Source organism: Chitinophaga tropicalis (genome assembly GCF_009758205.1).
Classification (GTDB): Bacteria; Bacteroidota; Bacteroidia; order Chitinophagales; family Chitinophagaceae; genus Chitinophaga; species Chitinophaga tropicalis.
In genome coordinates this window covers 922,742-980,412 of record NZ_WRXN01000001.1, presented here as the reverse complement: position 1 = coordinate 980,412, position 57,671 = coordinate 922,742, and the positions used below count along the sequence as shown (strand labels likewise).

Sequence of the window (57,671 nt, the reverse complement as noted above, 5' to 3'; positions counted from 1 at the left end):
TCAAAGGCAGGATAAATCCAAAAAACCTTATCAAACTCAGGGGTAGAATCAAAAAAAGATTTAAGAGGTTCCTAACCCTGTTATATATTATGTATAAAATCTGCAATGCTATCAATACAAATAAAAACATGTATGCATTGACCTTTACTGAAGCAAAAGCTGCTAAATAAAAGTAGGCAGTGGTCAGCAACACCCCAATGAGTACCCTGATAAAAAATATTGCTCTAAACTTATCGTCTATTACGCTGATCTCTTCAGTATTTAACCTCAGAGTGGGATTATTCTCTTGTTTTATTGTTTTGACATCATTCTCAAGATATCCATTCTCATATACATAGTTAACCAGAACAATTCCAACAAACAACAGTAAATAGTCATAAATATTTACAACAGTTCCCATTTCTATGTAAATAAAAATAACGGGAAAGAAATAGACAAATAGCCAGGAAACACGTTGAAATTTGCCAATAAGACGGGTTTTAAGAAAGTATGTATAAGGCAGATATGTAAAAAATGGTATCATTAATTGTTCTTTTCACTTTTTTATAATCCGGAATCCTGTTTTTAGTTTTTTCTTCCAGAAAGTGTCTTCAATATCCGGAGATACAATAAACACGCGCTGTGCCATCAATACCAGGTCCAGATCTGTTTTATCATCTGTTATTACAGCTATCTCTCCTACAACCTCATTCTCATCCCGCAGTATGGTTTCTGCCAGAAGGTGTTTCCTGCCCAGCAAGTCACGGCTGATCTCTCCGGCACAAACTTCATTTATATATTTAAGTGATGTCGCGTACACTTTGTCAGCGCCCAATTGCCTGCTGATCGTTTCTGCAAGAAAATCCAAAGTTGCCGAGATAAAAATTATCCTGTATCCTTCTGTTCTCAGTTCATTAATTACCTCAACAGATTCTCTGATCATACGCGTTGCAAGAAAATTATTATAGAAGTCCGCAGCTGCCTTATCCAGGTCTACACGTTTCCTGCCGCTTATTTCTTTTACACCGTGTATTCTGATCAGATCATAGTTGACTGTTTTACGGAGTATCTTGCTGACAAAACGGTAAAACAGGCTACTCCTTTTTTTTCTGAAAGATTCACTCTCTACAGATAGGAAATCCATAGTGGTATTAGACCTGAACAGTGTTCCACAAATATCAACAAAAGCGATCTTTACCATGACTAGTTTACTGCTTTATAATTTAAAAATACATATACATTAGATGTAAACAATCTGGTCAATGAATTATCCATAAATGAATTGGTATAAGTGGAGTTCAAATATGTCCATGTATATGATATATTCAGAAAAATAAGTACTAAAATAAAACAAATAGCTATATAGAGCCGGCTTAGCTTCGTCATATTACCGGTAAAAACTGAAAAGAAGGTAACTATATAAAATGGCGAATGCAGATAAGTATAACGCACGAAGTTGTGTACACTGTGAAACTGAGCAATCAACACTGAGTAGCTAACTATGATAGTATTAAACATCAGTCTGTCGAAAGTGTTGTCCTTGTTCTTCCTTCTTGAATCATACAACACCAGCAATAGCATCAATGTATAGAGAAATGTAAGTGCATAATTAATCTTATTGATCGTCCATCCTTCAATATCAGCATAGAAACTGGCCCTTTCAGCTAATCCCGCCACCGGGATAAGTGAAATAGCTTTGTTAATATCTATAAGAGACAGGCAAAACGCGCCCCCAAGTATCAGCAGGTAATATCGGTTAATAAACTGCTTTTTCCCAAACAAAAGTATAGGTAAAAAAATCAATACGGATGAATGTATTAACAGGGATATCAGAAATATCCAGCCATTATTCTTTTTGCCATTCATATACCTGAAAATAGCATATGCAGCCAAAGCAGTGGCCGAGCTTTGCTTTAGCAATTCTACCTGTATAGTAAAAAGAGAAGTGCCAAACAGCAGCGTTATAGCAAGAATGAGGAAGGTATTTTTCTCCCATGGTTTCCGGTAAATTGAGAGTTCATAAATGGCCATCTGCAGAAAAAAATACTCAAATGCTACCCAGAACAATGGCAATACCTGGGGATTAGTGGGAAAAGTTTTTGCGAGTAACAGACAGGTCAATTGAAATACCACATAAATTCCGCCATCAGTTAGTACTGCTGAGAATATGAATTCCTTCAAGGTATGTATTTCTGCCAACGTTCTGAATTGGGCCGCATATCTTGTAATATCGGTAGGCTCGCCCCCCCGGTCTACCGAAACTGCTGTATAAGCGATGAGACCGAAAGATAATGACACCAGAAAGAGCAGGTATGGAATATTGTAAGAGCGTTCATCCATTTTGTAGATCAGAAAAAAGATCAGGAACACAGAAGCAACAGGCAATACAGCCCAAATTGAAGTGATTGCCAGGGTGAAAAAAATCCTGCTACTGATCTCTCTATCTGCAAATGAATTCATCAAAGTTGTTTATTCAATTGTTCCGCAACACTTTTAACAGAAAACATCTCTTTTAAAGCCTTTAACCTCTGTTGCTGTACAGTATATTGCTCCAGCAATACAGGTTCTTTATTAATCAGTCTTTTTATCAATTCCTGCATTTTATCCATATTATCACATAGGAAACCAATATTTCCTCCTACCTGGAACAGGTATTCAATATAGTCCTGCCTAAGTGCAATAATGGGTTTTCCATAAAGTATGGCATCCATTAATGCACCACTTACGCGATATACATAATTATCGTTATCAAAAGTGAATACTGCGTAATCTGCGTTATGAATAAACTGCTCATATTTTTCCTGACTTATAGATTGATTATTTTCTGACAGTACTTTAACGCTGTCCGTTGCCAGTCCCACAAACTCAGGATCCAGTTTACCAATTACACTAAACTCACTTTTTCTCTGAATGCTCTCATTCCTGAATTTATCAGCCAATTCCCAGAAAAGTTCAGACCGCTTCTTTTGCATAGCCGAACCTATATGTGCAAAAATAATAGTGTCAGCATTCAATGCACTGTGTGTTATCTGCCTGTCTACGATTGGATGGTCAATAGCTATTATCCTTTCCGAAGTCAGAACCTGCTTTTTTTCAAGCGCCATCTTCACGATATCAGACAACACGATACAATGCATATGTTTTTCCATCATACCCAATGTTGCCCTGTATATCCTTCCTTTGACCTTGTCTACCAACCTTGCATCTTTTTTAAAGATAAATTCAACTTCTCCATGCAGGACAAAATAAACAGGCTTCCGGCTGTTCCTAAACCTTAAACAGGCATAATAGAGGGATGTAGTACTTAGACAGGTAAAAAAAATGGCAGCACCGTCTTTCTTTGTACGCCGGTAAAATTTTTCAATGTATAATAAGTCCCCCAGCTTTTTTTTAATCCAGGGTAACAATTTTTTTATATTGGACTGCGGCAGAGGTAATTCTTCGTAACTTCTGCACACCAGATTCTCTATAAACGAATTGTTCTGCGCCACCTGATTAATATGGGTACTTTCTCCGGTAAAAATGACCTGGTGATCCTTATAAATCCTGGCTATGATTAAACTGATAGCGGAATTGAACATGACATGGTTGTTTCCCATTACCAGTTTATCCAACATATATATTACTTTGTTTCTCATAGCACAAAATTATTCCCTCCTAATTAGTCGAAGTAAGCGAACCAGCTTGGATTATAATTCAGGTCCCTGTTCCGTTCTTTAATCTTAACCGCAGGAATACCCGCTACCACTGCAAATGGCTCTACATCCTTTGTCACAATAGCACCGGCACAGATCACAGCTCCCGTTCCAAGCTTTACCCCCGGCAGGATAGTAGCTCTGGAACCGATCCAGACATAATCCTCTACTATAATGTCTTTAGACCTGAACAGAAAGCCGGGAGAATTATAATCGTGATCTCCGGTGATCAGATGTACCTCCGGTGAAATGGAAACTTTATTTCCAATAAACAAACGTCCCCTGCCATCCAGGAAACATCTCCTGTTGATAACACTATTCTCAGCGATCTCAATATTGTTGCCTGTTATAAAACAATTGAGATGTATACTGCTGCCCTTCCCTATCCTGATGCCGTTTATTTTTTTATAGTATGCATGGCGTATAAAGTAAAAAGGAATTTTATTGATCCAGTAATTAGCCAGGTATTCCTGCAAGAACAACCGGATGCCATGATATATTTTCTGTACCGGCGACTTACTGAGCACCACACGGGAATATTTATACGTGTAGTATTTCCTGGTCTTCAGGTTCCAGTCCTTATATTTTTTAAGGATATAAATACTGTCTTTTAAATGCCGGTAAGGATTATCAGATACACCTTCTTCCAGGAAAGCCATTACCACAATATCAATGCTAACAAATGAACAGCCCTTCTTATAACACTTGTAAATAAAATCGAAGTCGGCAGCAATTTTCAATTCCTTAGATACTTCAAACTGTTCATTTTGCAGAATGATTGTACGGGCCAATAAGGCGCCATGACGAAAGCAGGGACCGCGCCACATTTCCTCATGGGAATGTGGGAAAGTCAGATCGAACAGGGAACCATCTTCCTTTATGATCTTTGCTCTCCCATATACCATATCATACTGCTGCAATTCACTGTTATACGTTTCCACAATTGAAGCAAGCGTAGACGCGCTGTACAGGTAATCTCCGCAATTCACAAAGATCGTGAACAGGCCAGTGCATTTGCTGATACCTTTATTCATGGCATCATAAATACCCTTATCCGGTTCGCTGCTCCAGAAAGTGATCCGGTCTTCGTACTTTTTTATAATGTCCTGTGTTCCATCTTTTGAATTTCCATCTATAACGATATACTCAACATGCTCATACGTTTGATTCAATACACTCTGTATTGTTTTTTCAATCGCAGCAGCACCATTGTATACCACGGTAACAACTGATATGACAGGAGTTATTCTAGTCATTTGTTCTTTTTTGAGAATCGTTCTCCAGTAAATAAACCAACTTTTCCGGCTCAGTGTTATTATTCAGGTACTCCATCAGAAGTATGAATCTGTCAAATCCCAAAACTTTCTTTAAAAGGCGGAACAATATTTCTATTTTTTTCTTTTTATCCTGGCGTCCCTGCTGATTCAAAACAGGAGCAGCTACATTGGATGTATTCTGTTTACTTAACAGCCCCTTTTGCTTCAAAAGGTTGTAAAAGCTACCATCAGCAGTTGAGAAAGGATCCTTCCAGCCCTGCCCGTATTTCTTCAGATACCCGCTGTAAAGACGACGGTAAAAATTAATGATGACTGTGCCGTTATCAAAATACTTATGCTCATATCCCAATGAGAAATACTGGTTGAATGAAAATTCATCAAGCTTTTCTTTATAGAAGCGGATTAACTGGATAATATCATCGTGATAGCTGATGCCTGCGTCTTTATAAGATAGATTTGACAGATCGATTGACTTAAAGTCCAGCCCGGAGAAGTGAACGAAGATCAAATCCTGTTCAGAACTATTGCCGGTCCTCAGCTTCACCTTATATCCTGTTGTAGTTTTAACAATTTCCCGCTCATGAAAATTCCATGGCGCCACATCACTCCCCAGATGATTCAACAGGAAATAGGACTCATTGAAGAATACGGGAATGAAATTAGCCCATTTCTGATCGGTGAAATATCCCTCCCTGGAACTGTCGTAACAGAACCGGTTTAATCTCAATGCCCACCAGGTCAGGTATGTCATCACTTCCGGGTTTCTCTTCAGCGCCAGAAAACCAAGATTATAAATACCATAATTCAGGAATTGTCCTTCTTCAATAGCACCATCATATTCTTTTTTCAACTGCATGATATGCGGTGTTACAACGATGGACTTTGTTTCAAGCGCTGTCCATACATCACTGAAAGAAGAGAAGGCGAAGATGTCCGGATCAAGGTAAATTGCATCTGCTACATTCAATACTGAGAACAGGTATTCAAATGCATATGGCTTTAAGAAAGTACAGAATTCGGTAACGTTATATTTGAAAGCACATTCCTTCCATAATAAAGGATCTTTAATCACTGTATCCTTTGTTTCTATAATTGTGAAAGGATACTCATTCCGCACTGCAACATCAACTGTATCCGCTGTGAAGACATAAAAATGAACTTCTGGTTCCACTATTCTCAGGGACTCGCCCAGCACTCTTGCCAAACCCAGATAATTTCTGGATACTATCGTAAATATTGCTTTCATCAAAACAAGGTTTATAAATCAGTTGCTAAAAACAACCATCAACTATACATATTTGATCTTTTTCTTTTGCTTATGATTCAGCTCAAATAGAATATACTTGTATCCCGCAGGCTTTGTCCGTTTCAGGAAATAAATGTATCCTTTTTCAAGGATAATGCGGGGCGTCAGAGCAATCAACAGGAAAGCCATTTTTTTACTCACACTGATATTCCCGCCTTTTGACAGGAAGTCTTTGTATACACTGAGATCATAAGCGCCCTTAGCTCTTTCAGCAAGTATTTCCTTTACTGAAAATTCCATATCCATTCTTGCCACCTTTCTCTTCAGATCCAGGCTGTACCCAGGTATTTCCCTGATGGCCTTAGGCCACAATTCATTCCATATCCGGAAAGAGCTGGAAGACCAGCTTGCATTATTCAGTCTGATATCGATCAGTGGCGAAGCGATATAATAGGCTTTTTTGTTGCGTATATATTCAAATGCTACTCCCACATGTACAAAGCCTGTCTTCATGTACTTCTGATATGCAACCTGGTTCCAATACTCCCTGTTCACGATCAGGCTTCCTACAAATGTAGCATACTGCACAAGGTCTGAAAAAAGCTGATCGGAGTCATTCCCACTATATAACTTATCCTCAGCAATTGGCCAATGCGCCTCATCAACAACAGTCGAAAAGTCTTTTGAATAAGTGGAGGCATTTATAAAAATCAGGTCATAATTAGCTTTCAGTACCTCCATTACTTTATCTATCGCGCCTTCCTTTATTCTATCATCATCACCAAACAACCAGCAGAACTTGCTGTCAGCCATCTCAACCACCTTCATTACATTACCATCAAACCCCAGGTTGGTTTCATTCCTGTTGTAATAAATATAGGGGTACTTTTGCCTGCTCTCTTCGACAACAGCCTGAGTATCATCGGTAGAACAGTTATCGGATACATAAATAGGAATATTATGGGCAGCCACCTGTGTAATGAATGTATCCAGATTTTCTTTCAGAAAAGAAGCCCTGTTGTAAGTAAGGATACAGATCGATAATAATTCAGACCTCATGCCAAAGTTTCTTATTTTTCACAAATAGGTTCAAAGCCCACACAGCACTAACGAACACGGTAATAAAGCAATATCCGGCAGTAATCCCTTTCACGCCGAAATACTTTCCCAGCAATAAAGTGGACAATCCGCACAATATTCCCACTACAATTGATTGAAAAAGGAATGGTTCTTTTTTATGACATCTTAGGTACGTAGCCCACCCATTGATCAGGTTGTTGAAAAAAACAGAGATCATCAACATAGCCAGTGGGAAATAAGGCAATATCCTGTCAGCAACCTTCAGATGCATAAACCTCAGCGCAAATACCAGCAGAAATAAAGTCAGCAGACCGGCAAAGTTTATAAAAGAAGATTGCTTCAGCGTTTTACCAAAGGAGTTGTCAAGCTCAGTATATTCTTTCCTGGCGATAAATCCTGACCAAAGAGGAACCTTGGTACTGATCCAGCTGATAGAAAGCGCCAGTACATTATTCAGTACAGACAGCGTTAACCCCATCTGTCCAGCCACAACCGGCCCTTCATATGCAAATAACACCGGGTTGAATAACTGGAATATAAAATAACTGGCCATCCAGCTTAACGCCATGCGAAACTGGTAAGGAAAGATTTCCTGCTTATAGTTGACAACATCTGGTCCCTTTGCATTCCATATAGCAACCAGCAAGATTTTAAACTTACCGAAACACAGACAGCCTGCGAGAAACAGGAAAGAAACGAGACTACCTACCCCACCTGCATATAATTTCCCATGCAGCAACAATACGATCCAGACCAGGAACATATTTGATAACTGCTGTGCCAGGCGAATCTTGGCCACCTCTTTCACTTTTCCCATTCCTTCGAGAAATGCCAGCAGGGGATTTATAAATAACAGACAGGATGTGGCCACCGATAATATAACCCATGGCAGGAACCATGCAGTATAATCTAACACACCAAACCGTCTGAAAAAAAAGCCTCCGCTAACAACAAGGATCAATAGTAACGCTGCGCTTATGATCAGGTACCATTTCACACTGAACCTCAGTAAAGAAGATAAGCGGGACAGATGTCGGGCATCTCCTCCAGGCCTACCATCTTCTCCCCATGAAAGATAGGCCATTTCATGGGCTACATATTGTGTAATAATCGCAGTAAAGCCTAACTCAAAAAAGATCTGTAAAGCGAGTATGCTACCAAATGTGTAATAATATCCCTGCTCCTCTTTTGTGAGGAAAGCAAGAATCAGCGAAACAGTAGCTACTCCGCCAATTGCCTGCACTCCTCTTGTAAGGGCCGTAAAGAATATTGCTTTGTCAATACCTAACAACCGCTGAAGTCTACCTATCACAGTTGAGCCGTTGCCCGCAGGTTTCATTATATATTACTGTTTTGCACCCATTTGTACATTTCTTCAACGCCCTGGAACTTATTCATCCCAGGTTTCCATCCAAATTCTCTGGATGCCTTGGATATTTCCGCTACAAAGACCTTCTGGTCACTCTTTCTCCAGGGTAATTGTTTATAATTCATTTTTACATCAAGCTTCTGCTCCAGTATGCCGAAAAGCTCCAATAATGAAAGGCTGTTGTCAATACCTCCACCAATATTATATACCTGGCCCCTGGTTTTATCTATATTCGCAACAGCGGAAAAATAACAGGAGATCAAATCATCCGCAAACAGAATATCTCTTACTTGTTTACCATTGCCGGAGATAGTAAATTGTTCTTTCAGAGCTCCCTTCTTAATATCAACCGCCTGTTTTACGAACCAGCCCACCCAGCCCTGATCTGCTGTAGCAAACTGCCTCCCTCCAAAGATCGAAGAATGTCTGAACACGATAGTCCTGATATCAAACATGCGGGCGTAATCACGCATGTATTGATCTGTTGCTCCTTTTGAACAGCCGTAAGGCGACTGGAAATTCAGTGGCAGATCTTCGCTGAACCCACTTTCATAACCTTTGGCAATATACCTGGTAGCAGTTTCTTCATACGCTATCTCTTCGAGATCACCATATACTTTGTTGGTTGACGAATAAGTAACAATTGTTTCAGGAGAATATTTCCTCACTGCTTCCAGAACATTGTTCCCACCTAGAACATTTACCTCAAAATCAAACCTTGGGTTGTCCAGGGATGTTGTCATAGCCACCTGTCCAGCGAGATGGAATAATATATCCGGTCTTGCATCCCTTACTGCATATTCAACATCATTATAAGAACGGATATCTGCATGGTAGAATTTAAATTTCCCCAGCGACTTCAGCCATTCCAGATTTTTCTCTGTTCCGGTACGATACAGGTTATCAAAGACGAAAAGTTCATCTCCTTTCCTTAAAACCTCAGCGGCCAGATTTGATCCCAGAAAGCCACAACCTCCGGTTATGAGATATCTCATATCTTACTTTTTATAAAATTATTAATAGTATCAGCAATGTAGTCATAATGCTGCTCATTCAAGCCTGGCCATACACCTAGCCAGAAAGACCTGTTCATTATGATATCTGTATTATGCAGATCGCCTACAATTCTCTTCTCAATATTCTTATAGGCAGGTTGTTTGATAAGGTTACCGGCAAAAAGCAAACGGGTACCGATCTTATTTTCTTCCAGGTATTGCACCAGTTCATTACGGTCCATCCTGCTGTTCGCTTTTATGGTGACCATAAAACCGAACCAGCTTGGATTACTTTCAGGAGTGGCCTCATGCAGTATAAAGTCTTCTTCAAACTGTTGCAGCTTTTTATACAGGAGACGGTGGTTAGTTCTTCTTGTTTCAACATAACCATCGGCTTTCTTCAGTTGGCTGAGACCAATCGCCGCCTGCATATCGGTTACTTTCAGGTTAAAACCGATATGGGAGTATGTATATTTATGATCATATCCACAGGGCAGATCACCCAGCTCCCACTCAAAACGTTTTCCGCAAGTATTATCCTTTCCAGGTTCACACCAGCAGTCACGGCCCCAATCTCTAAAACTCTCTACTATTTTTTTCAGCGATGCATTATTTACCAGTACAGCGCCTCCCTCTCCCATAGTGATATGGTGCGCAGGATAGAAAGATACAGTAGCAAGATCTCCGAAAGTACCGGTTTTCCGGCCCTGGTAGGTAGCTCCCAATGAGTCGCAGTCATCTTCTATAACCCAAAGGTTATATTTCTTTGCAACACGCATTACTTCCGTCAGGTTATATGGATTTCCCAATGTATGGGCAATCATGATTGCCTTCGTTTTGGGAGATACAGCCTTCTCTATCAGCTCAGCCTTAATATTATAAGTTGGTATATCAACATCAACAAAAACAGGGATAGCGCCAAACTGAATAATAGGATTCACAGTAGTAGGAAAACCGGCAGCAACAGTGATCACTTCATCTCCTGGCTTGATGGCCCTTTCTCCCAGTTTAGGAGAAGTAAGGGCATAAAATGCAACCAGGTTGGCAGATGATCCGGAGTTTACCAGCGCAGAAAAGCGGGAACCAAACCAACGCGCAAATTCCCTTTCAAACTGTGGTCCAAACCGGCCTGTTGTAAGCCAACCATCCAGCACAGCATCTACTCCCCAGAGAAGGTCTTCTTCATCCAGTATTTTACCCGTTACTGGTATATAGTCCTTACCCGGTTCAATAGTTCTCCGGATATTTTTTGCAGCCACCTGTTTTAATGCATCCGTTAATGCACCATCAATATTTTTAAAACTCATATCTCTTTCTGATAATAATAGTTGATAGTTTCTCTGCAGGCTTCACTGAACAAAGTTTGTTTAAACCCCAGTTTAATGCCTTTATCGGAACCGTTATAAAAAGCTTTACTCTCATTCTCCCTCTGTTCAACAGCACCCCAGTTCCAGTAGTCGCTGTTAAAATCAGGCAAATATTCTTTAATTCCAGCTGCCAGTTCTCTTAGAGACATTGCAGTTGAAGAACCTATATTGATCACTTCACCAGCTACTATGGATAGATCGCCGGAAATGATATGTGCAATGAACGCTGCCAGGTCTTTTACATAGAAATAATCCCGCTTTTGCTCCCCGCTGGAGAGGTTGATCACTTCCTGTTTCCGTTGCGCCATCACCAGTGCCGGTACTATCTTACTTTCATCTTCCCCTGGGCCGAACATAGCGAAAGGACGAAGAATAACATAGTTTCTTCGTCCTGATAGCTGCAAATATTGCGAAAATAGTTGTTTACTGATCCCATAATCCGTCAGTGGCATTGCTGGTGAACTTTCGTTCAATGCCTCAAGTCCCAGGTCGTATTCAAATGCAGAACCTACCTGTATCCAAAAAAATTCCGGCAGGTTTATATCCAGATATTCTTTAAGTTGATAAGGCAGATAGTAATTGACCATTTTCATTCTCTCTGGTTCCTTCTGGTATTTCACTACACCATAACCGGCAGCATTAATTATGAAATCCGGCTTTAGAGCAAGAATATTACCCCAGGTTTCCCTTATCTCAAAATCAAAGAAAAGGGTGGTTTCATTTACATATGCAACATTACGCGTAGTGCCATAAACACTAAAGCCGGCCTGTAAAACATCCTGTATATTACGTCCAACAAAACCGGAACTTCCCAGTATCAATACTTTAAGCTGTGACATATCTTTCTATATCTCTTCTTACCAGATCATAAGCTTCCATTTTACCGGAGCTCACTTCTTTATACCAGTTAATAGTTCTTTCTACAGCCTGGGCGGCGTTCAGCTTAGGTTTCCATTTCAGTTCATTGATCGCTTTGCTGATATCCAGACGCAACAATCCTGCTTCATGTGGCTGGCCTTTCAGCTGCTGCACTTCATATGTTCCTTCCTGCCATATTTCCAATGCTACCTTTACCAGGTCCTCTACTTCCATATTGTCTTCCATAAAAGGACCGAAATTATATGCTGTTGAATATTGGTAAGGTGCAACTGACAGGTAATGTCCTAACAACAGGTAACCGCCTAATGGCTCCAGTACATGCTGCCAGGGTCGTACTGAGCGGGGATTACGTACAGATACCGGTTGTCCGTTTCGCAGAGCGCGTACAATATCTGGTATAATCCTGTCCCTGGCCCAGTCACCACCCCCTATTACGTTGCCGGCACGGGCTACAGCAACAGCTTTCCAGTGACTATCATACTCATTTATATTAAAGAATGAATTACGATAGGAATTGATAACCAGCTCAGCACAGGCCTTACTTGCGCTATAAGGGTCATAACCTCCCAGCTGATCAGTCTCGCGGTAGGGATATATCCATTCATTATTATGATACACTTTATCAGTAGTGATCATCACCGCATTACAGGGTTTGTTCAACCTGGCCAGGGCCTGTAACACATGTGCAGTTCCAATACTGTTTATTGCAAAAGTCTCTACCGGCTTCTCATATGACAGCCGTACAAGTGGCTGCGCGGCCAGGTGGAATATAAAATCTGGTTCGAAAGCCAGTAGTTCTTTCTCCAGGCGTTCATAATCCATGATATCCGCAATCACTGATTCACACAGTGAATCTCCATTCAACTGATGATACAGATCATCTGCCTTCTCCGGAGCCAGGGAATATCCTTTTACCTTTGCACCCAGCTGGTGTAACCATACTAATAGCCAGCTGCCTTTAAAACCGGTATGTCCGGTCAGAAATATCTTTTTCCCTTTATATGTTTCAGTAAATAGCATTGGAGCATCCTTTATTACTTCCATATCTTCCACTTGGCAATATTATTATTCCAGTCAGACTCAAGTTCATGCTTGTCACGTAAGGTATCCATTGGCTTCCAGAACCCGTCATGTTTGAATGCAGCCATCTGCCCGTCGCTAGCCAATCTCTCCATAGGTTCTCTTTCCCACAAGGTATGATCTCCGTCAATATAGTTGAATACAGCCGGTTCACATACAAAAAAACCGCCGTTGATCCACGAACCATCACCCTTAGGTTTTTCCATAAAAGAATGTACCTCGTTATCCTTACCAATGTTAAGCGCTCCAAAACGGCCTGTAGGCTGAACAGAAGTCACGGTACAATACTTATTATTATTCTTATGAAATGCCAGTAGTTTTGAAATGTCTACATCTCCCACACCATCTCCATAGGTAAGCATAAATGTTTCATTACCTACATGCGGAGCTATACGTTTAATCCGGCCGCCTGTCATGGAATCAATACCAGTATCTACCAGTGTAATCGTCCATGGCTCAGCCTGGGAATCATGAACTTTTAATGAGTTATTCTTCAGATCAATAGTAACATCTGATTTGTGTAGAAAGTAGTTAGCGAAATATTCTTTGATGAGATATCCCTTATATCCCAGGCAAATAATAAAATCATTGAAGCCATGGGCAGAATAGATCTTCATAATGTGCCACAGTATAGGCATACCTCCTATCTCTACCATTGGCTTTGGTTTTACTGAAGTTTCCTCAGACAATCTGGTTCCCAGGCCACCAGCCAGAATAACTACCTTCATATAACTACTTTAGAATTTAATATTTTATAGTTGACAGTCCGAATAATGTCCTAACGCATAATGTTACGGTACAGGCTTATCCCTATCAGGAAAATCGCACATAGAAACCCTCCCAAAAAACCTCCTGAAACAATTCCCTTTAATTTACCGAAACGTTCTCTCTTCAGTGGATAGATAGGCGTGTCAACGATCTGGATAACAGGTGTTTCCTGTGCCATAGTCAGTTTACTGAGCTCCAGGTTTTTGAGTACTTCTCCATATACGGTCTGCAGTATCATTTTATCCCTTGATACAACTTCAGCACCCACCGTGGCCATATTTCTTACAGGATTCTGATTCAGGTCCTGCTGCGCGGCAGCAGAATACGTTTTACGGTTTAATAATCTCTCAATAGAGTCTGCCTTTGCCTGCAATACATCTACATTCTGCTTGGAACGCCTGGTCTTGGTACTGATATAAAAGTCCAACGCCTCCTTAACCAACCTCTCCGCAAATATTTTTGAAAAGACCTCATTTTCAGATGTAATATTCACTGACAGGAAACTGAGCTTTTTGTCAGGCTTGGTCACCGTCAGATTTTTCTTAATGATAAGCGTATACAGTATGTTCAATATACTGTCCTGCACACGGCTAAACTCAGCCCTGTCTTTATTATACGCGAAAGAGATACTCGCGGTACCAGCATCCTTCTTCCACTGGTCTCTCAGATTATATGTGGCAATATACAGATCCGCGAGGCTCTCAGTTTTGCCATTCACAGTAACTCCGGATAACAAGGTTTTTTCTACCATCAGCCGGGACCTGAGAAATTCCATAATGTTATCTCCGGAAAATACACCTATCCCACCAGCGCCGCCAAGATCCAGCCCAAATTGACTAGCAAGACCGGCATAGCTGCCCAATGGGTTTGATTTACTTTCTTCCATCACAAATGTCAGTTCCCCCACATACTTTGGTTTTTGTGTTACAGAATATAAAATTCCTAACCCTGCTCCAACTAATCCCATGATAACAACTATCAACCATTTGCTCAACAGATATTTCCACCAACCTTGTATGGTAAGTATCAGGTCCTTTAAGGATATTTCTTCTTTTTGTGATATATCTGGCATCTCAGTTGATTATTCTACTAAAATTACTAGCTATTTGATCGTATTTATCACAGTAACAATCACCAATGCCACAGAGGCCATTGCACTGGCCAACCCTACCGCCTCACCACTACTGAGCCCCTGTCTTGCTTTTCTGATCGGTACATATACCTCGGCTCCGGGTTTTACTTTCGGATAACTGTTAAAGAACAATACTTTCCTTGTGCTTTTTACTTCACCATTCGAGTAAACAATATAACTTCTTCTCTTCAATGCCTGTGCAGTAAAACCACCGGCCCCGCGTACATAATCACGGAAAGAGAAGTTCCTGTCAAATCTCACTTTTTTCGGGAAGTATACCTCTCCGAACATCTGTACTGTCTGCAATTTCTTTGGCACCCTGATAATATCCCCTTCTTCAAGATAAAGGTCATATTTAGAACCGGGCTGAGCCAGCACTTTATCCAGCTGTATACCTAACAATTGTTCTTTTCTTTCAATTGTGCTCCTCATTCTCTCAATGTCTGTACTATCTTTCAGCTTGTTGTAAAATACTTCCAGTTTATTCAATAGCAGAGAACTGTCTGAGCTGTTAACAAAAGTTTTACGCAGCATCACCGCACCTTCTGCATATGCTTCCGGCCTTAATCCACCTGCCCGGCGTATGATATCAGAGATCCTTTCTTTCTTGGTATTGATAGCATATGTACCCGGATATACAACTTCTCCGTCCAGCAACACATTCGCCTGCTCCAGGTAAGAAGGGGCTCTGCGGATCATTACCTCATCAAAAGGCTGCAGGGAAAATGCCGAAGCAGCAGGATTGCCTGCCAGGTCAGCATTGATATCAAACTGTTGGGTAATGGCCATTCTTGTATCAGTAGAATCATATGTCCCCTTAGACCTTACCCTCCTGGAAATTTCCACATGCTTCAGGCTCGCCGCATCTTTCAGACCTCCTGCCAGCAGGATCAGGTCTTCCAGGCGCATACTGTCACCATATTTAAAATATCCCGGGTTGTTTACTTCCCCATCTATCTTAACCTGGTATTCCTCCCTTATTTTCAGTTTGGAAAAGATCATGACACTATCTTCACGCTGCAGTACCAGCTTCTGATTTCCGCTTATAGCATCCTTTACGTTAAAACTGATGTAAGATGGAGTATAATCCTCCTGTAAACGGCGAACAACGCCCCTGGACATCACCGCTACTTCCTGGACACCGTCCGCCTTTTTGATCAGATCGCCAACAGTCATTCCTTCCTCCAACGCATAATCTCCGGGATGAAATACAGCTCCGGAAATAGTGACACGATTGGCAAATCTGTTGGTCAGAATAGAATCCACGAAGAATTTATCGCCAGACTTCAGCTTAAACGCAGCCACCTGGTCTGCTGTTACATTTACCACCTCACGCGATCTGTTATTTACCCTGAAGGCCTTAATCACCTCTTTAAAGGAATTGTCCGTATATCCACCGGCAAAATCAATAATATTCTGTAAGGTTTCGTTGTCTTTCGCTTCAAAGATGGCCGGACGTTTGATCTCTCCAGACAATTCCACTCTCATTTTATACGGATTGATCTTTACAATATCCTGATCCTGTAACACCACATTGTTAGTCAGGTCTCCATGAATAAGGAAATCATACAGGTCAAAAGTAGCTACCGGGTTGCCGTTGCGGATCACATCTATGCTACGGAAGGAACCATTCTCGTTCGGACCACCGGATACATACAGCGCATTAGCTACTGTTGCCAGCGAAGGCAAAGTATAAGTCCCCGGCTGGGTCACCTCCCCGATCAGTAACACCCTTATGCTTCTGATATTGCCCAGGGATACCTGAACAGAAGTGTTGCCTGATTTTATACCGCCATAAATAGTAGCTAACTGTTTGGTAATACGGGTCTGCGCTTCCGCCATCGTAAGTCCGTTCACATATACCGGGCCCAGGTAAGGGATCCTTACATATCCTTCCGGGCTTACCTTCAGACGATGTTGTACTTCTGAATAGCCATATACATCAATGATCAGCTCATCTTCTGCCGCCAGACGGTAATTGGGCGGAGTTGCCATACGTAAATTGGGCTCAAACGTCAGGTTCTTATTGCTGAAAAGCTCTGTACCAAATATCTTCCGGCGTTTTACTTCTTTCTCAAACTCCTCACGGTCCTTTATTTTCTTATATTTCTCCTGCCAGTAATAAAGCGTATCCTGCTCATAATCATCACTGTATCGTCTTCCTGTAGAATCCTGGTTAAAAGCATTCCTTCCCGAATTGCCCGATAGCTCCCTGTCAAGGTTCAACTGTTTGATACGGGCTTTTAACTTGGCTACTTCCGTTTCCGATATTCCCTGCTGAGCGGCATATTGATCTATCTGTGAGTATGAAACATTCCTTTTCTTCATCTCAGCCACCATTTGCCTGATCTGGTCATCAGACAAATTATCAACCTTGATCTGACTCAATTGACTTTGTGATGAAGAAGGCAGCTGCGCATAAACACTTAAGCCTATAGCCATCAATAACAGTTGCAGCAGTAATATTTTCTTCAGCATGGACGACTGGGTATATTAACTTCTTGGATTAAAAAATATCATTCCCCTGCATGGGTTACCCATTCTGGGAAAATCCGGTGCAAATCTATTAAAAATAACATATAAATATTAACTTAATGGAAACCAGTCAAATAATTCTCATATGATGGTAATTTCACCCTGTAAGCCGGGTGCGGGACTGCCACTAAGCTTATATACTTGTATATGCAAGTATTGCACACGTAATAACGGGCAAAACGTAATCGTATTTTATCAGTATCAGGGAAGAGATATTTACTAAAACAATCACTTCTTATTCAGAAGCTTCCTCATTGCCTTTTTTATCTTCCGCTTTATACGCTCAGGCCTGGATAAGGTAGTCTTGTATTTTCCTGTATAAAGTATAAAACCGTTCTCCAGCACAGCGGTATCATATCTTTCAAAAAGCCCTTTCAGCTCACTGCGTGTCTCAAATGTGTATGGGCAATCATATACCGATATGCCCCCACCGGCGCCTATTTTATACCCGCTGAAATGAAAAAATACCAGTTTTGATATTATCCCGTCTGTCGATCTCACATTGTACCCATCTCCCGTTTTCACAGTCATTCTTTCATACAGGTTCCAGTACGCAATGTTATAACCCGGATCTCTCAACACCTGAAGATCTTCAGCAAAATAGGACGGTACGATATTCAGCCATAGCTGATCCGTAAACAGCCCTTTGGAAACATTATTATAACATCCATCAACAAGAACTTCCTTCCACCAGCTTAAAAAGCTGCGGGCAATGTCAGTATCCTTCACTGAAAAGAATCCGCCGTTAAAAACGCCTCCCCTGAGGGAATTCCTTTCTATAGACCTGCGGCCGGCCAGTCCTGCACCACCATCATCCCAGGTTTTTAGAGAAAGATAATGCAGTGTTAAGCAAATATCCCTGCTTTGAGGTACTTCAAACAACTGGTTCAATACCAGGATATCAGAGTCAAAATAGACAACCTGCTGCGGTTTATAGTGTTCAAGTATGTAATCTGCTATATAAGGTTTTAGGGCACAGCTCAGCTCAAACGGGTTATACTGCTCCTTCATCTTTTTATACACGGGAATGGAAATAGCTTCTGCATCAATGATAGTGGCATAATCCAGCTGTTTCAGTTCCTCCAGTGCAAAAGCATCACTATTGAACAGACAGATAAATGCTTTATAATCACGGTTATGCTCCAGTACCGATCTGATAAGTGTTTTGGCCTGTGCTATATGGCTTGGAGTACATATTGTATAAACAGCTTTCATAAGTTTGAGCTTCTTGTTTTTTTGGCAAAGGTTTCCTGTTAGCTTTCAGAATCTGCAAGCCATAAGTAATTACACGAAAGTGCCTGGATGAGATGCTACACACAGTAAGGTTCCCCTTTGCGCAAATCTATTAAAACTGCTTAAAAAAAACGCTTTCCCCTCGGGGAAAGCGTTTTTTTTAAGCAGTTTTAACAAGAAGCTTTCATCGGATCCTTCCATACAACAGGCGTAAATACCTCTGTTCTATAGTAGTACGATATAAAAAGAACGGCAGCTGTACCATGGCAAATACCAGTAATAACAGCGGATGAGGCCACCAGTAGTAAAGAGCTATAAAAGTTACCAGCAATCTGCCGTATTCAAGGTAGAATACCCAGCGCCGCTGTTCAAGAATAGCCCCGCTGTTTACCAGGGTAAGCAGTATTACCAGGGCAATACATACCTGGATGAACACAGGTATATAGTTTTCAAACAGTAAGAAAAAGAAGAGTACTGACAGGATCACTCCTATCTGCCATACCACATAATGCTGCAGGCGGCGTACGGCTGCCCCCGCGCGGTTGCGGGACAGGAATATCTCTTCCAGTTTAGGACGTATGGTAGGATCTATGTTATCCGGCTTACCGAACACCACCTTCCAGCGGGCCCGGAAACCTTTTGTTTGCCTGAGAGTGAACAATATCTCCAGTATAAAGTGAAAATGCTGCCAGAGAAAGCTGTTACTGTCCAGCGGTTTGGTAAGACCATATTCCGGCTCCTCATCTTCTGCCGTAAAAGTCCCGAACAGCTTATCCCATATTATGAGCAGATCTCCGTAATTCCGGTCCAGGTATTTCTCATTTGAAGCATGATGTACCCTATGGTGCGAAGGCGTTACCAGGATATACTCCAGTATTCCCAGCTTCCCAATGGTACGGGTATGTATAAAGAAAGGATAAAGACCATGTACCAGTTGTACACTTACTATCATGGCAGCCGGAAAACCGATAACAGGCAGTATGGACCAGAACATCATGCGGAAAAATGCCTGGAAAACCGTGATACGGGCAGAAACCGTATAGTTGAAATCTTCACTCTGATGATGTACCACATGTGCTGCCCAGAGTATATTCACCTCATGTGCAAGGCGGTGATACCAGTACCAGATAAAATCTGTAAGGATCAGGAGTGTTATCCACAAAAGGATACTTGACCTGATGTCAAAAATGGCAAAATGCCTGTTCAGGTAATCATAAATAAAATAGAAAAGACCAACGGTAAAGGTATCAAACAACCGCTCTGCGATCCCCACGTTAATGTTGCTGATAGAATTGCTGAAACCAAAATAGTTCTTTCCTGTTTTGCGGGCCACCAGGTATTCAACTCCCATAAGCAAAAGGAATAGGGGAACTGCCCAGGCCATGTGGTTTAAATGCACACTTAATTAATTTCGAATTACGGGTAATAACTCTATTGTTTGGTGGCCAATGAGCTTAATCAAAGCAATATTACAATATTTCTTCAATATAGTCTACTAAATTTATAGACAATAAAAAACACTTTTGCCTGCAGCAAAAGTGTTTAAATATAAGACCAGGTTACAACTAAAAGCTGGTCAGTTACATACTTGCCCTGAAACCTATCCTGATCTCCTGCTGTCCGAATGACGGCTCATTCTGGTTCATGATCTCCGCAATGGTCATCGGCTGTCTGATTACAGTATTAAACCCTTGTTTACCAGACAGCTGCTGTGCTTTCTGAACAGATAGTTTGCCAAATTCATACTTGGCAATAAGTCTTCCTTTACGCAATAAAGCACTGTCTATCTGCGAGATGTCACTGTTAAAAGTACATATTACCTGTACATTCAGGCAGTCTGCCAGTAATCCGTCGGAAAGGTTCAGGAGGTTAGATACAGATGAATTGCCGGCCGTTCTCCTGTCCATAATAATGTCTTCTGCATCTTCTATGACCAGGATGGTATTGGGATTGTCTATCAGCAGGTCTATAAACTCCGGTTGCATCAGGTTAGACGCAATGGAAGGAGAAAGGAACAATACCCTTTTCTTTATCCTGCCGATAAGGTAACGCAGATAAGTGGTTTTTCCTGTACCAGGCAATCCGTGCAGCAGCACTATACCTTTGTCATTATCCGTATTTAACCGTTTGCAGATCAATTTATCTATGGCCTGGAAATCATCTTCATAGTACATGGAAAGGTCAAGCTTTGTTTTCTTAAACTCCATGCTTTTCAGCTTTAGCCCTTCGCTGCCGTTGGTGATCAGGTTGATCTCGTATTTCTTCCTTTTTTCCCGGGTCTTGTACTTACGTACAAAGTCTGTCACCTCTTTAACAAAATCCGGCACCTTCCCGTTGTGTAATATTTCACAGTAGTCGTCCCCGAATTCTATCATACACTCATTATCTGTGAGTATAAGGGCCAGGTCATGCTTATATACCTTATCCTGGCTGGGTAGTTCTTCCCGTAAATAAGACGTCGTGATCCTCCCGGCAAACTGCTGTTTAAACGCCGACTGGGCCTTTTCACCGTTTACACCATAAACAAAATTGATATTAGGCAGGGCATTGAAGTAGTATAGGTAGAAGGGCCTGCTTTCCATTAAGCCGTTACCAAATATATAATTACCACTAATCACCCGCTGCTGTATAATATGATCCATGCTTTCTTAATAATAATCTGTAAATGTACATGATGTCAATGGGTTATCATATACCGGAACGCTCCTGGCGTCCGGTAATGACAACATTGGGGAAAATTCAAACTAAGATGAAAACAATATGATGAGTTATAAAACTGATTCAGAATTAAAGCGGGGCAGGAATACCCCGCTACGTTAATCTAATTGTACCTACTCAATCCAAAATCTCATAAAAAAACCCGGCCTCCTTTTACACGGACCGGGTTGTAATAACGTCAACGTATATACTACGTCATCGCATACATCGGCCACTTGATACTGAGTTGCTCTGTATCATGGTCCAATCTGCCGACTGGCATTGAATATTATATCTGATTATCCGTTTGCTTTTCATTCAGTTTTCATGAAAAAAAAAGCCCCGGGTGCTTGTCCCGGGGCCTGTTATATATACGAATTAATCTGCTTCATATAAATTTATAACATGCCCCGAACCTGCTGCGACCATCCTTTCCGAAGGATGCGGGAGCTGTGTTCATATGTACTTGAGTTGTTAGCATGTTAGTTATAGTTTTTTGATTTTGCTGTAGCAAAGATAAAATGAATATATCAGATTTAACAATTTTTTTTCAACTTTTTTTCTTAGCAATCTCTTTATTCATCCGGCTTTCAGCATATACTTCGTTTAGCCACAATAGTTTGCATAAAAATACCGGCAACAAAGCTGCTACCGGCATTTTATTTTTAGAAGGGCGGAACTAAACAACAGATGTTAAAAATGGTCGACCCGTTTATATTAATAACATGCTATCTTCTGTTTCGTCAGGAGCATTTACCACAGTTCCCTGTTCACCCGCATATTCACCCGCCAGGCGTTCCATCTGACGGATATGTCTTTCAATATGCTTGGTGAGGAAGTAGATATACTGGTATATATCCAGTTTACCCAGATGGTTCACAGACATATTTGTTTGCACCAGCAACCCTTCTCCGTTCTTCAGTAAACTAAGGTTATACATACACTGCGCAAATTGCTGTTTGAGCAATGTTCTTATATCTCTGAGGTCCTGCAAACCGCTTGGTTCCAGGTGTTCAGGCCTGATCCATCCGAAAGACCGGCTGCCAATAACATCTATCTTACTAAACTTGTCTTTATAGTCAGCTGGCAGGATCACCGTATTTGCAGTACGTTTACGATCAAGCGCTCTTCTTGTGCTCTTATTAATAATAAGCAACAGGAAGTAATTTGTTAAACTGATATGCTCCAGCACTTCGCGGATATTCCACTGTCCGGCATCCGGTTTGAAATGCAACAGGTCAGGCTCTTTTTCGAACCAGGTGTCCAACTCCCTGAAGTTGGTGAGCAAAGCCTCTCTTACTGTTTGAATTACGTTTCTCATGATCTATCCGTTTGGGGTTATGCACCCTTCTACCTGCTCCACTTTCTGTACGGGCTAGTAGTACATAACAGTATTATAAAATAAATAAAAAACCCGGCTCCATTAAACGGGCCGGGTAGAATAACATACGTGACTATGTTTAGCTACATACCATGCCCATTTGGCTTCCTTAAGGCAAAGCCATCCTTTCGCAGCATTTCACTGCCTGTCTCATACAGGCAATACTTATGCCGCTTAATAGTTATCCCGCACTTGTCTTGCTCAATCATCATTTTTGTACAAAGCAAAAGGTCCCGCAATTTCTGCGGGACCTCTGTTTTATCATTTGATAACTTATAATTCGTTAACAATTGGCGCAACATACCCGCAACCTGCTACTGGCCTGCTTTTGCTTACAGGACATCGCTGAAATAATATGTTTTGGATTGCGTTTCATTCTTCTTTTGCTGGTACAAAGATATTTTTTATTTTTTTTATTTCCGCATTTTTCCTAATAAAATTTGTTGTCAATTTTTTGTTAACTGCTCCGCATACCCTAAAATAATTTCAATTGTATCTGCGGCCTCTCAAACAGGCTGGTATTGAACTCAAAACGTTCCTGGTTCATACCTAAGCGCTTTGTATGTATCTTAAACTGCTGCCTGATCATATCTGCAATATTCCCATCTCCCCTCATACGACGCCCAAAATTGCTGTCATTCACCTCTCCCCCATGCAAGCTTTGTATATGATGCCATACCTTATCTGCCCTGTCAGGGAAGTTCTTATACAGCCAGTCATTAAAGATTATTTTAACAGCATCGTTCAGCCTGACAACAGTATATCCTGCAAACCTGGCTCCGTTGGCCGCTGCAGCCTCCAGCAACGCAGGCATCTCATGATCGTTCAGGCCCGGTATCATAGGGGCCGTCATCACCCCCACAGGTATGCCCAGATCACTCAGCTCCTTTACTATCTTCAGCCGCTGCGCCGCCGTAGTGGTACGCGGCTCCATCTTCTGGCGCAGCTCCTCCTGCTGGGTTGTAATGGAAACATACACGCATACCAGGTTATCCTTTGCCATCTGCTGCAGGATATACTTATCCCTCAGCACCAGCGAGTTCTTGGTAATGATACCTATGGGCTGTTTATATTCAAGGGCAACAGTGAGCAGCTGCCTTGTGATGAACATCTTACGTTCCAGTGGCTGATAACAGTCCGTATTGCCGGAAAGGGAAATAGGTTTGGGTACCCAGTTCTTATTATCGAGGAATTTACGCAGAAGCTCAGGTGCGTTGCGCTTTACTATGATCTTACGCTCAAAATCCAGCCCGGCGCTCAGCCCCCAGAACTGATGGGCGTTCCGCGCGTAACAATATATACATCCATGCTCACACCCCTGGTAAGGGTTCATGGAATACCACATTCCAACATCCGGGCTATCAACCTTATTTACCAGTGTTTTTGCATGCTCCTCCATTACCTGGGTAGGCACATCTGCCTGCCACCATTCATCAATGCCTTCTGCATGTTCCTGCAAATATTCATTTTTCAGAAACCTGTTCTTTGGATTAAGCTGGGCGCCTCGTCCTTTATAATAGGGATTTTCCGGTACTCCCTCCTGGAATGGCAAGGTCATATAGCTAATATTTTTAGCTAAATTACTAAATTTATTAGCTATTTTCCAAATTGAGATAAATCGGGGGTTCGCGCTTTCTAAATGATCTCCATTTTCTGCATAAGGAAAGTGGCATTCTTGTTCCTGGCCACCCCTTCCCTTATCCTGTAATCAAAGAACAACTGATCGTCCTTGATAGTACTCTCAAAGCAATAATTACTGATCTTCTGCGGATAAGCTTCTTCAAGATGTCCCAGCTCAAGATCATGCGTAGCTATCATACCCAGGCAGCGGTATTGCAGGAAATGCTCTATAAGCCGCCTGCTGCCGGATAGTTTATCTTCAGAGTTAGTGCCTTTCAATATCTCGTCCAGCAGTATAAACACCCGCTCCCCGCTTTTCAGCACTTCCACTATCTGCTGTAAACGCAGCAGCTCTGCCTGGAAATAGGAAGTATGTTTGGCGATAGAGTCCTTGATACGCATGGAAGTCATGATCCGCATAGGACTGCATACAAATGTACCTGCACATACCGGCATACCGCAAAGCGCCAGCAACAGGTTACTGCCCACACTTCTCAGGAAGGTGCTTTTTCCACTCATATTTGATCCTGTGATGATCAGGAAATTCTGCGGAGCGCCTATACCTATATCATTACGTACACATTCTTCCGCCAGGATCAGCGGATGCCCTACTCCCGTAGCCACCAGCCGCGCATTGCCTTCTTTTACTTCCGGGTAAATATATTCAGGGTGATTATAGGCAAAAGTGGCCATGCTGTTCCAGGCTTCCATCCTGGCTATTACCTGCATCCAACCCTGAACATCCTTCCGGTAGCGTTGCTTCCAGCGCTCTATGGCAATGGCACAATGTATATCGTACAGCACAAAAGAGTTCAGTGCCACTCCCACCAGGAGGTTTAGTCGCTGGTCAAGCGCATTACAGATCCTGGCCAGGCGGTGCAAGGCCTGGTTAGCCGCTTCCGCCGTTTCCTGCTGCTGTTTCAGCAACATGGAATTCCCTCCCTGCTCATTGCTTATCAGCTGTAATAACAGTGCAAATTTTCGAAAGGTCTTTTCCTTGTTGGAAATAAGATTATGCTGGGCTGTCACCTTTTTCACATGCATACCCAGGATAAGCCAGTTAATTGAAAGGAATATCCCGAAAAGATAGTATTCATCTGTTACTGCATACCACGCAACGCCTCCCAACAGCAGCACCGGCATTACCCAGCGGACAATATTCAGCCACTTTTTATTGAGGAACTCAATAGGCAATTCCAGCCATTTATATAAACCTGCCACATCATCCGGCTGTTCATTGGTAAGCCCGGCCTGCGCGGTGAACTGCTGCCTGAAATCAAAACGGGGCGCAAGCTCCCGGACCAGGTCCTGTGTTTGTGCCACCTGTCCTGCATCCTGAAGGGGAGAACGTAACATATCTGCCAGCTGCTGTCCACCCATTAACGTTCCGGTACGGTTCATATGACTGTAAAGAGAGGAATGACCAAACACGTCCAGGTCACCTGTATAAGGATGCTGCTCATTTGTAAAGCGCTCCCCGTCCGCAAAACCGGACTGTCCTGTAGCTGCCAGCCTCCACTCCTTTTCATTCAGTTCCAGCAGCGCTTTTAATACAGACAACCTGTCCTGACCCGCCAGGTATTTCAGCAGTACAAAGACAAACACTCCCATCAGGATCACAACCGGCGCCAGCCAGATGGCTTCAAAACCAGTGCTTATATATTTATAACCACAGAACAGGGCGCCTGCAAAACATAGCAGCCGCACCCACCCCAGGCGGCTCAACCGGCGCTGCACCAGCGATATCTCCGTTTTATAATGATTGATCTGCTGCTCGTAAATAGCAATGGGGGTCATGGGTTATTCAGATTAATTGTCATAGCCTTAAAAATACTCATCCTTCGTTGAACAACGAAGGATGAGCCTGTGGTTATTTTCTCCTGTAAATATTCTTATGCGTACTGTTTCTTCAGCAGCTCAGGGTGATCCTGGCTTACTTTCATGATCAATTCGCCGAACAGTGTATTTGCCCAGGCAAACCACTTACGTGTATATTTGGCAGGATCGTCCTTATGATAAGATTCATGGATAAAGCCGGTCTCACCATCCGTATTACGCAGCGTGCGCAGACACTCTGCTATTTCTTCCTTATTGCTGCTGGTCAGCGCTTTCATAATGATGCTCATAGGCCAGATATAATCCGGTCCGGTATGCGGACTACCTACGCCATCACCGTATTTCCCTTTATAGAACCAGCAATGGAAAGTGCTCCATACAAAATGACGGGATGCCTGGTATAAAGGATCATCTGCAGTGGTATATCCCAGGTAAGGAATAGATAACAGGCTGGGTACGTTGGTATCGTCCAGGAACAGGCGGTTACCATAACCATCTACTTCCAGCGGATACATATGTCCCAGCTGCGGATGCTCCACAATGGCGTACGCCTTGATGGCCCTGTCTACTTCATCTGCCAGGTCACGGCATTCCCTGGAGAAAGCCGGATCTTTAAACACCACATCGCTGATCTCTGCCAGCTGACGCAGGGAGACTACCGCAAACATATTGGAAGGGATGAGGAAAGGGAATACGGTAGCATCGTCAGACGGGCGGAAAATAGATACTATCAGGCCTACAGGCTGTATAGGCGCACCCCATCCGCCGTTTGCCACTGTATCTGACTGTACAGGTGTATTACGCTGGAACTTGTATGGGCCTTTCCCCTCTTTACGCTGCTGCTCTTTGAATGTCTTTACAATAAGCTGTGCAGCCTGTTTATATGTGCCGTCCAGCACACTGGTGTCACCGCTTTCTTTCCAGTAGTGATATGCCAGCCGCACGGTATAACACAATGAATCTATTTCCCATTTGCGCTCATGCAGTTCTTTCTTCATAGTGGTCAGGTCTGCCTCCCATTCACTGCCGGTAGGCCCTTCATTGAACGCATTTGCATATGGGTCTATGAGGATACATTTGGTCTGCCTGTTCACCACACCGGCAATCAGCTGTTTCAGTTTCTCATCTTCTTTGATAAGCGACAGGTATGGCCATACCTGCGCAGAGGAATCGCGCAGCCACATAGCATGTATATCGCCGGTTAATACGAAAGTGTCCGGACGGCCGTTCTCCACTTTAAATTGTACAGTGGTGTCCAGGGTGTTTGGGAAACAGTTCTCAAACATCCAGGCCAGCTTCGGATCTGTTATTTCTTTTTTGATCGCCGCTATCGTCTTTTCTACCGCCTGGCTGGTGAACTTACGCTGTGCCAGCGGTGGACGCTGGGATACATACCCTGCGGCATTGCTGAATACCGCTTTTGGAAAACCCAGCGCTACTGCGCCTGCCAGCAAACTGCTGTTCCTGATAAAATCTCTTCTTGCTACCATTTCTGATACAGTTTTACTATTACGATTGCGCTTGTTTCTACGAAAGGCAACCCATAAACGTGAACAATGAAGGCGTAAAATAAAAAAATGTGTCAATATTCCACAGTTAGTATTTACGTAAATTACATGCCCGGTGGCCCCACGTTGCCACCATATCTATCAAACACCGGAACAATATGACTGATATCAGCACTCACAAGATCCGTATAGTAACGGCAGCTTCTCTTTTTGATGGTCACGATGCGGCCATTAACATCATGCGGCGTATCATGCAATCCAAAGGCGCCGAGGTGATCCACCTGGGGCATAACCGCTCTGCAGCAGAAATAGTGGATTGCGCTATCCAGGAAGACGCTCAGGGTATTGCCATCACCTCTTATCAGGGCGGGCATGTTGAATTTTTCAGGTACATGTTTGACCTGCTCCATGAAAAAGGATGCGGTCATATCAAAATATTCGGCGGCGGTGGCGGCACCATTCTCCCTGCCGAAATAGAAGAGCTGCATAAATACGGTATTACCCGTCTCTACTCTCCTGACGATGGCCGGCGCATGGGCCTGGAAGGCATGATAGAAGACGTGATCCACCAGTGTAACTTTCCCACTCCCGCCAACCTGAACGGACTGAAATTTTCCAGTCCCGAACTGATTGCCCGGGCCATTACAGTGGCAGAGAACGGACAGCTGAAAGAGCAGCTGCAAACAGGGAACAGCACCTCCATTGTACTGGGTATTACCGGTACCGGCGGAGCAGGCAAAAGCAGTGTGACAGATGAAATTGTACGCCGCTACCTGCACACTTTTGAGGAAAAGACCATTGCAGTTATCTCAGTAGACCCTTCCAAGAAAAAGACCGGCGGCGCTCTGCTGGGCGACCGTATCAGGATGAACGCCATCCATCATCCCCGCGCCTATATGCGCTCTCTCGCCACCAGGGAGAGTGATAAAGCAGTCAGCGCCCATATACAGGAAGCTATAGATATCTGTAAGATTGCCGGCTTTGACCTTATCATCCTGGAAACATCAGGTATAGGACAAAGCGATACCGCCATTACAGATCATTGCCAGGTGTCTCTCTACGTAATGACGCCGGAATATGGCGCTGCTTCCCAGCTGGAAAAGATCAACATGCTGGACTTTGCAGACATCATTGCTATCAATAAATTCGATAAGGCAGGCGCATTGGACGCCCTGCATGACGTGCGCAAACAATATAAACGCAACCATGCCCTGTGGAGCACTGCCGATGCAGAACTGCCCGTTATAGGCACCATCGCCTCCCAGTTCAATGATCATGGTATTAACCAGCTGTTTGAAAAGATACTGTCTGCCATTGCAACAAAAACAGGCATCCGCTTTGGCGACGTATTACACGAAACATCTGATGCCACCACCACCCGCTCCCAGATCATCCCCCCATCACGTACCCGTTACCTGGCAGAGATCACAGAAGCCATTACAGATTATGGAAAATGGGTAGATGCACAATGCAGTATTGCCACCAGGTTGTATCAACTGGAAGGGGCAGCAGCCACACTCCCTCCTGCACAGCAACAGGCATTGAAAGATATAACCAGCCAGCTACGCTCACAGTTTCATCCGGAATGCCGGCAGCTGCTGGACCAATGGCCTGCCCTTCAGCAACAATATACAGCGCCTCAATATGAGTTCCGGGTAAGAGATAAGGTCATCAAACTCCCATTGTATGCCGAAAGCCTGTCCGGCTTATCCATCCCCAAACTCAGCCTGCCACGGTATAAGGACTGGGGAGATATCCTCCGCTGGCAGCTCACCGAAAATGTGCCGGGCGAGTTCCCCTACGCTGCTGGTGTTTTCCCCCTCAAACGTGAAGGCGAAGACCCCACCCGTATGTTTGCCGGAGAAGGCGGCCCCGAACGGACCAACAGGCGTTTCCACTATGTATCGGTCGATCAGCCGGCAAAACGCCTCAGCACCGCCTTCGACAGTGTAACCCTCTATGGGGAAGATCCGGCCCACCGGCCGGATATCTATGGTAAAGTAGGCAACTCCGGGGTGAGCATCGCTACAGTAGATGATGCAAAAAAGCTTTACAGCGGCTTTGACCTTTGCGATCCTAAAACTTCGGTATCCATGACCATCAACGGTCCGGCCCCCATCCTGCTGGCCTTCTTCATGAACGCCGCCATAGATCAGCAATGTGAAAAGTACATTGCACACAACGGGCTGACAGATAAAGTGAACGCTATCATAAAAGAGAAATTCAAAGATCACCCGCTGCCTCATTACAATGGAGAGCTTCCTGTTGGCAATGACGGTCTGGGCTTACAGCTACTGGGCATTTCCGGCAATGAGGTACTGGACAAAGAAGTATATGAGAAGATCAAAGCCCATGCACTGAGCACTGCCCGCGGCACTGTACAGGCAGATATCCTGAAAGAAGACCAGGCACAGAATACCTGCATCTTCTCTACAGAATTTGCCCTCAAACTGATGGGCGACGTACAGGAATATTTCATTACACAGAAAGTACGCAACTTCTACTCAGTAAGTATTTCCGGCTACCACATTGCAGAAGCCGGGGCCAATCCTATTACCCAGCTGGCATTTACTCTCGCCAATGGATTTACCTACGTGGAATACTACCTGAGCAGAGGCATGCACATTGATGATTTTGCACCTAACCTCTCCTTTTTCTTCAGCAACGGTATGGACCCTGAATATGCCGTAATAGGACGCGTAGCAAGACGGATCTGGGCCAAAGCCATCAAATACAAATACAAAGGGAATGACCGCTCCCAGAAACTGAAATACCATATTCAGACTTCCGGCCGCAGTCTCCATGCGCAGGAAATTGATTTCAATGATATACGCACCACCCTGCAGGCGCTGTATGCCATATATGACAACTGTAATTCCCTTCACACCAATGCGTATGACGAGGCCATTACCACTCCCACAGAAGAAAGCGTGCGCAGGGCCATGGCCATTCAGCTGATCATTAACAGGGAACTGGGTACCGCCAAAAATGAAAACCCCATACAGGGCTCTTTCTTCATTGAGGAACTGACAGACCTTGTTGAGGAAGCCGTACTGGCAGAATTCAACCGCCTTACAGAACGGGGTGGCGTGCTTGGCGCCATGGAGAGAATGTACCAGCGTAACAAGATCCAGGAAGAAAGCCTGCATTATGAATCTCTCAAACACAGCGGACAGTATCCTATTGTAGGAGTAAATACATTCCTGAACAAGAACGGCTCTCCTACTATTATACCCCAGGAAGTGATCCGCTCTACCGCCGGGGAGAAGGAATTCCAGATCAATGCCCTGACAGCTTTTCAGCAACGGCATGCACAGCGGGGTGAAGCTGCATTACAACGGTTGCAGGAAGTGGCAATGGAGAACGGGAACCTGTTTGCAGAGCTGATGGAAACAGTGAAGCATTGTTCACTTGGACAGATCACCCATGCCTTGTATGAAGTAGGTGGACAGTACCGAAGGAATATGTAAGTCCATAAAACAAAATTCCCCTGCATAATTGAATTATGCAGGGGAAGAAAAAATAATCGCACGAGACCAGCAATACACGATGCCAGATTTCATTGACGTGGAATTACAAAATAATTTTACGTGGAATTTATAAAACGCGGAATTTATAAAGGCTTAATAAGTTAACATGGAATTACATAAAAGCATTAACATGGAACTATAAAAGCAAAACATGGAATATTATAAAAGCATTAACATGGAATAATATAAAAGCAATATGATCAGATATTTCTTGTTCTTCGTTCTTTTGACTTTCCAGGAAGCATTGCTTCTTAGAAATTCGATTTTAGATTCTGGCCTTTCAGATACTTTCGTTTCGTTACACAATCTTAATTAAATTTTTGTTAATAAAAAACATTTTTAACATCTTTTTTTGAAATTAATAAGTTCAAAAAGATCGAAATTAGGCCCAAATACAGCACAGCAAAGAATTTCAGACATCTATTAAACAATTTGTATTTTACGTCCAGATAGCAATTTTTTATGTATACGAAAGAAATAGAAATCAGTTTACTGCAATTAGCAAAGAACTTGTTAAGCAAATTGCAGCAAAAAGAAAGCATTCAAGACCTGGATGAAACCCTGGAAAACCTGCGTCGTGTTATCATATATAATGATTGGCGCTATTATGTTCAAAGTGACCCCGTCTTAAGTGATTATGAATATGATCAGTTGTATGCCTGGCTGAAAGAACTGGAAACTGCCAATCCTGACAAGGTGAGCGCAGATTCTCCTACACAGCGCGTAGCGCAGGGGCTTACCAAAGCTTTTCCCACAGTACAGCACCTGGTACCTATGCTGAGCCTGGAAAACTCTTATGATGCGGACGATCTGAACGACTGGGACCGTAAAGCCCGGGAAATTTCCGGTCTTCCCGAAATAGAATACTGTATTGAGCCCAAATTTGACGGAGCCAGTATCTCTCTTATATATGAGAATGACCACCTGACCCGGGGCGCCACCCGCGGCGATGGCGTATCCGGTGAGGACATTACTACCAACATCCGCCAGATCCGGTCTATTCCCCTTTCCGCAAAATTCTCCGATCATGGCATCCATTCAATGGAAATACGTGGTGAAGTACTGATCAACAAAAATACCTTCAAAGCCTATAACGATCAGCGCGTGGCCGATAACCTGCCTCCGCTGGCCAACCCGAGGAATGCCGCTTCCGGCTCTCTGCGTATGGTAGATCCGCGGGAAGTAGCGAAACGCGGACTGGAAGCCTTTCTGTATCATATGAGCTATCATACCATGGAAGATGGTAAGACAGAGCCCAAAGAGATCCAGACACACAGTAATACGCTGGACCTCCTTACACAACTCGGTTTCCGCTCTCCTGCCAAAGAAAAGAAAGTGGTAAAAGGCATACAGGCGGTAATAGATTATGTGCTGGAATTTGAAAAGGAAAGAGATAACCTTCCTTATGAAATAGATGGTATGGTGATCAAAGTGAACGACTACGCTCTGCAGGATAAGCTGGGCATGACCACTCACCATCCCCGCTGGGCCATAGCCTATAAGTTCAAGGCCCGCCAGGCTACCAGCAAGCTGAGAAAGGTAGAGTTCCAGGTAGGACGTACCGGGTCAGTAACGCCCGTAGCTAAAATAGATCCTGTTCCCATTGGCGGGGTGACCGTAGGTTCCATATCCCTCTTCAATGAAGATGTGGTACGTGAAAAAGACCTGAAGATCGGCGATACAGTGCTGGTGGAAAGAGCCGGAGATGTGATCCCGTACATCGTAAAATCTGTGGCAGACCTGCGGGATGGCAGCGAAGAAGATATCGTATTCCCGACACATTGTCCTGTATGTGCAGAACAGCTGTATAAACCGGAAGGGGAAAGTGTATGGCGCTGCATCAACATTAACTGCGAAGCGCAGGTAGTGGAACGCATGATACATTTTGTAAGCAAAGACGCCATGGACATCCGCAGCCTGGGAGAAAGCAATGTGCGCAAGTTCTATGGTCTGGGCTTTATGAAAGACATTCCCGGCATCTATAAGCTGGACTGGTCTAAACTGGAACAACTGGAAGGTTTTGGCAAGAAATCCCTGACCAATCTGCAAACAGCCATAGAACAATCCAAATCCCAGCCATTGCACCGGCTCATCTTTGGCCTGGGTATCCGCTACGTAGGAGAAACCACGGCTAAAACACTGGCCAATGCGGTACCTTACCTGCTGGACTTTAAAGACTGGACAGAAGAACAACTGCTGGCACTGGAAGATATTGGTCCGAAGGTAGCTGGCAGCATCAGCCAGTTCTTCAGCACACCAGAAAATATTGAGATGCTGGTACACCTGGAGGCATTGGGGCTGAACCTGAAAAGCACCCGGGCAGATCATCCTTCCGGCGGCAGTCTTGACGGACAGACCTTCCTCTTTACCGGAACGCTCAATAAGCTGAAACGCAGTGACGCTGAAGCAATGGTAGAGCAACAGGGAGGAAAGATACTCAGTGGTGTGAGCAGCAAGCTGAATTTCCTTGTGGTGGGCGATGATGCCGGCAGTAAACTGGAAAAAGCTAAAAAGATCAACACCATCCGTATACTGACGGAAGATGAATTTCTGAACCTGATCCCTGCAGATCAACAATAGCAAAGAGTATAATGGACGATAAATACTACATGCAACAGGCCCTCCGTGAGGCGCGCAATGCTTTCGATGAAGGCGAGGTGCCTGTTGGCGCTGTAGTGGTATTGAATGGCAAAATAATAGGCAAAGGGAGCAACCAGGTAGAAAAGCTGAATGATTGTACCGCCCATGCTGAAATGCTGGCCCTTACAGCCGCCTTCAACTACCTTGGCAGCAAATACCTGATGGAGGCAACACTTTATGTAACGCTGGAACCCTGCCTGATGTGCGCAGGAGCGCTTTACTGGAGTAAGATAGGGCGTATCGTATATGCAGCCCGTGATGAAAAGAACAGCTACCGGAAAACAACCGGCAATACATCGCCCTTTCATCCCAAAACCAAACTGGAACAGGGCCCTTATGAAGAAGAGAGCCTGCAGCTGGTGAAGACGTTCTTTGCACAAAGAAGGTGATATAACAAAAAGGGGGCTGAACGCCCCCTTTTTCTATTTGGTATTTTTCTGTTCCATCAGTTTGTTCATACCCATCATCTGTGTCATGGTATGTTCCATTCCTTCTGAAGAACCATCCAGGAAGATCACATTCCCTTTTGAATTCTCTGCAAAATGCTTGATGGCTTCCGTCCACATGGAGAAGAGGATCACCGAAGTGTCCAGGTTGGCCTGCTGCATTTCTTTAGCCGCCATGGTCATACCTTTGGCCACTTCCTCACGGAACAGCGCCACGCCCATACCCCGCAGCTGGGCTGCCTGACGCTCTGCTTCCGCGGCTATCTTGATAGCGTTACCATCAGCTTCCGCCGCTTTGGTCTTGGTGATCAGCAATGCCTGACCTTCATTCTCTGCAGCTGCCTTCAGGTTATTGGAAGCCACCACCTGGGCCATGGACTTCATGATGGCGTCATCAAAAGTGATGTCGTTCATCTGCAGGTCCTGCAAATGATAGCCCCAGTCTTCCAGGGTCTTGTCTATCTGCTCTTTTACGTGCTCGGTAATATCACGGCGCAGCCCCAGCACTTCAGATTGCTTTTTGATAGCCACGAACCCCCTGATAGAGCCTTCAATGGTACGTACCAGCGCCTGCATGAAGCTACGTTCATCCATAAACTTGAAGGCTACGTTCTTAATAGTCTCTTCTTCCTGGTTCCATACAGAATACAGCAGCATGGCCTTGAAATAAACATTGGCCTGATCTACTGTAATAGCCTGGAATTCCAGTTCCACAGAGCGGTTCTGGATGGAAATACGTTTGAATACTTTCTCGATCAGGGGAATCTTAAAGTTCAGTCCGGGGAATAACACGCGGTTATATTTTCCGAAAATGGTGGTTACACCAATGGTGCCCTGCTGTACGGTCACGAAGCTCGTGAAAATAATGAGGAACGCCAGTACAGCTAAAACAATGTATATAGTACCCATAGATAGGATTTTATGGGTATAAATATATAATAAACGGCGCTAATACAGAAATTACTTCAGGAGAGAAAGTTGCAGATCAAAATAGTACAAACAACGGATGAAAGCCGGGGCTAAACACAACGAATGAAAATCAAAAATCGGGTAGTGTATCGGCTTGAACTTTTCTACCGGAAACAGCTTATCCGCCACAGGCGGGTTAACTGAGACACTATCAAAAGCTTTATATTCTCTGTTGTTTTCTGAAATAGATGTATACGTCGTCGAGTTCAATCTGCTTCAACTGATAAGCCAACCGCGTCTTCAGATCTCCTGTTTCATCCTTTATTTTCTTGTATTGAATCTTCAGCATTTCATACCGGGCAACTATTTCTTCTGCTGTAGCTGAACCATCCAGTTGCAAAATACTAAGTGCGTTTTCCTCAGTTATCATGGCAAATAGGGGTAAAGTCTTTCTAACGTTTAAAAAAAATCATCACGATTATCGGGTCACTAAATTAGTCTGCTTTGTTTGCCGTGCCAATACCCAAGCTTGGGTATTTTTGGTACTTCACTGCCGGCAGTTGACAGCAGACTGTATATATATTATTGATAACCAGCCTTCCTGGCTATTGCAACGAGCTCTGTGGTATTACGGACCTTCAGTTTAAGCCGTATATTCTTTCTGTGTGTTTCTATGGTATGCCGGCTCAGGCTCAATATCTCTGCTATCTCTTTGTTATTTAATCCTTTCACTGCCAGTTTGAGAATATCCTTCTCCCTGTTGGTGAGCTTGTCCAGCAGATCATTATTCTGCCGGCGTATTACATCCCTGATAGCTTCTGCCAGCTGATCATTTGTGTCCATTGCCAGGGTGAGGTCTACAAAAGCGCAGATCACTTCTTTTACATCGCCCTGATCATCCCTTGTAAAGGGAATAGCAATCCCGGCCAGCCAGCACCAGTCTTCGGCGCCCCGTTTACGAAACCTTAACAGCCCTCCAAATGCATTCCTGTTCTCCCTGAACGATTGCTGCGCAATTACAGCGAGGTCAAAATCTTCAGGGTGCATCACCTGCCGGAAGAACTCCAATCCCAGGTTAGTCATTTCTGCCATTGTGTAACCTGTCACATCTTCCATGTAGCGGTTACACCAGTTCACTGTTTTAATACTGTTCTCATGTGTGTAAAGCATTGCTGGCACATGATTCAGGATATTTTCCAACCGGTGGATTTGTGTCTTCAAACGTTCATTGTCCTTCTGTAAGGCATTGAGGGAATCATTCCGGCCCATGTCCGAGTCTGTCAACATACTTTAAGTTTTATACAAACAATAGCTGAAAACCTATAAATAAAAGAACAGCGGTAATGATAACAGTAATTGTAACTCCAACGTTTATACGACCCGGTAGCCCGGCACAATAAGAAATGTTGTTACAACACTTAATGTAAATTTAAAATAAAAAAGCATATATCCAACAGTTTTGGTATGCGAATTGGGCGGAAGTACCTATACCGGAGTAGAGTAACTACCCGTTAGAGCTGTTTTGATATTTAAACTATTAGGCAGTAAATTTGAAAACTCTTTTCAAACTCATATTCATTAACACAAAAACATATAGTTATGGCATTCACACTTCCGAGTTTACCGTACCCACATGATGCATTAGAGCCGCACTTTGATAAACTGACAATGGAGATTCACCACGGTAAGCACCACCAGGCTTATGTTGACAACCTGAACAAAGCTATCGCAGGTACTGAGAATGAAAATAAATCCCTGGAGGAATTAGTAGCTTCTGCCGGCAAGATCAGCCCGGCAGTGAGAAATAATGGTGGCGGTCACTGGAACCACAGCTTCTTCTGGCAGATCCTTGCTCCTAACGCAGGAGGCGAGCCTACCGGCAAACTGGCTGATGCTATTAAAAGCACTTTCGGTTCTTTTGAAGAATTTAAAGAGAAATTTGCTGCTGCAGGCGCAACCCGCTTCGGCTCCGGTTGGGCATGGCTGATAGTAAAAGACGGTAAACTGGAGATCACTTCTACCCCTAACCAGGATAATCCCCTGATGGACGTGGCAGAAGTAAAAGGTACTCCTGTACTGGGCGTTGACGTATGGGAACATGCTTACTACCTGAAATACCAGAACCGCCGTCCGGAATACCTGAAGGCTTTCTGGAATGTTGTTAACTGGCCTGCAGTTAGCAAACATTATGAAGCTGCCCTGTAATGTAACAGATCATATTGTATAAAGAAAAAGCCCGGTCAGTGACCGGGCTTTTTCTTTATAAGAATACTATTATTTGTTGATCACTTTCAGGTTCTTTGGGTCCCACTGAACGATCTTGTTGCTAAAATAGCTGTCGTTACAAAGGAGTGCCGGTGCAGCTGCACGATAGCCGAACAGGGCATCTTCACTTACCTTTCCGCCTGTACGCATTGCCTTGAACAGGTTGTAGAAATGGTCGAAATGCGCGCCTTTATATCCCTCTTCTGCTACATATTCCAGCTTATCGGGAGGCAGCATTTCTTTACGGTCATACACATATTGTTTTCCGTTGTCCACATCTTTCTTGCCCTGCAGCAAAGGATCGTCTGTGGCAGCATAGGTCTTGTTACGGAAGAGCGTTACTTTATCCCACTCCACCGTCATAGAGCCCTCACTTCCTACCATGCGCAGGTAGTTGGTACCACCTGTACCATCTACAAAGTTGACACGCAATGAGAGGTTAAATGCAGGATGTATCTCTGTTTCCGGGTAATCGAACATGCCCAGCATTATATCAGGCACTTCCCTTCCGTCTTTCCAGTAACGCAGACCACCTGTAGCCATCACTTTTTCAGGCCCTATAGATCCTGTTACAAAGTGCAGGCTGGAGAAGAGGTGAACGAACAGATCGCCTGACACGCCGGTGCCATAGTCCCTGTAATTACGCCAGCGGAAGAACCTTAACGGATCAAAATCCCTTTTGGGGGCATGCGCCAGGTAAGCATCCCAATCCACTGTTTTTACAGAAGCATCGGCAGGAATAGGATACTGCCATGCACCGAAAGGCGACATACGCGCCCAGAAACCTTCTGCATAATTGAGTTTACCGATAGCGCCTTCCTTAAGCAACTGCTTAGCTTTTTCATTGCCAAGAGAGCTCATTCCCTGGCTGCCTACCTGGTATACTACTTTACCGCTGTTCTTCTGCTGGGCTTCCACTACTGCAGGCCCTTCTGTGATGTCATGAACCATCGGCTTTTCACAGTAAACGGATTTGCCTTTGTTCATAGCCTCCACAGAGATCTCTTTATGCCAGAAATCAGGCGTAGCGATGATCACTGCATCAATATCTTTCCTGTCAAGTATCTGCCGGTAATCCCGTGTAGTGAAGATATCATTGCCCCATTTCTTCCTTGCATCTGCCAGCCGCCCGTCATACAGATCACAGGCTGCTACCAGCTTTGCGCCAGGTACGGTAATAGCGGTGTTGGCATCTGCAGTACCCATACCACCTGCACCTATCAGTGCAATCTGTATCTGATCATTAGCGCTGTACTTTTCGTTTGTACGCGATAGTGAACGAAGGTTTCTCTGCCTGTCAGCTGCGGTAATAATAGTTGGGAACAGTGAAGCGCCCACTACTCCTTTAGCCACTTTGGAGATAAACCCCCGGCGTGAATTGTTATTAGAATTTTCCGGCATACTTGTCTTTATTTATGTTTACAATAACGTGAGTTCTGTGAAGGACTTTAATTTATAATTAAAATGCGGGAAATCATAATGCCATACTCAAAAAAAACGCTTTTGCCTGAGGCAAAAGCGTTTTTTTTGAGTATAAACAGATCCGGCCTGCACCGGCAGAATACTATCGCAAGAATTCCTGATAGCGTTCCGGCTTGTGTAATACAGCAATGGCCTCGTTCACCTCATTATCATTAATAAGTGATTGTGCTATCCTTCCTTTCTGCATATAGTAGCGGTTCACTATCTCTTCTTCCAGCAGTCTTTTGATCTCTGCCTTATTCTTCAGCAGGTCCTGTTTCTTATCATGTTTCAGTTTCTGCTGCAGCGCCTCAAATTCCTTTGCTACTGCGTCATAATATTTCTCCCGGCGGGCGGTAGATTGGAAGCCTTCCAACGCTTCTTCCGTGCGGGTTTTATAATTATAATTCCTGCCATCGAGATAGCGCAGGAAATCAGAGAAATCATCTTCACTTAAAGAGAAAGTACCTGCGGGAGCTATGTTCTTATGTGCATAATAGTACTGTGTGGCATAATCGAAGATATACTGTTTCCGCAGCAAGGTAACGGCTACCTGGCTAAGTATAGTAGGGTCTATATTATCATCAGGCTCTATTCCGCCACCGTCTCTTACTTTACGGCCTGCGGCAGTAGTGAATGAGCGGCGTAATGAATCAGGTACGGATTCCACTTCTCCGTCGTCATTCCTGTGGGAATAATCTATTGCCTGGATACAGCGGCCGCTGGGTGTATAATATTTGGCGGTAGTTACTTTCAGTTTTGCATTATAGGGCAACGGACGGGTAGTCTGCACCAATCCTTTACCGAATGAGCGCTGTCCGATAATTACTCCCCTGTCAAGGTCCTGGATGGCTCCTGCCACTATTTCGGCTGCAGATGCGGAAGACCTGTTGGTTAGCACCACCAGTGGTACATGTGCGTCTACTGCCGGTTCTTCGGTCTTGTATTCACGGTCCCAGCTTTTTACCTTGCCTTTGGTGCTGACAATCACTTTGTTCTTATCAACAAAGATATTGGCCACAACAACGGCTTCGTCCAGCAGTCCGCCGGGATTTCCTCTCAGATCAAGGATCACCCCTTTCATGGCCGGGTATTTCTTTTTCAGTTCTTCATAAGCGCTCTGTACCAGTTCCCCGCTGTTTTCGGTGAACTGTGTCATCCGGATATAACCGATATCATTACCGGCAATACCGGAGAAGCTTACGGAACGCACGTTTATTTCTTCCCTGATGATCTTTTTGGCGGTCTCCACCCCTGATACAGGATTTTTCACTACCAGGTCAAGCGATGATCCCGGGGCGCCTTTCAGCAACCGGCTGATATCATCCTGGTCCATGCCTTTGGCATTTTTCCCGTCCAGTGATACGATGATATCTCCTGGCTTTATGCCTGCTTTATCTATGGGACTGCCTTCATAAACGTCTGCAATTACAGTACGCTCGCTGTCTGTGTTAACAGATACGCCAACGCCGCCATATTTGCCGGTAGCCATGAATTTCAGTTCGTCAAGGTTCTCTTCGGGTATAAAGTCTGTGTAGGGATCTGTTTCCTCCAGCATGGCATCTATGCCTTTATGCATGAGTTTTTCGGGGGGAAGATCATCTACATAATAGGTATTCAGTTCCCGGTAAAAAGCGGCAAAAATGTCAAGGTTCTTGGCTATCTCAAAGTATTTGTCCTTTTCGGTATAGGCCATGATGCTCATGCCTCCTGCCAGCAGCAGTACCAGGACAATCACCATCCTTCTCTTTCTTTGAAAAAATGCACGCATAGGTGAGTGTTAGTTGAGGTGTGAAATTTACATAATCTATTACATATAAATTGTTAAAACCCAGTCTGAGATCAGGGTACCGGGTCATGTCCATGACCGCCCCAGGGATGACAGGAAAGTATTCTCCTGATAGTCAGGTAACCACCTTTCAGCAGCCCGTATTTCTGCAGGGCTTCCACGCCGTATTGGGAACAGGTGGGTGTATACCTGCATTTACTGCCTAACAGGGGGGATATGCCCCATTGGTATATCCTGATGAGCCATATGAACGGATAACTGAGTATTTTCATGATTGCTGTTTGCCGCAAAAATCGCTTTCGCCTTCGGTAAAAGTGATTTTTGCGGGGGCGTTTTCTTCTGCGCTGCGCGCGGCTGAAAAGATGGAACAGCTTAAAGCGATTGATCACCTTTTGCTATCTCATTCTCTAACCTCTTTAAAATTACCGAAATTTTGCTGTGCAGGGTAGTATAAGGGGCTATTTTCTTATCGGTATAGATAAAGAATACTGCCAGCTGCAGAGAGCGCTGCTGCAGGACGTCATAAAACGTCTGCTTCTGCAGGCGCCAGCATTCGCGGGTAAGACGTTTTACGCGGTTACGGTCTACCGCATGTGGGAATTTCCGTGTAGAGACGCTAAAACCTGCCTGTACAGGATATTTGTTCACAGGCGGGTTGACCGGCATATAGATTACGCGGTAGGGAAAAACAGAAAACGCTTTTCCTTCCCGAAAAAGCGTTTCAATGAGTTTTCTGCTTTTTAACCTTTCTTCTCTGGTAAAAGAATAAGTTTTTATGGCAAGTCTGATTTATCAACCCAATGCTATACAATTCCAACCTATCAAGATCCGGCCTCAAAGCCTGCATAGCATAGCTATGCCGCAGTTATATAAGACTGGTCTTATTTAAGCTTGCGCTCGTCAGAAACTGTTAATTTCTTACGTCCTTTAGCTCTGCGGGAAGCTAATACTTTACGGCCGTTTGCAGTTTCCATTCTCTTTCTAAAACCATGAACGCTCTTTCTGCGTCTGTTATGCGGTTGAAAAGTACGTTTCATTTTAATATTTTGTTTTTACCTGTACTATACTAAACACTATCCCGTTTTGCGGAATCCTGTTTTTAAAACGGAAGGCAAAGGTAGGGAAAAATATCAAATAGTAAAGTGTTTTTGAAAAAAAATACCCCGGCGGTATAGCCGGGGCGCTTAAATACTTTTCCAGTCAGGGATTATTTAATACCCAGTTTGGTTTTTACGGCAGGAGCCAGATCATCGCTGGCCGGAGATACCAGTAAAACACCTACTGAGCTGTCAATAACGTAAGCATAGCCTTTCTCTTTCGCTACATCTTCAATTGCCTTACGGGCTTTATCGTAGATAGGCTTCAGGATTTCCTGGCGTTTAGCTTCGATCTTCTGCTGAGCAGACTCCTGGTAGTCCTGGATGTTTTTCTGAGCAGTCTGGATCTCTTTACCTTTGATCTCCTTCAGGTTATCAGTCATTGTAGCCGCTTTCTCATCAAATTCCTTCAGTTTCTTCTGGTATTCATCAATCAGTCCTTTACCATCTTTATCCAGTTCCTCTGCATACTGCTGCAGCGACTTCTGCGCTGTCTGTGCCTCAGGCATAGCCTCTATCAGGGCTTGTGCGTTAATATGACCAACTTTGGACTGAGCCATTGCATTTACGCTGAACAATCCTGAAACTGTCACAAAAGCAATAATTACATACTTCTTCATGATGTTGTCTGTGTTTAAAAAAATTTAGATACTAAAACTTAAGGTTATAAAATGGTTTAAAAGATTACTCTCCGGTATTTGCTTTCTTTACTCCCAATGATTTCAATATATCATCGCTCCTGTCAAGTTTAGGATCAGAGAAGATGACGGTCATTGCCCCTGACTTGTCCAGCACGAAATCATACATACGCGCGGCGGCCATTTTCTGGATAGCATTATAGATCTTATCCTGTATAGGCTTTACCAGTTCTTCCCTCTTCTTAAACAGATCTCCTTCATACCCAAAGCGTTTCTTTTGCAGGTCTTTCGCCTCTTTCTCTTTCGATACGATCTCATCTTCACGCTTATGCTTCAGTTCTTCCGTCAGCATCACCTGTTCTGCCTGGTAGGATTTATACATTTTATCTACTTCCAGGAACTTAGCGTCAATTTCCTTCTGCCATTGCTCGGCTATTGCGTCCAGTTTCCCCTGAGCCTCCTTATAATCAGGAATATTGTCCAGGATATACTTCGTATCTATTACACAGTATCGTTGCGCTACGGCCGTAAATCCCATACAGAACAGAACGGCAATGAGGGATATTTTTTTCATAATGTTCCTTTTTTTTCAAATTACCTGCCAATTTGAATATTTCATTCGAATTCGCAATATATAATTTAAAATTTATACTAACATCATTCAGGCTCAAAGCCCAGCATGAAGGTAAATTTAGCCGCATCTTTCAGGCCATTTCCTGACTGAAGACGGTCAAAACCAATACCATAGTCAAATCCAAGCAGACCAAACATAGGCAGGTAGAAACGCATACCCAGACCGGCAGAACGGCGTAACCTGAACGGATTATAATCTTTTACGTCCCGGTAACCGTTAGCTGCTTCTATGAATGCCAGACCAAAGATGGTAGAGCTTGGGCTGAGGCTGAACGGATAGCGTAATTCCATCACGTATTTGTTGAACACTGTAAAACCTTCATAACCGGAAGGCTGACCTGTTTCAGCATTCATCCTCGGATCGGAGGTATAATAAACCGGGTAACCTCTCTGGGAGATGATATCACGATCATAGATCGCAAAGTTACTCAGACCATCGCCACCCAGCTCAAAACGGCCAAACGGAGACAGTGTGGTACGGTTGTCATAACGGCCTATGTAACCGAATTTAGCAGCCACTTTCATCACAAAGGTCTTATTGTCAGAGCCATGTGGCTTAGACAATGGTACATACCATTCTGCGTTGAAGCGGTATTTCTGGAACTCGATAAAATTAAACTGGTCACTGATCGGCTCCAGCTTATAATCCCTGTTGGGATTAAATACGGAGTACGGCGGAGTGAACTGTCCGGACAACACAAAGTTGGAACCATTCCTTGGGAAGATCTGCTGGTCAACAGATGAACGGGCCAGGGTCAGTTTCAGGTTGATGTTGTTGGAAGTACCGGAAGAGAAACCAGGTATGTTGAAATAGTTATAGTTCTTCAGTTTATACTGCTGATAGTTCAGGGAGTAGATCAGGGTGAAATAGTCATCCGGCCATTTCAGCTGTTTACCCAGCGATACGGAAGCACCCAGTACCTTAAAGTAAGCATTGTTGGAAAGTGTGCTACCATATATATATGATGAGTAAGCGTTCGGGTTCTGGTAGCTGCTATAGAAGCTTACAGAGAACTGGTTACGCTTTTTACCGCCCAGCCAGGGTTCTGTGAAGGAGAAGTTATAGGAACGGTATGCCTTACCATTGGAAGACACACGTACGGATAATTTCTGGCCATCACCACTTGGTAAGGGGTCCCATGTTTCTTTTCTGAAAATGTTGCGCAGGGAGAAGTTGTTGAACGTTACACCCAGTGTACCGGTCAGGCCTATATAACCACCCCAGCCTGCAGAAAGTTCCAGCTGGTCGTTCGCTTTTTCCTCAACGGTGTAGTTAATATCTACAGTACCGTCCTGGATATTCGGAACGGGGTCCATACCTATCTTCTCAGGGTTGAAGAAACCAAGGTTCGCAATTTCACGGTTGGAACGGATCAGGTCTGTACGGGAGAATTTCTCACCGGGCAGTGTACGCAGCTCACGACGTATCACGTGTTCGTTGGTCTTTTCGTTACCAGCTATACGTACTTCCTTGATGGTAGCCTGCGGACCTTCAGAGATACGGATCTCATAATCTATCGTATCTCCGTGTATCCCGATCTCTACGGGGTCAGCGTGGAAGAACAGGTAACCGAAGTCCATGTACATACCGCCAATATCACCACCTTCGGAAGATAACAGGCGTTTCTGCATCAGTTCCTGGTTGTAGGTATCACCTTTTTTGATACCCAGTACGCGGGTCAGGACAGAATCGCTATAGCGGGAGTTACCTTTCCAGGTAATATCCCCGAAATAATATTTCCTTCCTTCGCTTATCTGCATACTTACGTTTACGCCTCCGTTACGGGATTTGTATGTAGTATCCCTTACCAGTACCGCGTCACGGTAACCCTGTGTATTATAGTAGGATATTACTTTTTCTTTGTCTTCCATGTACTTCCCTTCGTTGAACTTGGCTGAAGAGAAGAGTTTAAAACGGAAGTAGGGGTCCAGTTCTTCCAGGGTGCGGGAAGGATACAGGAAACCAAAGGTTTTCCAGTAATTATCATGCACTTCTGCAGAATCTGTATATACCGGTTCAGAATCAGGATAGATGGTGATACGGGTACGTTCCTTTGTACCTTTCATTTTCTTCTTGACCCTTGAATCGCTGATATTGTCGTTGCCAACAATATAGATATCGTTCACCTTTACCTTTCCACCTTTCTGGATGGTGAATACTACGTCAGATGCGTTCACCTGGGAGGTATCGGCTCTTTCAGTCACGGTTACGGTAGCGTTCCTGTAGCCTTTATCTGCGTAGTATTTGGTGATGATGCTGATAGCGTTCTGTTTCAGGCTTTCAGTCACCACGGTACCTTTACGCAGGGCGGCTTTCTTTACCAGTTCTTCTGTTTCAGACTTTTTAACGCCTCTGAAAATGAAGTTATTGAGGCGGGGGCGTTCCTGCAGGTCAATTTCCAGCCAGATCTTCCCATCCTGTATTTTAGTTACATAAATAGCAACATTCGCGAACAAACGCTGTCCCCAGAGGCTTTGAATAGCTTTTGCGAACTGGTCGCCACCGGGGTATACTACCTTGTCGCCTACGTTCAGGCCTGACAGGGAAATAAGCAGTGCTTTATCCAGGTATTGCGTACCGGCCACTGTGATATCAGCAATTTCATATGGCTGCGGTTGTGCATTTCCCATTGGTAAGCTCAATCCTACGGGTTGCTGGTCAGGAGTTGGTGCAGGGGGTATGGTATCCGCGGCTTGAGCGGACACACGAATGCCGGCACTGCAACATAAAACTATGGCCAGTAGGCTCTTAGGAAATAATTTCTTCATTCTGCTGTATTTGTTCGCTTGTTTTGCCAAAGCGCCGTTCTCGGTTCTGAAAGTTTAAGATGGCTTCGTAAAGGTGTTCTTTGCGGAAATCCGGCCAGCGGGTATCTGTAAAGTAAAGTTCCGCGTAAGCCAGCTGGTATAGGAGGAAGTTACTGATCCTGCATTCTCCGCTTGTCCTGATCATCAGTTCCGGATCAGGCAGTGTGGCTGTGCACAGATATTGCTGCCACTTTTCCGGGGTTACTTCTTCAGGGGCCAGTTTACCGTCTTTTACATCCCGGGCTATATTCTTTGCTGCATTTACGATCTCCCAGCGTGCACTATAGCTAAGCGCCATTACCAGGTTCAGACCTGTGTTCCCGCTTGTAAGGGCCATGGCCTCCTCCATTTCCTTCTGACATTGCTCCGGCAGCATGTTCATGTCCCCTATCACATGCAGGCGGATATTATTTTTGGAAAGGGTACTTACTTCGTTACGGATAGTATTTACGAGCAATTCCATAATACCGTTCACTTCATAAACGGGGCGGTCCCAGTTTTCAGTAGAAAAGGCATATAAGGTTAAATACCCGATACCCAGTTCTGCGCAGGCCTCTGTAATATTACGGACGCTTTCAACACCTTCATGGTGCCCAAAAAGCCGGTCCTGGCCACGCTCCTTCGCCCAACGGCCATTCCCGTCCATAATGATGGCAATGTGTCGTGGCAAGCGTTGTAAGTCCAATTTGTCCTTCAAACTCATGAGTATCTCCGGCGGATTATATATAGATGCAGATTTTGTAAAGTTTGCAAAGATACAAAAATAGATATATGCCTTTCCCGGCAAAGGGCGATAGGGGGTTTTAACGTAGTTTTAACAGCCAAATCCTTTACTGTTGGCTGTTTTCCGCAAAAAAGAAGTGTTAGAAAGTTTCTGAAATAGACCAATTGCCAATAATAAACTGCCAATAGGCATGTTATGGCTACCGAATCAGAATTTACATCTATAAGAGGTGAATAAAATACTGATAGTCAGTTCAACGGTAACAAACTGATCTTTATCCCGGCTGTTTCCCCTTTGTCTTCCGGCTACGCCTATCCTGTCGCCGGTGGCATAGGAACGGTCCTGCAGAAGGTAAGCTGCTGACGGGTTTCCTTCAGCATCAGGAGGGAAAACCGCTGTTCCGGCGTAAGTAGTGCTCACATCATCCAGGTAATCGGTTTGTGCAAAACGGTATAATGCCTCCAGTCCCACATTCACTTTCCTGCTTAGATTGTATTTGAAACCTCCGCCCAGGGTAAAGGCAAAGGCCATCAGGCTGTATGGCTTACGGTCAGGGTACATGGCACTGCCCTGCCCCTCTGTACGCAAAGGCTGCAGGTTGTACTTCACTCCGTTCAGGTAAGCATAGGGATTGAAATAAAAGAGAGAGCCACCACCTGTAAAATAAGGGGTGAAACGGTAATACCTGGAACCCGGCTCAAAACGGAAGAAGTTAAAGTCTCCCTGCAGGCCCAGTTCAAAAACATTGGTATTAAAACTCAGGTTCCGGCGATGCTGGAATTCGTTCGTGTTGTAAGTATCAGAATACCCCAGCTGCAGATACCGGAAATGCGCCCTTACCCCTACATAGTCATTCATGTACTTCCGGTAATAGATACCTACTGCCGGTTTTGGAGCATTGAGCGCCCCCCGGGTGTTCAGATCCCCGAAATAGTGTGCCGCACCAACGGAAACACCCAGTTCACCTGTATAGGACAGCTCATTCTGAGCAAAAGCAGGCGTCAGGAACAGGGATATCACTGCTATGATGCCGGACGTTATGAAACGCTTGGAGTAAAAGAAAGGTATGCTCATAGATCGAACGCTTCTGCTTAAACCGATAATTCCTTTTAAACGCGGTATTTCCTGCTTTTGGTATTAAAAAGGAATCAAATGTAATAATTTTTTCTAATATACTCTATAAAATAGAGTAATGTCTCAGCTGCGCCAGGTTATGAATCGATACCGGGATATCCGGATCCGGAGGTAGTTACTTTAATGCATTCCTTGCATCTATTCCCCACAGTAACTTATTCCGCAAGGTATGTAGAAAATTACTATCGTCAAGACGTACAAGACTGATACTGAACTCTTCTTTCTTAATAGCCAGTTGCACTGTACTATCTATAGTTTCCATACGGGAGTCCAGGGTACATAGAAACTGATCGCTCCTTCCTTCCACTTCAAAAGAAAGAACATGGTTGTCTGGTATAATAACGGGCCGGACGTTCAGATTATGCGGAGCTACCGGTGTAATTACAAAACTTCCTGCTTCAGGAAACACTACCGGGCCTCCACAGCTCAGTGAGTATCCCGTGGATCCTGTAGGGGTAGATACGATCAGGCCATCTGCCCAGTAGGTGTTAAGGAATTCCCCGTTCAGGTACGTATGGATCTTTACCATGGCGGAAGTATCCTTCTTGTGAATGGTAAAGTCATTCAGCGCGTAAGGCACTTCCCCGAAAAGCCCTACGTTGGAATCCAGGTGCAGCAGGGACCTTTTATCTGCTACGTAAGTCCGCTGTTTCAGTGCCTGCACGGCAGCATTGATAGCATCCTTACCGATACTGGCCAGGAATCCCAGCCGGCCAAAGTTAATGCCCAGCACCGGGATGTTCTTATCCCGTACATAACATACGGTATCCAGTAAAGTTCCGTCTCCGCCCAGGCTTACAAGGATATCCGCCTTTCCGTACAGGTCTTCTGCACAGGAAAAAGTGACCAGCGGCTTGCTGAACCTTATATATGGTTGCAGTGATTCGCTAAAAGGTGCATAAATGATCGCATTGATTTCTGCCCTTTCCAGTTCATCGAGCAGTAACTGGATAATAGGCAGGTCTTCTTTAACAAATCCACGGCTGTAAATAGCAATTTGCATAATCTGTGCTTGATAGTGCCGCAATTGAGGCTGCGGCTCATTACATATCCAGTTTAGTGTGTAAAAATAACCCTTTTTGACCTAACTGATTTATACTGTACTCAATCCGCAGACAGGAATCAAAATAAGTAACGATATCCACTCCAATACCACCTGTATAAAGGAACCTGTTATTCAGCATACCGTAACCATAGCGCTTGCTATAGGCATACCCGCCGTCTCCGTAAACCTTTGCCAGCAGGCGGATAGGTATAGTGCTTACTCTTTCAGGCAGTAAAGGCATATGTATGTTAAACTCATATACCTGTTTCCTTAAAGTGGACTTGGCAATAAAAAAGCTTGTTCCGTCCACAACATAATATTCCAGGCCCCGCAGGTAATCTTCCTGGTAACCGATAGCCTTCTGATTGGCATACGGCTGATTGGCCGGCGTCTTTACCTGCGCTCTCAATCCAAGTGCAGCGTAAGTTTTAGGGTACAGCGTCCAGTACTGGGCTATCCTTAATTTGAAACGCACATGATCGAAATCAGAAAGCGGGCCTATTCCCATTTTCTCTGCCTCTGCCTGGAACAACATTCCCTTCAGCGGATACATCCAGCTGTCTGTATTGGTATAGCTCATCCGGTACAACAGGTTCAGGTAGCTGACCCTCTGACGGCCATCGCCCAGGTAATCCGGGTTATGATGACTTACAGAATCATTCACCTTTTCATAATTATAGGTCAGAAACACCTGATGCCGTGTATTGATGGCCTTGCGGTAACTGTAACTCAGCCCGGCAGTCCACGTCTGACGGATGAATTGGTCCTGGCGGAAAAAGACCTGTTTATTGTTAAAAGTACTATCGTTCAATTCACGATTACGGCTATAGGCAAAGATCAGACCTACGCCATGCCGGAAAGTTCTGTCTATGTAAGGCAGATCATAAAACAAGGCTACGCGTTGAGTATATCCTATCTGTAATTCTGCTTTTACCTCGTCATTCCGCCCTGTCATATTATTCTGGATAAACCGTACCCCCAGGTTCACACGGTCCAGGCTGCGGCCCTGCTCTACCCACCACTGGTTAAAGTTACGGTCTGCCAGCCTGAAAATGGGAATGGGAAAGATATACCAGCGTTCCCAGACCTCTATTACCAGGTCTGCATGCCTGCCTTCCCAGTTCTTGATATTCATGCCTACTGTCAGGAACAGTGAGGTATTGAGCAGCCTGCGGCGCCGGTTTTCCAGCTGTGCAGCAATGCCGTGCAGCTGCAATGTATCTCCCGGAGCCATACCTAATTCACGCAGTATCACATTGGTGCGTGTCTTTTTATTGCCTTTGACCACAATATTCCTCACTATAATAAAAGCACTGTCTGCGGGTCTGGAAGTAGTATCTGACGGCAACTGGCGCCCTTCGCAGGGCATTACCCCTACAAACAGACATACCACGTATGCTATGAAAAAATATTTTCTGACTCCCATTTTTTAGTTGTCCCTGACAGATGCTTCCGGTTACCGGGGCATTAAAGTAATAAAAAAAGCGAAGCGCATAACCTTATCAGTATTATGCGTTTCGCTTTTAGGTAAAATAGTATTTATTACATGCTGATATAGTTCATCAGCAGATCATAATTTTTCTTAAGAAGATCTTCTTCCTGTTCTTCTGTAATGGTGTATTTAATAACATAATTGAACCGCTCAAAAGTAGCTACCAGTCCATGCAGTTCCTGCCTGTTGGTTTTCAGCAGCACTTCCAGCCTGCCGGACACAGGATTGGTGATAGTGTTCACGCTGAGCAGTGTTACATCATTCGATTCTGCAATACGCGCTATCTCACTCAGGCTATAATCCCGCGGATCAAGGTCCAGCGCCAGTACGCCTCCATGTTCCTTCACCCCGTTGTACTGGGCCAGCGCAGCGAGCAGGCTGTCTTTTGTCAGTACGCCCAGGTATTCTTTTTCAAGACTGATAACCGGTAGTACTGAAAGCTTCAGTTCATGGAATGCCCGAACCGCGTCGTAGAAATGTGCATTCTCTGCTATTGCAGGTTTGGGACCGTTATACTCCATGTTCTCCAGGGATATTTCCGGATCTTCAAGGTCCAGGATATCATCCTCTTCTACCAATGCCAGATACTTATTCTCAAGCACCAGCGGCAGCTGCGGAAGATGATATTCATTCATCAGGCGCAGTGCTCTCGATCCTGGGTCCAGTGGATGCAGGACCGGTACAACCGTCGATATGAGATCTCGTGCCAGCATTTTTTTTAGTGCTATTGTTACACAATAATAAGAAAAGAATCGCTAACGGGTTTGATCAGTACAAGATTTATGCAATAAAGAAGCCCCATCCCTTTATATACGAAACGCCAGGATCGGATGATTTGTTACATAGGATGCAGAGAATATGATCAGTGGTAAATTAAAAAAGATGGCCTGCCAATGGCAGACCATCCAATATCATGTGTGTTCGCAGCAGGTAAAGCTAAAGCAGTTATTTCAGTTTCTCCAGGAATGGGTGGAGTATCTTGTTGAACTCTTCCGGACGCTCCATCATAGGTGCATGCCCGCATTTGTCTATAAAGTGCAGCTCTGAATTAGGGATGAGCTTTTTGAATTCCTCACCTACCATAGGAGGTGTAACGGTATCGTTCAGTCCCCATACCAGCAGTGTAGGTATTTTGATATCTCTCAGTTCTTCACCGAGGTTGTGCCTGATAGCAGATTTTGCCAGCGTAATGATCTTGATAACTTTAAGGCGGTTGGTAGTGATGTCAAATACTTCATCTACCAGTTCCTTTGTAGCCATAGCGGGATCATAGAAAGTAAGCTCTGTTTTCTTACGGATGTATTCATAATCACCGCGTTTGGGATATGTTTCACCCATTCCATTTTCAAACAGTCCTGAGCTTCCTGTAAGACATAAAGACTTTACAGGCGCTTCCGGATGTTTAAGCAGATAAACCAGGCCCACATGACCTCCCAGGGAGTTTCCCAACAGATGCACGTTGGTATATCCCATTGCATCAATGAATTTATGCACATACTTAGCCAGACCAGCCACAGAAGTATCAAGGATGTTCAGATCAAACAAGGGCAAAAGGGGAACTACTACCTTATTGTAATTACGGAAGTAATCTATCAACCCACCGAAATTGCTCATTGCACCGAATAATCCATGCAACAGCACAAGTGGTTCACCCTCTCCTTCCTCAATGAACTTAAACTTTCCCAGTGTTTTAATTTCGTAATTCATTGCCAAAGCTTGAAGTCAATTTTGCGCTAAAATAATTCTTTTTATTAATTCAAATAATCTTTGAAGCGAGCTATATAGCCTGTATTTTCTTCGCTGCATTGTCAAAAAATGACTGCAGATTTTCGAACATATCTTTAAATACAGGAATAACTTTGCCCAAAATGTTGATCACAGCAGGCCCCAGATGTTCTATGTAGGGATAAACCACTGATTGCAGTTTGATCTCCGGACTTAGCCAGTACAATTGATTTGCAATCCATAAAAGGATGCTGTAAACTATGATAAATATAGCACTATATAATAAAATTCCACCTAATTTGTTCAGCCAGCCCATCATTGCCGCCTCAACCATTGTCTGAATGAGTGTTGCTCCGAACCTGACCAGGAAGACCACGCCTACAAAAAGAATGATGAAACACAGCACCGGAAGCCAGCGTGTGTGAATGTCCCAATGTTGTTGTGCGTACAATGCTGCTACTGTGGTCAGCTTTAAGGCTGCCGCCAGGCCCAGTATGACAGCTATAAATGAAAAGACCGCAACAATAAGACCCCGGTTGTATCCTTTGTAAACGGCCAGCACCAGGATAATGGCGAAAACGACATCAATGCCCATTGTCTTCTATAGGATAAGGGGAAAAGGAATAAACAGGGGGCTAAGCCCCTGTTTACCCGGATTATTATTTTGCTAACAGCTCTTTTACCAGTGCAGAAATGGCTTTGCCATCTGCTTTACCGGCCAGCTGTTTGGTGGCTACGCCCATTACCTTGCCCATATCTGCAGGAGAGCTTGCGCCTGTGGAAGCAATGATCTCAGCGATAATACCTCTCAGTTCACTTTCGTCCAGCTGTTTAGGCAGGTATTTCTCTATCACTTCAAGTTCTTCTTCTTCTTTCTTTGCCAGGTCTTCCCTGTTCTGCTGGCGGAAGATCTCCAGGGAGTCTTTCCTCTGTTTAGCCAGTTTCTGCAGGAGTTTGGTCTCTTCTGCTTCTCCCAGTTCCGCTCCACCACCTTCTGCTGTCTTTGCCAGCAGTATCGCAGCCTTGATAGCACGCAATGCACGCAGTTCTGCCTCGCTCTTAGCCAGCATAGCTGCTTTTATGGCTGCATTGATGTTTACTTCTAATGACATATGTGGTTATTTTTAGTCCGTGCTTTATTGCTCCTGTTTCTGTTTCTCCTCAAATTTCTTAAAGAAGTCCTTTGCAAATTTACGCAGGTCGTCTGCCTGGTCTTTATAAGGCGTGGCGCGCTGGTAGGTATCTGCCATGGTCATCATGGTCTGGTAAAAGAAATCTGCCATTTCATCCACCATCATTGATTTTGTCCACAGGTCTATACGCAGTGCGGTTTTGTCTCCGCCATCCCAGAAAGCGATCATCATTGCTTTTGCCTGCTGGAAACGGTCGGATTCTGAACTGTCCGTTGCACGCCATTCTATTTTTTCAGGTATCCTGTCTTCGTCCAGTCCAACCTGTATCTGTATGGTAGATGTTTTTGCCATAAAGTCTAGCCCTTATATTTTTTGAAAACGCAAATTTACTACTAATTGACTAATCTTCACCCAATGAGCATTTCCACGTTCCCTGCAGCGGCCGGAGGAGTGATCTTTCCCAGCAGTCTGCCGCGCAGCTCCTCGTCCTTATAGATCAGGCACATTTTATTGGCCAGGTCTTCCAGGTTCTCCGGATCAGCATACAGTACGGCGTCTCCCCCTGCTTCCCTGGCAACAGCGCTTTCCAGCGCTATTACCGGCACCTGGCATTGTAAGGCAGCATATACCGGCATGGCTACCCCGGCAAAACGGCTGGTATATATCATAGCATAGGCGCCGCCTATGGCACGTGCCAGCGTCTGCTGATCTGCATCCTGCAACAATACTATATCGTTCCGGTATTTATACGAAGGTAAAGATGTGGTGATCTCCGTCCCCTCTGTGGTGGCAGATCCGGCCAGTACCAGCTTCATATTGGAATGCAACCTGCGCTTCAGGGCTGAAAACGCTTTCAGCAGCGGCATGATATTGTTCCGGGGATGCAGGCTGCCTACAGCAATGAAATATTCCACACCGCCTGCAAACTCCCTCTTCACATCTTCCCGCTCTTCCCATTCCAACGGTTTATAGGCCGGATTCACTTCCGGCTGCAGCACCTTCAGCCTTCCCTCTATCTCCGGAGCATATCGCAACAGGTCGTCTTTCAGTGTATGAGACAATACCAGGACCTCCCCTGCTTTCTGCAGGTATCTGATCATATTCTTCTGCCCGGCCCGTTGCCTGGAAGCAGGTATACCCGCCACATCATGCAGGAACCCGGTATCTGTTACAAGCAGCTGTGCCGGCACTTTACTACCCAGGGGCAGACGCCCGTCCAGGCTCAGGAAAAGGTCCAGCTGCTGCTGTTGTATAGCGCGTTTCAGTTTCCACTCCAGCCAGAGGTATTCCTGCCAGGACCTGTGCCCTTTCAAAGGCACCACCACCTGCATTACATTCTCCGGCCATTGTACCGCCGGAGAAGGAGCGCTGTCATAAAAGAAAATGAAAGTATGCTCCGGGTGCAACCGGGTTAATCCTGTCAACATATCTGTAATGATATTGCCCGTATCTGCAGGTGATTCCTGCAATAAACAGGCGGCATTCACTCCTATACGCATAGTTAGCTGCTTGTTCTGCAGGTGCAAAACTAGGGAGAAATATCGAGGGGAGAAGGCACTTCCTTTTGGAAAGTACTGTGGCGCTAAAGTGATACCGTAGCCCATACACTATCCATACTCTATAGTAGGCTTTGAGTAGGAGTATCCATACAGCATCCATGCTTTTAATACCAACTGGTCTTACATAAAAAAATCGCTCGCCGGAGGCGGAGCGATTTTTTTCCGGACAGAAGTCCAACGGCCTTCAACAGCCTGTATTATCTTTTAGTTATCAGATTTATTCGTGATCCAGAAATACTTGGAGATCTTATTGGCAGGATTGCTCACAGACGTGATCAGTATTGTCACCTTTACAGTACGGATCGGCTCCAGCCCTGTCAATGTTATATTGATAGTAGAATCCAGTGAGGGGGCTACCGGGTTCTGCGGGAAAACGATCCCGCCCGGATCAGTGATAGCATTCACTTCTACATTCACGCCTTCAGGAGGCATTACTGAATTGACTTTTACCTGGAAAGTATAAGTAGTGCCCGGAGCTGCGGTATATTGTCCTTCTGCTACATTTTCAAGGGACACCTTTAACAGTTCTTCTTCAGGTTTAGGTTCTATCGCTCCTTTTTTCTTACAGGCAGAAAAGGTCAGAGCTAACAATGCTACAGCGGCTAAAAGATATGATTTCAAAGGCATAGTTAAAACAATTGTGAATAAAGTAAAATTATACTTTTTTTTCATGCGAAGCAAGGTTTTGATACACTATCCCAAACCGGGTTTTACTGCCGTACATCCATCGCGTCCCTAAGCCCGTTACCTAACAGGTTAAAAGCCAGCACCATCAGCATAATAGCCACTCCAGGGGCCAGTGCCAGCAAAGGGTTATGGGTAATGATGAAATTATAGTTCTCCTTGATCATCAATCCCCAGGAGGGTTGCGGAGGTTGCACCCCTACTCCCAGGAAGCTCAGTCCGGCCTCCACAACTATCGCCGTGGCAAAATTACCTGCCGCCACCACCATGACAGGCCCCAGTATATTAGGCAGGATATGCCTGCCAATGGTACGGGTATGCCCGAAACCCAGGGCCCTGGTAGCCTCTATAAAAGGTAACTCCCTTAATGCCAGTACCTGCCCCCGTATTATACGGGCTACATTGACCCACATTGTCAGCCCCACAGCTATGAACACCTGCCAGAACCCTTTACCCAGGGCCAGGGTAATAGCAAATACCAGCAACAATGTAGGTACAGACCAGATCACATTTACCAGCCACATCACCACATCGTCTGTTACACCACGGAAATATCCGGCCACAGCTCCCAGTATTACCCCAATTGTTAACGAAATGATCACAGCAATACAACCCACGCTAAGGCTTACCCGGGTACCTACCAGTAACCTGCTGAGTATATCCCGTCCAAATTTATCTGATCCCAGCCAATACGTTTGTTCCCTGATATGACCGGCCTGTACTTCCTGCTGCAGCTTCCGGGCATCTGTTACCGGTACTTCCTTACCATATACCACCCTGCTCAGGCTATATTTCTCTGTTATAGTCTCTTCCTCATCCAGGTACTTGTCAATGATGATATCATTCCCCGAAAATCTCCAGCCACGGATAGGAATATAGGTCACCGCCTCTTCCTGCCCTTTCAGCAGGCGGGTAAAGAACCCTGCTTTTTCCGGGGGCTGCTCCTTTTGCACGGCCAGCACCTGTACATGTGTACCGGGACGTTGCCCGCCGGTTTCCAGCATCATCCTGTTGGCATAAGGCGTACCGTCCGGCGCCAGTATATAAGCCAGCACACTCACTATCAGCGCTACCCCTATCAGCAACATACCAGCTACCGCGCCTTTATTACGCCGCAGCCGCCGCCATGCCTGTTTGCTGAAAGATGATCTGTCTGACATAACCTTATTTTACTTTCCTTCCCTTCCACTGGTAAGAACCAAACTTACCCAGCCATCCCGCTACTACAATGTAAGGAATATGGAACAACTGCCCGGGTATAAACTTTGTGAGCAGGTCTCCCTTTTTAAAGAACCTGGCTACTGGTATCAGGAAATAGAATTCCACCAGTACTTTATATACAAACATCCACCCTATCCAGGTTTGCCAGAAACGGGAAAAACAGGCGGCAATAAGAGCTGCCAGGAAAGCCAGGTTCCAGAAATAGACCAGGGCCAGCACCCAGGTCAGTCTCTTATCATCGTATTTGTCTGCTTTGGACGACCACCGTATACGCTGGTTCATAAATGCCCGGAAAGTATCTACCGGCAACGTTTGTACAATAGCATCCTCACTCTTCAGATATAATACGCCGTCAGGATATGCTTTGTAGATCTTGAACATAAGCAGCATATCATCGCCGGAGGCAATATTATCTATTCCCTTAAATCCCCCTACTTCATAAAAAACCTTACGTTCATAGGCCAGGTTGGCGCCATTGCACATTGTTCCTTCTTTCAAAGCCGCCAACGCCCCGGTAATGCCCTGCATGGTCATGAAATCGAGCGACTGCAACACTTTAAAGAAATTAGTTTCCCGGTGAAAGCTTACCGGCGCCGCAATGAACTTAGGCTGATAGGTTTCATAGAACTGCACCATGGTAGTGATCCATTCCGGCCCCATTTCACAGTCGGCATCGGTGGTCATGATAATATCTCCCGTTGCCTGTTCTACCGCCATTTCTATGGCTTTCTTCTTATAGGAGTTGAGGCGCTGCTCTGCGCTCAGATGCTGGCTGAGCTGCAACAGTTTTATGTTAGCAACAGGGAAATCCTTTACTATATGAGGAGTATTGTCTGACGAAAAATCGTCGATCACAATCACCTCAAACAAATGGGCAGGATACGTCTGCGCTTTGAGAGCTGCCAGTAAAGGAGGCAGGTTATCTTCTTCATCCCTTGCAGGAATAATGACGGTCACCTTCGTATTGCCGCTTACCGGGCGTAAGGGTTTAAATGATGGCAATCTCTTCCATCCCTGACCATAACGAAACATCAATATACCGTAAGCAAGCCCCAGCAGCA

General features: G+C 44.4%; 50 protein-coding genes (2 of these 50 running past the window's edge). 4 read left to right on the top strand and 46 right to left on the bottom strand.

Annotated elements, in window-relative coordinates; all coding sequences use genetic code 11:
• From GO493_RS04165 to GO493_RS04060, 22 genes are all read right to left on the bottom strand, one after another.
• Window positions 1-400, bottom strand: the 5' portion of a protein-coding gene (locus tag GO493_RS04165) for a hypothetical protein (protein WP_157304837.1). Its footprint begins 326 nt before the window's first position; only the first 400 of its 726 coding nucleotides appear in the window; the start codon lies at window positions 398-400; the stop codon falls past the left edge of the window.
• Between the two features lie 135 nt (window positions 401-535).
• Entirely contained in the window at window positions 536-1,180 is a 645-nt protein-coding gene (locus GO493_RS04160) for an HAD family hydrolase (protein WP_157304836.1), read from the bottom strand.
• Window positions 1,181-1,182: 2 nt separating this feature from the next.
• A complete protein-coding gene (locus tag GO493_RS04155) occupies window positions 1,183-2,439 on the bottom strand; it encodes an EpsG family protein (protein ID WP_157304835.1) in 1,257 nt (418 codons plus the stop codon).
• Window positions 2,439-3,617 (bottom strand): glycosyltransferase family protein, encoded by a 1,179-nt coding sequence (locus GO493_RS04150; RefSeq protein ID WP_157304834.1) that lies wholly within the window; start codon window positions 3,615-3,617, stop codon window positions 2,439-2,441. The genes GO493_RS04155 and GO493_RS04150 overlap by 1 nt, the downstream gene beginning before the upstream one ends.
• A gap of 23 nt (window positions 3,618-3,640) precedes the next feature.
• Complete coding sequence (locus GO493_RS04145) at window positions 3,641-4,930, bottom strand: glycosyltransferase (protein WP_157304833.1); 1,290 nt, start codon at window positions 4,928-4,930, stop codon at window positions 3,641-3,643.
• A complete protein-coding gene (locus GO493_RS04140; protein ID WP_157304832.1) occupies window positions 4,923-6,197 on the bottom strand; it encodes a hypothetical protein in 1,275 nt (424 codons plus the stop codon). Before GO493_RS04140 ends, GO493_RS04145 begins: the two co-directional genes overlap by 8 nt.
• Before the next feature lie 42 nt (window positions 6,198-6,239).
• The gene (locus tag GO493_RS04135; protein ID WP_157304831.1) at window positions 6,240-7,256 is read right to left on the bottom strand and encodes a glycosyltransferase family 2 protein; all 1,017 of its coding nucleotides are present in this window, start codon (window positions 7,254-7,256) and stop codon (window positions 6,240-6,242) included.
• A complete protein-coding gene (locus tag GO493_RS04130; RefSeq protein WP_157304830.1) occupies window positions 7,246-8,616 on the bottom strand; it encodes a lipopolysaccharide biosynthesis protein in 1,371 nt (456 codons plus the stop codon). The genes GO493_RS04135 and GO493_RS04130 overlap by 11 nt, the downstream gene beginning before the upstream one ends.
• The gene (locus GO493_RS04125) at window positions 8,616-9,641 is read right to left on the bottom strand and encodes a GDP-mannose 4,6-dehydratase (RefSeq protein WP_157304829.1); all 1,026 of its coding nucleotides are present in this window, start codon (window positions 9,639-9,641) and stop codon (window positions 8,616-8,618) included. Before GO493_RS04125 ends, GO493_RS04130 begins: the two co-directional genes overlap by 1 nt.
• Window positions 9,638-10,948, bottom strand: a complete 1,311-nt coding sequence (gene rfbH / locus GO493_RS04120) for a lipopolysaccharide biosynthesis protein RfbH (protein WP_157304828.1) — start codon at window positions 10,946-10,948, stop codon at window positions 9,638-9,640. Before rfbH ends, GO493_RS04125 begins: the two co-directional genes overlap by 4 nt.
• The gene (locus GO493_RS04115) at window positions 10,945-11,847 is read right to left on the bottom strand and encodes an NAD-dependent epimerase/dehydratase family protein (RefSeq protein ID WP_157304827.1); all 903 of its coding nucleotides are present in this window, start codon (window positions 11,845-11,847) and stop codon (window positions 10,945-10,947) included. Before GO493_RS04115 ends, rfbH begins: the two co-directional genes overlap by 4 nt.
• Window positions 11,834-12,931 (bottom strand): CDP-glucose 4,6-dehydratase, encoded by a 1,098-nt coding sequence (rfbG, locus tag GO493_RS04110; protein WP_157304826.1) that lies wholly within the window; start codon window positions 12,929-12,931, stop codon window positions 11,834-11,836. Before rfbG ends, GO493_RS04115 begins: the two co-directional genes overlap by 14 nt.
• Window positions 12,922-13,695: a glucose-1-phosphate cytidylyltransferase gene (gene rfbF, locus GO493_RS04105; protein ID WP_157304825.1), complete on the bottom strand. Its 774-nt coding sequence runs from the start codon at window positions 13,693-13,695 to the stop codon at window positions 12,922-12,924. The genes rfbG and rfbF overlap by 10 nt, the downstream gene beginning before the upstream one ends.
• A gap of 50 nt (window positions 13,696-13,745) precedes the next feature.
• Window positions 13,746-14,807, bottom strand: a complete 1,062-nt coding sequence (locus GO493_RS04100; RefSeq protein ID WP_157304824.1) for a GumC domain-containing protein — start codon at window positions 14,805-14,807, stop codon at window positions 13,746-13,748.
• 30 nt (window positions 14,808-14,837) lie between these two features.
• Window positions 14,838-17,345, bottom strand: a complete 2,508-nt coding sequence (locus GO493_RS04095) for an SLBB domain-containing protein (RefSeq protein WP_157304823.1) — start codon at window positions 17,343-17,345, stop codon at window positions 14,838-14,840.
• Between the two features lie 285 nt (window positions 17,346-17,630).
• The gene (locus GO493_RS04090; protein WP_157304822.1) at window positions 17,631-18,617 is read right to left on the bottom strand and encodes a glycosyltransferase family protein; all 987 of its coding nucleotides are present in this window, start codon (window positions 18,615-18,617) and stop codon (window positions 17,631-17,633) included.
• 202 nt (window positions 18,618-18,819) lie between these two features.
• Window positions 18,820-19,986: a sterol desaturase family protein gene (locus GO493_RS04085; protein WP_232538727.1), complete on the bottom strand. Its 1,167-nt coding sequence runs from the start codon at window positions 19,984-19,986 to the stop codon at window positions 18,820-18,822.
• Between the two features lie 229 nt (window positions 19,987-20,215).
• Window positions 20,216-21,277 carry an AAA family ATPase gene (locus GO493_RS04080; protein WP_157304820.1) on the bottom strand — a complete coding sequence of 354 codons (1,062 nt, stop codon included), beginning with the start codon at window positions 21,275-21,277 and terminating at the stop codon, window positions 20,216-20,218.
• Between the two features lie 767 nt (window positions 21,278-22,044).
• A complete protein-coding gene (locus GO493_RS04075; RefSeq protein WP_157304819.1) occupies window positions 22,045-22,653 on the bottom strand; it encodes a DinB family protein in 609 nt (202 codons plus the stop codon).
• 535 nt (window positions 22,654-23,188) lie between these two features.
• Complete coding sequence (locus GO493_RS04070; protein ID WP_157304818.1) at window positions 23,189-24,271, bottom strand: PA0069 family radical SAM protein; 1,083 nt, start codon at window positions 24,269-24,271, stop codon at window positions 23,189-23,191.
• 77 nt (window positions 24,272-24,348) lie between these two features.
• A complete protein-coding gene (locus GO493_RS04065) occupies window positions 24,349-26,130 on the bottom strand; it encodes a MutS-related protein (protein ID WP_157304817.1) in 1,782 nt (593 codons plus the stop codon).
• 95 nt (window positions 26,131-26,225) lie between these two features.
• The gene (locus GO493_RS04060) at window positions 26,226-27,659 is read right to left on the bottom strand and encodes a glycoside hydrolase family 125 protein (RefSeq protein ID WP_157304816.1); all 1,434 of its coding nucleotides are present in this window, start codon (window positions 27,657-27,659) and stop codon (window positions 26,226-26,228) included.
• A gap of 176 nt (window positions 27,660-27,835) precedes the next feature.
• On the opposite strand from GO493_RS04060, the gene GO493_RS04055 reads away from it, so the two are divergent.
• From GO493_RS04055 to GO493_RS04045, 3 genes are all read left to right on the top strand, one after another.
• Complete coding sequence (locus GO493_RS04055) at window positions 27,836-31,147, top strand: methylmalonyl-CoA mutase family protein (RefSeq protein WP_157304815.1); 3,312 nt, start codon at window positions 27,836-27,838, stop codon at window positions 31,145-31,147.
• Window positions 31,148-31,669: 522 nt separating this feature from the next.
• Window positions 31,670-33,787, top strand: a complete 2,118-nt coding sequence (ligA, locus tag GO493_RS04050; protein ID WP_157304814.1) for an NAD-dependent DNA ligase LigA — start codon at window positions 31,670-31,672, stop codon at window positions 33,785-33,787.
• Between the two features lie 11 nt (window positions 33,788-33,798).
• Complete coding sequence (locus GO493_RS04045; protein ID WP_157304813.1) at window positions 33,799-34,236, top strand: nucleoside deaminase; 438 nt, start codon at window positions 33,799-33,801, stop codon at window positions 34,234-34,236.
• Between the two features lie 33 nt (window positions 34,237-34,269).
• On the opposite strand, the gene GO493_RS04040 is transcribed toward GO493_RS04045, so the two are convergent.
• The 3 genes from GO493_RS04040 to GO493_RS04030 form a co-directional block, all read right to left on the bottom strand.
• Window positions 34,270-35,202 (bottom strand): SPFH domain-containing protein, encoded by a 933-nt coding sequence (locus GO493_RS04040; RefSeq protein WP_157304812.1) that lies wholly within the window; start codon window positions 35,200-35,202, stop codon window positions 34,270-34,272.
• A 220-nt stretch (window positions 35,203-35,422) separates the two neighbouring features.
• Window positions 35,423-35,632: a hypothetical protein gene (locus tag GO493_RS04035; RefSeq protein WP_157304811.1), complete on the bottom strand. Its 210-nt coding sequence runs from the start codon at window positions 35,630-35,632 to the stop codon at window positions 35,423-35,425.
• Between the two features lie 152 nt (window positions 35,633-35,784).
• A complete protein-coding gene (locus tag GO493_RS04030) occupies window positions 35,785-36,489 on the bottom strand; it encodes a LuxR C-terminal-related transcriptional regulator (protein ID WP_157304810.1) in 705 nt (234 codons plus the stop codon).
• A gap of 312 nt (window positions 36,490-36,801) precedes the next feature.
• Between GO493_RS04030 and GO493_RS04025 the strand changes: the two genes are divergently transcribed.
• Entirely contained in the window at window positions 36,802-37,407 is a 606-nt protein-coding gene (locus tag GO493_RS04025; protein WP_157304809.1) for a superoxide dismutase, read from the top strand.
• 69 nt (window positions 37,408-37,476) lie between these two features.
• On the opposite strand, the gene GO493_RS04020 is transcribed toward GO493_RS04025, so the two are convergent.
• The 21 genes from GO493_RS04020 to GO493_RS03920 form a co-directional block, all read right to left on the bottom strand.
• Window positions 37,477-38,868: a Gfo/Idh/MocA family protein gene (locus GO493_RS04020; protein ID WP_157304808.1), complete on the bottom strand. Its 1,392-nt coding sequence runs from the start codon at window positions 38,866-38,868 to the stop codon at window positions 37,477-37,479.
• Between the two features lie 163 nt (window positions 38,869-39,031).
• Window positions 39,032-40,699: a S41 family peptidase gene (locus GO493_RS04015; RefSeq protein ID WP_157304807.1), complete on the bottom strand. Its 1,668-nt coding sequence runs from the start codon at window positions 40,697-40,699 to the stop codon at window positions 39,032-39,034.
• A 71-nt stretch (window positions 40,700-40,770) separates the two neighbouring features.
• Window positions 40,771-40,989 carry a membrane protein insertion efficiency factor YidD gene (yidD, locus tag GO493_RS04010; protein ID WP_157304806.1) on the bottom strand — a complete coding sequence of 73 codons (219 nt, stop codon included), beginning with the start codon at window positions 40,987-40,989 and terminating at the stop codon, window positions 40,771-40,773.
• A gap of 100 nt (window positions 40,990-41,089) precedes the next feature.
• Complete coding sequence (locus GO493_RS04005; protein WP_317165404.1) at window positions 41,090-41,494, bottom strand: ribonuclease P protein component; 405 nt, start codon at window positions 41,492-41,494, stop codon at window positions 41,090-41,092.
• Between the two features lie 104 nt (window positions 41,495-41,598).
• A complete protein-coding gene (rpmH, locus tag GO493_RS04000; RefSeq protein WP_012788729.1) occupies window positions 41,599-41,754 on the bottom strand; it encodes a 50S ribosomal protein L34 in 156 nt (51 codons plus the stop codon).
• A gap of 170 nt (window positions 41,755-41,924) precedes the next feature.
• Window positions 41,925-42,434 carry an OmpH family outer membrane protein gene (locus GO493_RS03995; RefSeq protein ID WP_157304805.1) on the bottom strand — a complete coding sequence of 170 codons (510 nt, stop codon included), beginning with the start codon at window positions 42,432-42,434 and terminating at the stop codon, window positions 41,925-41,927.
• A 64-nt stretch (window positions 42,435-42,498) separates the two neighbouring features.
• Window positions 42,499-43,026: an OmpH family outer membrane protein gene (locus GO493_RS03990; RefSeq protein WP_157304804.1), complete on the bottom strand. Its 528-nt coding sequence runs from the start codon at window positions 43,024-43,026 to the stop codon at window positions 42,499-42,501.
• 83 nt (window positions 43,027-43,109) lie between these two features.
• The gene (locus GO493_RS03985; protein WP_157304803.1) at window positions 43,110-45,854 is read right to left on the bottom strand and encodes a BamA/OMP85 family outer membrane protein; all 2,745 of its coding nucleotides are present in this window, start codon (window positions 45,852-45,854) and stop codon (window positions 43,110-43,112) included.
• Window positions 45,835-46,596 (bottom strand): isoprenyl transferase, encoded by a 762-nt coding sequence (locus tag GO493_RS03980; RefSeq protein WP_157304802.1) that lies wholly within the window; start codon window positions 46,594-46,596, stop codon window positions 45,835-45,837. The genes GO493_RS03985 and GO493_RS03980 overlap by 20 nt, the downstream gene beginning before the upstream one ends.
• A 228-nt stretch (window positions 46,597-46,824) precedes the next feature.
• Window positions 46,825-47,691 carry a type IX secretion system protein PorG gene (gene porG / locus GO493_RS03975; RefSeq protein ID WP_157304801.1) on the bottom strand — a complete coding sequence of 289 codons (867 nt, stop codon included), beginning with the start codon at window positions 47,689-47,691 and terminating at the stop codon, window positions 46,825-46,827.
• 175 nt (window positions 47,692-47,866) lie between these two features.
• A complete protein-coding gene (locus GO493_RS03970; RefSeq protein ID WP_157304800.1) occupies window positions 47,867-48,754 on the bottom strand; it encodes an NAD kinase in 888 nt (295 codons plus the stop codon).
• A gap of 40 nt (window positions 48,755-48,794) precedes the next feature.
• Complete coding sequence (locus GO493_RS03965; protein ID WP_157304799.1) at window positions 48,795-50,222, bottom strand: BamA/TamA family outer membrane protein; 1,428 nt, start codon at window positions 50,220-50,222, stop codon at window positions 48,795-48,797.
• Between the two features lie 116 nt (window positions 50,223-50,338).
• Window positions 50,339-51,001, bottom strand: coding sequence for a CBS domain-containing protein (locus GO493_RS03960; protein ID WP_157304798.1), 663 nt, complete (start codon window positions 50,999-51,001; stop codon window positions 50,339-50,341).
• A gap of 232 nt (window positions 51,002-51,233) precedes the next feature.
• Window positions 51,234-51,995 (bottom strand): alpha/beta fold hydrolase, encoded by a 762-nt coding sequence (locus tag GO493_RS03955; RefSeq protein ID WP_157304797.1) that lies wholly within the window; start codon window positions 51,993-51,995, stop codon window positions 51,234-51,236.
• Between the two features lie 70 nt (window positions 51,996-52,065).
• A complete protein-coding gene (locus GO493_RS03950) occupies window positions 52,066-52,608 on the bottom strand; it encodes a CvpA family protein (protein ID WP_157304796.1) in 543 nt (180 codons plus the stop codon).
• A gap of 64 nt (window positions 52,609-52,672) precedes the next feature.
• Window positions 52,673-53,125, bottom strand: a complete 453-nt coding sequence (locus GO493_RS03945; RefSeq protein ID WP_157304795.1) for a GatB/YqeY domain-containing protein — start codon at window positions 53,123-53,125, stop codon at window positions 52,673-52,675.
• 24 nt (window positions 53,126-53,149) lie between these two features.
• Window positions 53,150-53,497 carry a gliding motility protein GldC gene (gldC, locus tag GO493_RS03940; RefSeq protein WP_157304794.1) on the bottom strand — a complete coding sequence of 116 codons (348 nt, stop codon included), beginning with the start codon at window positions 53,495-53,497 and terminating at the stop codon, window positions 53,150-53,152.
• A gap of 56 nt (window positions 53,498-53,553) precedes the next feature.
• Complete coding sequence (locus GO493_RS03935) at window positions 53,554-54,645, bottom strand: glycosyltransferase (RefSeq protein ID WP_157304793.1); 1,092 nt, start codon at window positions 54,643-54,645, stop codon at window positions 53,554-53,556.
• A gap of 264 nt (window positions 54,646-54,909) precedes the next feature.
• Window positions 54,910-55,332 carry a hypothetical protein gene (locus tag GO493_RS03930; RefSeq protein WP_157304792.1) on the bottom strand — a complete coding sequence of 141 codons (423 nt, stop codon included), beginning with the start codon at window positions 55,330-55,332 and terminating at the stop codon, window positions 54,910-54,912.
• 83 nt (window positions 55,333-55,415) lie between these two features.
• On the bottom strand, window positions 55,416-56,549 hold the full coding sequence (locus tag GO493_RS03925) for an ABC transporter permease (RefSeq protein WP_157304791.1): 1,134 nt from the start codon (window positions 56,547-56,549) through the stop codon (window positions 55,416-55,418).
• A gap of 4 nt (window positions 56,550-56,553) precedes the next feature.
• Window positions 56,554-57,671: the 3' portion of a glycosyltransferase gene (locus GO493_RS03920; protein WP_157304790.1), read on the bottom strand. 25 nt of this gene lie beyond the right edge of the window; the window shows 1,118 of its 1,143 coding nt (coding positions 26-1,143); its start codon lies off the right edge, out of view; it ends in the stop codon at window positions 56,554-56,556.

Coding starts and splice junctions, on each gene's coding strand:
- GO493_RS04030 (WP_157304810.1), bottom strand. CDS start 36,489: ATGTTGACAGACTCGGACATGGGCCGGAATGATTCCCTCAATGCCTTA.
- rfbG (WP_157304826.1), bottom strand. CDS start 12,931: ATGGAAGTAATAAAGGATGCTCCAATGCTATTTACTGAAACATATAAA.
- GO493_RS04090 (WP_157304822.1), bottom strand. CDS start 18,617: ATGAAAGCTGTTTATACAATATGTACTCCAAGCCATATAGCACAGGCC.
- yidD (WP_157304806.1), bottom strand. CDS start 40,989: ATGAAAATACTCAGTTATCCGTTCATATGGCTCATCAGGATATACCAA.
- GO493_RS03970 (WP_157304800.1), bottom strand. CDS start 48,754: ATGCAAATTGCTATTTACAGCCGTGGATTTGTTAAAGAAGACCTGCCT.
- GO493_RS04080 (WP_157304820.1), bottom strand. CDS start 21,277: ATGGATCATATTATACAGCAGCGGGTGATTAGTGGTAATTATATATTT.
- GO493_RS04055 (WP_157304815.1), top strand. CDS start 27,836: ATGACTGATATCAGCACTCACAAGATCCGTATAGTAACGGCAGCTTCT.
- GO493_RS03980 (WP_157304802.1), bottom strand. CDS start 46,596: ATGAGTTTGAAGGACAAATTGGACTTACAACGCTTGCCACGACACATT.
- GO493_RS04025 (WP_157304809.1), top strand. CDS start 36,802: ATGGCATTCACACTTCCGAGTTTACCGTACCCACATGATGCATTAGAG.
- GO493_RS04035 (WP_157304811.1), bottom strand. CDS start 35,632: ATGATAACTGAGGAAAACGCACTTAGTATTTTGCAACTGGATGGTTCA.
- GO493_RS04100 (WP_157304824.1), bottom strand. CDS start 14,807: ATGCCAGATATATCACAAAAAGAAGAAATATCCTTAAAGGACCTGATA.
- GO493_RS04140 (WP_157304832.1), bottom strand. CDS start 6,197: ATGAAAGCAATATTTACGATAGTATCCAGAAATTATCTGGGTTTGGCA.
- GO493_RS03925 (WP_157304791.1), bottom strand. CDS start 56,549: ATGTCAGACAGATCATCTTTCAGCAAACAGGCATGGCGGCGGCTGCGG.
- GO493_RS03950 (WP_157304796.1), bottom strand. CDS start 52,608: ATGGGCATTGATGTCGTTTTCGCCATTATCCTGGTGCTGGCCGTTTAC.
- GO493_RS04095 (WP_157304823.1), bottom strand. CDS start 17,345: ATGCTGAAGAAAATATTACTGCTGCAACTGTTATTGATGGCTATAGGC.
- rpmH (WP_012788729.1), bottom strand. CDS start 41,754: ATGAAACGTACTTTTCAACCGCATAACAGACGCAGAAAGAGCGTTCAT.
- GO493_RS04015 (WP_157304807.1), bottom strand. CDS start 40,699: ATGCGTGCATTTTTTCAAAGAAAGAGAAGGATGGTGATTGTCCTGGTA.
- gldC (WP_157304794.1), bottom strand. CDS start 53,497: ATGGCAAAAACATCTACCATACAGATACAGGTTGGACTGGACGAAGAC.
- GO493_RS04150 (WP_157304834.1), bottom strand. CDS start 3,617: ATGAGAAACAAAGTAATATATATGTTGGATAAACTGGTAATGGGAAAC.
- GO493_RS04020 (WP_157304808.1), bottom strand. CDS start 38,868: ATGCCGGAAAATTCTAATAACAATTCACGCCGGGGGTTTATCTCCAAA.
- GO493_RS04040 (WP_157304812.1), bottom strand. CDS start 35,202: ATGGGTACTATATACATTGTTTTAGCTGTACTGGCGTTCCTCATTATT.
- GO493_RS04125 (WP_157304829.1), bottom strand. CDS start 9,641: ATGAGATATCTCATAACCGGAGGTTGTGGCTTTCTGGGATCAAATCTG.
- GO493_RS03990 (WP_157304804.1), bottom strand. CDS start 43,026: ATGAAAAAAATATCCCTCATTGCCGTTCTGTTCTGTATGGGATTTACG.
- GO493_RS04135 (WP_157304831.1), bottom strand. CDS start 7,256: ATGAGGTCTGAATTATTATCGATCTGTATCCTTACTTACAACAGGGCT.
- GO493_RS04085 (WP_232538727.1), bottom strand. CDS start 19,986: ATGGGAGTTGAATACCTGGTGGCCCGCAAAACAGGAAAGAACTATTTT.
- porG (WP_157304801.1), bottom strand. CDS start 47,691: ATGAGCATACCTTTCTTTTACTCCAAGCGTTTCATAACGTCCGGCATC.
- GO493_RS04145 (WP_157304833.1), bottom strand. CDS start 4,930: ATGACTAGAATAACTCCTGTCATATCAGTTGTTACCGTGGTATACAAT.
- GO493_RS04155 (WP_157304835.1), bottom strand. CDS start 2,439: ATGAATTCATTTGCAGATAGAGAGATCAGTAGCAGGATTTTTTTCACC.
- GO493_RS04065 (WP_157304817.1), bottom strand. CDS start 26,130: ATGACCCCCATTGCTATTTACGAGCAGCAGATCAATCATTATAAAACG.
- GO493_RS03930 (WP_157304792.1), bottom strand. CDS start 55,332: ATGCCTTTGAAATCATATCTTTTAGCCGCTGTAGCATTGTTAGCTCTG.
- GO493_RS03965 (WP_157304799.1), bottom strand. CDS start 50,222: ATGGGAGTCAGAAAATATTTTTTCATAGCATACGTGGTATGTCTGTTT.
- rfbF (WP_157304825.1), bottom strand. CDS start 13,695: ATGAAGGTAGTTATTCTGGCTGGTGGCCTGGGAACCAGATTGTCTGAG.
- rfbH (WP_157304828.1), bottom strand. CDS start 10,948: ATGAGTTTTAAAAATATTGATGGTGCATTAACGGATGCATTAAAACAG.
- GO493_RS04130 (WP_157304830.1), bottom strand. CDS start 8,616: ATGAAACCTGCGGGCAACGGCTCAACTGTGATAGGTAGACTTCAGCGG.
- GO493_RS03945 (WP_157304795.1), bottom strand. CDS start 53,125: ATGTCATTAGAAGTAAACATCAATGCAGCCATAAAAGCAGCTATGCTG.
- GO493_RS03985 (WP_157304803.1), bottom strand. CDS start 45,854: ATGAAGAAATTATTTCCTAAGAGCCTACTGGCCATAGTTTTATGTTGC.
- GO493_RS04115 (WP_157304827.1), bottom strand. CDS start 11,847: ATGTCACAGCTTAAAGTATTGATACTGGGAAGTTCCGGTTTTGTTGGA.
- GO493_RS03935 (WP_157304793.1), bottom strand. CDS start 54,645: ATGCGTATAGGAGTGAATGCCGCCTGTTTATTGCAGGAATCACCTGCA.
- GO493_RS03995 (WP_157304805.1), bottom strand. CDS start 42,434: ATGAAGAAGTATGTAATTATTGCTTTTGTGACAGTTTCAGGATTGTTC.
- GO493_RS04045 (WP_157304813.1), top strand. CDS start 33,799: ATGGACGATAAATACTACATGCAACAGGCCCTCCGTGAGGCGCGCAAT.
- GO493_RS04070 (WP_157304818.1), bottom strand. CDS start 24,271: ATGACCTTGCCATTCCAGGAGGGAGTACCGGAAAATCCCTATTATAAA.
- GO493_RS03960 (WP_157304798.1), bottom strand. CDS start 51,001: ATGCTGGCACGAGATCTCATATCGACGGTTGTACCGGTCCTGCATCCA.
- GO493_RS04060 (WP_157304816.1), bottom strand. CDS start 27,659: ATGGTAGCAAGAAGAGATTTTATCAGGAACAGCAGTTTGCTGGCAGGC.
- GO493_RS04160 (WP_157304836.1), bottom strand. CDS start 1,180: ATGGTAAAGATCGCTTTTGTTGATATTTGTGGAACACTGTTCAGGTCT.
- GO493_RS03955 (WP_157304797.1), bottom strand. CDS start 51,995: ATGAATTACGAAATTAAAACACTGGGAAAGTTTAAGTTCATTGAGGAA.
- GO493_RS04075 (WP_157304819.1), bottom strand. CDS start 22,653: ATGAGAAACGTAATTCAAACAGTAAGAGAGGCTTTGCTCACCAACTTC.
- ligA (WP_157304814.1), top strand. CDS start 31,670: ATGTATACGAAAGAAATAGAAATCAGTTTACTGCAATTAGCAAAGAAC.